General features: G+C 59.4%; 47 protein-coding genes and 11 pseudogenes (2 of these 58 cut by a window edge). 22 read left to right on the top strand and 36 right to left on the bottom strand.

The features are described 5' to 3' along the window. The 3 genes from AVI_RS25025 to AVI_RS25015 all read left to right on the top strand — a co-directional run. On the top strand, positions 1 to 105 hold the end of the coding sequence (locus AVI_RS25025) for an N-formylglutamate amidohydrolase (protein ID WP_012648996.1). Its footprint begins 753 nt before the window's first position; 105 of the gene's 858 nt are visible here — the last part of the coding sequence; its start codon lies off the left edge, out of view; the stop codon is at positions 103 to 105. A gap of 25 nt (positions 106 to 130) precedes the next feature. Further along, on the top strand, positions 131 to 1,459 hold the full coding sequence (locus AVI_RS25020) for an NAD(P)/FAD-dependent oxidoreductase (protein WP_049777494.1): 1,329 nt from the start codon (positions 131 to 133) through the stop codon (positions 1,457 to 1,459). 321 nt (positions 1,460 to 1,780) lie between these two features. Then, complete coding sequence (locus tag AVI_RS25015) at positions 1,781 to 2,530, top strand: IclR family transcriptional regulator (protein WP_012648994.1); 750 nt, start codon at positions 1,781 to 1,783, stop codon at positions 2,528 to 2,530. 144 nt (positions 2,531 to 2,674) lie between these two features. Here the strand turns inward: AVI_RS25015 and AVI_RS25010 are convergent, their stop codons facing one another. The 11 genes from AVI_RS25010 to AVI_RS24960 all read right to left on the bottom strand — a co-directional run bounded on the left by AVI_RS25010 (position 2,675) and on the right by AVI_RS24960 (position 16,336). After that, positions 2,675 to 4,243: an ABC transporter substrate-binding protein gene (locus AVI_RS25010; RefSeq protein WP_012648993.1), complete on the bottom strand. Its 1,569-nt coding sequence runs from the start codon at positions 4,241 to 4,243 to the stop codon at positions 2,675 to 2,677. A gap of 524 nt (positions 4,244 to 4,767) precedes the next feature. After that, positions 4,768 to 6,252, bottom strand: coding sequence for an NAD-dependent succinate-semialdehyde dehydrogenase (locus tag AVI_RS25005; protein ID WP_012648992.1), 1,485 nt, complete (start codon positions 6,250 to 6,252; stop codon positions 4,768 to 4,770). A 118-nt stretch (positions 6,253 to 6,370) separates the two neighbouring features. Continuing rightward, positions 6,371 to 7,504: an ABC transporter ATP-binding protein gene (locus tag AVI_RS25000; RefSeq protein WP_012648991.1), complete on the bottom strand. Its 1,134-nt coding sequence runs from the start codon at positions 7,502 to 7,504 to the stop codon at positions 6,371 to 6,373. An 84-nt stretch (positions 7,505 to 7,588) separates the two neighbouring features. Next, positions 7,589 to 8,626 carry an ABC transporter substrate-binding protein gene (locus AVI_RS24995; RefSeq protein WP_012648990.1) on the bottom strand — a complete coding sequence of 346 codons (1,038 nt, stop codon included), beginning with the start codon at positions 8,624 to 8,626 and terminating at the stop codon, positions 7,589 to 7,591. A 38-nt stretch (positions 8,627 to 8,664) separates the two neighbouring features. Next, a complete protein-coding gene (locus AVI_RS24990) occupies positions 8,665 to 9,459 on the bottom strand; it encodes an ABC transporter permease (protein ID WP_012648989.1) in 795 nt (264 codons plus the stop codon). Next, positions 9,456 to 10,421 carry an ABC transporter permease gene (locus tag AVI_RS24985; RefSeq protein WP_139191477.1) on the bottom strand — a complete coding sequence of 322 codons (966 nt, stop codon included), beginning with the start codon at positions 10,419 to 10,421 and terminating at the stop codon, positions 9,456 to 9,458. The genes AVI_RS24990 and AVI_RS24985 overlap by 4 nt, the downstream gene beginning before the upstream one ends. Positions 10,422 to 10,900: 479 nt before the next feature. After that, positions 10,901 to 12,247, bottom strand: coding sequence for an aspartate aminotransferase family protein (locus AVI_RS24980; protein WP_012648987.1), 1,347 nt, complete (start codon positions 12,245 to 12,247; stop codon positions 10,901 to 10,903). 120 nt (positions 12,248 to 12,367) lie between these two features. After that, on the bottom strand, positions 12,368 to 13,168 hold the full coding sequence (locus tag AVI_RS24975) for an ABC transporter permease (RefSeq protein ID WP_012648986.1): 801 nt from the start codon (positions 13,166 to 13,168) through the stop codon (positions 12,368 to 12,370). Beyond that, positions 13,165 to 14,046 (bottom strand): ABC transporter permease, encoded by an 882-nt coding sequence (locus AVI_RS24970; protein WP_012648985.1) that lies wholly within the window; start codon positions 14,044 to 14,046, stop codon positions 13,165 to 13,167. Before AVI_RS24970 ends, AVI_RS24975 begins: the two co-directional genes overlap by 4 nt. A gap of 1 nt (position 14,047) precedes the next feature. Further along, entirely contained in the window at positions 14,048 to 15,139 is a 1,092-nt protein-coding gene (locus AVI_RS24965) for an ABC transporter ATP-binding protein (RefSeq protein WP_049777480.1), read from the bottom strand. Between the two features lie 81 nt (positions 15,140 to 15,220). After that, entirely contained in the window at positions 15,221 to 16,336 is a 1,116-nt protein-coding gene (locus AVI_RS24960) for an ABC transporter substrate-binding protein (protein ID WP_012648983.1), read from the bottom strand. A 177-nt stretch (positions 16,337 to 16,513) separates the two neighbouring features. On the opposite strand from AVI_RS24960, the gene AVI_RS24955 reads away from it, so the two are divergent. After that, the gene (locus tag AVI_RS24955; protein ID WP_012648982.1) at positions 16,514 to 17,329 is read left to right on the top strand and encodes an IclR family transcriptional regulator; all 816 of its coding nucleotides are present in this window, start codon (positions 16,514 to 16,516) and stop codon (positions 17,327 to 17,329) included. Between the two features lie 93 nt (positions 17,330 to 17,422). Next, positions 17,423 to 17,718: pseudogene (locus AVI_RS31595) on the top strand (acyl-CoA thioesterase); the annotation flags it as partial. Positions 17,719 to 17,745: 27 nt separating this feature from the next. Here the strand turns inward: AVI_RS31595 and AVI_RS24945 are convergent. Further along, positions 17,746 to 18,207, bottom strand: a complete 462-nt coding sequence (locus AVI_RS24945) for an Lrp/AsnC family transcriptional regulator (protein WP_012648981.1) — start codon at positions 18,205 to 18,207, stop codon at positions 17,746 to 17,748. Between the two features lie 134 nt (positions 18,208 to 18,341). On the opposite strand from AVI_RS24945, the pseudogene AVI_RS24940 reads away from it, so the two are divergent. From AVI_RS24940 to AVI_RS31280, 3 genes and pseudogenes are all read left to right on the top strand, one after another. After that, positions 18,342 to 19,220, top strand: a pseudogene (locus AVI_RS24940) (alanine racemase); the annotation flags it as partial. Between the two features lie 354 nt (positions 19,221 to 19,574). Continuing rightward, positions 19,575 to 20,279, top strand: coding sequence for an autoinducer-binding transcriptional regulator TraR (gene traR, locus AVI_RS24935; protein ID WP_041699488.1), 705 nt, complete (start codon positions 19,575 to 19,577; stop codon positions 20,277 to 20,279). A gap of 196 nt (positions 20,280 to 20,475) precedes the next feature. Continuing rightward, positions 20,476 to 20,634, top strand: coding sequence for a hypothetical protein (locus AVI_RS31280; protein ID WP_156762603.1), 159 nt, complete (start codon positions 20,476 to 20,478; stop codon positions 20,632 to 20,634). A gap of 52 nt (positions 20,635 to 20,686) precedes the next feature. On the opposite strand, the gene AVI_RS24930 is transcribed toward AVI_RS31280, so the two are convergent. From AVI_RS24930 to traA, 7 genes and pseudogenes are all read right to left on the bottom strand, one after another. Further along, positions 20,687 to 20,995 carry a transcriptional repressor TraM gene (locus tag AVI_RS24930; protein ID WP_012648978.1) on the bottom strand — a complete coding sequence of 103 codons (309 nt, stop codon included), beginning with the start codon at positions 20,993 to 20,995 and terminating at the stop codon, positions 20,687 to 20,689. 337 nt (positions 20,996 to 21,332) lie between these two features. Further along, positions 21,333 to 21,767, bottom strand: a complete 435-nt coding sequence (locus tag AVI_RS24925) for a ProQ/FinO family protein (protein WP_012648977.1) — start codon at positions 21,765 to 21,767, stop codon at positions 21,333 to 21,335. A gap of 25 nt (positions 21,768 to 21,792) precedes the next feature. Further along, a complete protein-coding gene (locus tag AVI_RS24920; RefSeq protein ID WP_041699486.1) occupies positions 21,793 to 22,251 on the bottom strand; it encodes a hypothetical protein in 459 nt (152 codons plus the stop codon). 143 nt (positions 22,252 to 22,394) lie between these two features. Then, the gene (locus AVI_RS24915; RefSeq protein WP_012648975.1) at positions 22,395 to 23,024 is read right to left on the bottom strand and encodes a TraH family protein; all 630 of its coding nucleotides are present in this window, start codon (positions 23,022 to 23,024) and stop codon (positions 22,395 to 22,397) included. Positions 23,025 to 23,040: 16 nt separating this feature from the next. Beyond that, positions 23,041 to 24,215 (bottom strand): annotated as a pseudogene (locus AVI_RS24910) (conjugal transfer protein TraB). Positions 24,216 to 24,258: 43 nt separating this feature from the next. Further along, positions 24,259 to 24,789, bottom strand: coding sequence for a conjugative transfer signal peptidase TraF (gene traF / locus AVI_RS24905; RefSeq protein WP_012648974.1), 531 nt, complete (start codon positions 24,787 to 24,789; stop codon positions 24,259 to 24,261). After that, a complete protein-coding gene (gene traA, locus AVI_RS24900) occupies positions 24,786 to 28,088 on the bottom strand; it encodes a Ti-type conjugative transfer relaxase TraA (protein WP_012648973.1) in 3,303 nt (1,100 codons plus the stop codon). The genes traF and traA overlap by 4 nt, the downstream gene beginning before the upstream one ends. A 255-nt stretch (positions 28,089 to 28,343) precedes the next feature. Between traA and traC the strand changes: the two genes are divergently transcribed. The 6 genes from traC (at position 28,344) to AVI_RS24870 (ending at position 31,973) form a co-directional block, all read left to right on the top strand. Continuing rightward, positions 28,344 to 28,640: a conjugal transfer protein TraC gene (traC, locus tag AVI_RS24895; RefSeq protein WP_012648938.1), complete on the top strand. Its 297-nt coding sequence runs from the start codon at positions 28,344 to 28,346 to the stop codon at positions 28,638 to 28,640. A 4-nt stretch (positions 28,641 to 28,644) separates the two neighbouring features. Continuing rightward, on the top strand, positions 28,645 to 28,860 hold the full coding sequence (gene traD / locus AVI_RS24890; RefSeq protein WP_012648937.1) for a type IV conjugative transfer system coupling protein TraD: 216 nt from the start codon (positions 28,645 to 28,647) through the stop codon (positions 28,858 to 28,860). Continuing rightward, complete coding sequence (traG, locus tag AVI_RS24885; RefSeq protein WP_012648972.1) at positions 28,847 to 30,811, top strand: Ti-type conjugative transfer system protein TraG; 1,965 nt, start codon at positions 28,847 to 28,849, stop codon at positions 30,809 to 30,811. The genes traD and traG overlap by 14 nt, the downstream gene beginning before the upstream one ends. Further along, a complete protein-coding gene (locus AVI_RS24880; RefSeq protein WP_012648971.1) occupies positions 30,808 to 31,248 on the top strand; it encodes a thermonuclease family protein in 441 nt (146 codons plus the stop codon). Before traG ends, AVI_RS24880 begins: the two co-directional genes overlap by 4 nt. Positions 31,249 to 31,326: 78 nt before the next feature. Next, a complete protein-coding gene (locus AVI_RS24875) occupies positions 31,327 to 31,611 on the top strand; it encodes a WGR domain-containing protein (protein ID WP_041699482.1) in 285 nt (94 codons plus the stop codon). An 83-nt stretch (positions 31,612 to 31,694) separates the two neighbouring features. Continuing rightward, positions 31,695 to 31,973 (top strand): HU family DNA-binding protein, encoded by a 279-nt coding sequence (locus tag AVI_RS24870; protein WP_012648969.1) that lies wholly within the window; start codon positions 31,695 to 31,697, stop codon positions 31,971 to 31,973. Between the two features lie 43 nt (positions 31,974 to 32,016). On the opposite strand, the pseudogene AVI_RS24865 reads toward AVI_RS24870, so the two are convergent. From AVI_RS24865 to AVI_RS24840, 7 genes and pseudogenes are all read right to left on the bottom strand, one after another. Further along, positions 32,017 to 32,324: pseudogene (locus AVI_RS24865) on the bottom strand (DUF736 domain-containing protein). Positions 32,325 to 32,463: 139 nt separating this feature from the next. Then, a pseudogene (locus tag AVI_RS24860) lies at positions 32,464 to 32,634 on the bottom strand (DUF736 domain-containing protein); the annotation flags it as partial. A 167-nt stretch (positions 32,635 to 32,801) separates the two neighbouring features. Next, the gene (locus AVI_RS24855; RefSeq protein WP_012648963.1) at positions 32,802 to 33,104 is read right to left on the bottom strand and encodes a DUF736 domain-containing protein; all 303 of its coding nucleotides are present in this window, start codon (positions 33,102 to 33,104) and stop codon (positions 32,802 to 32,804) included. Further along, positions 33,070 to 33,360, bottom strand: coding sequence for a hypothetical protein (locus AVI_RS30770; RefSeq protein ID WP_139192342.1), 291 nt, complete (start codon positions 33,358 to 33,360; stop codon positions 33,070 to 33,072). Before AVI_RS30770 ends, AVI_RS24855 begins: the two co-directional genes overlap by 35 nt. A gap of 73 nt (positions 33,361 to 33,433) precedes the next feature. Beyond that, a complete protein-coding gene (locus AVI_RS24850; RefSeq protein ID WP_012648966.1) occupies positions 33,434 to 34,441 on the bottom strand; it encodes a tyrosine-type recombinase/integrase in 1,008 nt (335 codons plus the stop codon). Further along, positions 34,438 to 35,358: a tyrosine-type recombinase/integrase gene (locus tag AVI_RS24845; protein WP_041699479.1), complete on the bottom strand. Its 921-nt coding sequence runs from the start codon at positions 35,356 to 35,358 to the stop codon at positions 34,438 to 34,440. The genes AVI_RS24850 and AVI_RS24845 overlap by 4 nt, the downstream gene beginning before the upstream one ends. After that, on the bottom strand, positions 35,352 to 36,578 hold the full coding sequence (locus AVI_RS24840; protein ID WP_012648964.1) for a tyrosine-type recombinase/integrase: 1,227 nt from the start codon (positions 36,576 to 36,578) through the stop codon (positions 35,352 to 35,354). Before AVI_RS24840 ends, AVI_RS24845 begins: the two co-directional genes overlap by 7 nt. Positions 36,579 to 36,662: 84 nt before the next feature. Between AVI_RS24840 and AVI_RS30765 the strand changes: the two genes are divergently transcribed. Then, positions 36,663 to 37,001 (top strand): hypothetical protein, encoded by a 339-nt coding sequence (locus AVI_RS30765; protein WP_143050364.1) that lies wholly within the window; start codon positions 36,663 to 36,665, stop codon positions 36,999 to 37,001. Further along, positions 36,967 to 37,269: a DUF736 domain-containing protein gene (locus tag AVI_RS24835; RefSeq protein ID WP_012648963.1), complete on the top strand. Its 303-nt coding sequence runs from the start codon at positions 36,967 to 36,969 to the stop codon at positions 37,267 to 37,269. The genes AVI_RS30765 and AVI_RS24835 overlap by 35 nt, the downstream gene beginning before the upstream one ends. A 136-nt stretch (positions 37,270 to 37,405) precedes the next feature. Here AVI_RS24835 and AVI_RS29990 read toward each other — a convergent pair. Beyond that, positions 37,406 to 37,564: pseudogene (locus AVI_RS29990) on the bottom strand (DUF736 family protein); the annotation flags it as partial. A 554-nt stretch (positions 37,565 to 38,118) separates the two neighbouring features. Further along, a pseudogene (locus AVI_RS24820) lies at positions 38,119 to 39,254 on the bottom strand (IS110 family RNA-guided transposase). A gap of 233 nt (positions 39,255 to 39,487) precedes the next feature. Between AVI_RS24820 and AVI_RS24815 the strand changes: the two are divergent. The 3 genes and pseudogenes from AVI_RS24815 to AVI_RS31590 all read left to right on the top strand — a co-directional run. Further along, positions 39,488 to 40,363: pseudogene (locus AVI_RS24815) on the top strand (IS110 family RNA-guided transposase); the annotation flags it as partial. Positions 40,364 to 40,459: 96 nt separating this feature from the next. Next, positions 40,460 to 41,523 (top strand): IS630 family transposase gene (locus AVI_RS29980; RefSeq protein ID WP_174083776.1). Its coding sequence is split into 2 segments (ribosomal slippage): positions 40,460 to 40,951 and positions 40,954 to 41,523, totalling 1,062 coding nucleotides; the frame shifts between segments, so codons are not numbered across the junction. 41 nt (positions 41,524 to 41,564) lie between these two features. Next, positions 41,565 to 41,690 (top strand): annotated as a pseudogene (locus AVI_RS31590) (IS110 family transposase); the annotation flags it as partial. An 887-nt stretch (positions 41,691 to 42,577) separates the two neighbouring features. Here the strand turns inward: AVI_RS31590 and AVI_RS24800 are convergent. The 6 genes and pseudogenes from AVI_RS24800 to AVI_RS24775 all read right to left on the bottom strand — a co-directional run bounded on the left by AVI_RS24800 (position 42,578) and on the right by AVI_RS24775 (position 48,385). Beyond that, positions 42,578 to 43,504 carry an ArdC family protein gene (locus tag AVI_RS24800; protein WP_012648960.1) on the bottom strand — a complete coding sequence of 309 codons (927 nt, stop codon included), beginning with the start codon at positions 43,502 to 43,504 and terminating at the stop codon, positions 42,578 to 42,580. A gap of 315 nt (positions 43,505 to 43,819) precedes the next feature. Then, positions 43,820 to 44,419, bottom strand: a complete 600-nt coding sequence (locus AVI_RS24795) for a hypothetical protein (protein WP_012648959.1) — start codon at positions 44,417 to 44,419, stop codon at positions 43,820 to 43,822. A gap of 345 nt (positions 44,420 to 44,764) precedes the next feature. Continuing rightward, on the bottom strand, positions 44,765 to 45,169 hold the full coding sequence (locus AVI_RS24790) for a hypothetical protein (RefSeq protein ID WP_012648958.1): 405 nt from the start codon (positions 45,167 to 45,169) through the stop codon (positions 44,765 to 44,767). Next, positions 45,166 to 46,053 (bottom strand): DUF7007 domain-containing protein, encoded by an 888-nt coding sequence (locus tag AVI_RS24785; RefSeq protein ID WP_012648957.1) that lies wholly within the window; start codon positions 46,051 to 46,053, stop codon positions 45,166 to 45,168. The genes AVI_RS24790 and AVI_RS24785 overlap by 4 nt, the downstream gene beginning before the upstream one ends. After that, entirely contained in the window at positions 46,050 to 46,523 is a 474-nt protein-coding gene (locus AVI_RS24780; RefSeq protein WP_012648956.1) for a hypothetical protein, read from the bottom strand. Before AVI_RS24780 ends, AVI_RS24785 begins: the two co-directional genes overlap by 4 nt. Positions 46,524 to 46,623: 100 nt before the next feature. Next, positions 46,624 to 48,385 (bottom strand): annotated as a pseudogene (locus tag AVI_RS24775) (ParB/RepB/Spo0J family partition protein). Positions 48,386 to 48,711: 326 nt separating this feature from the next. Here AVI_RS24775 and AVI_RS24770 point away from each other — a divergent pair. From AVI_RS24770 to AVI_RS24760, 3 genes are all read left to right on the top strand, one after another. Continuing rightward, positions 48,712 to 49,536, top strand: a complete 825-nt coding sequence (locus AVI_RS24770) for an isocitrate lyase/PEP mutase family protein (protein WP_012648955.1) — start codon at positions 48,712 to 48,714, stop codon at positions 49,534 to 49,536. A 339-nt stretch (positions 49,537 to 49,875) separates the two neighbouring features. Next, positions 49,876 to 50,625, top strand: coding sequence for a hypothetical protein (locus AVI_RS24765; RefSeq protein ID WP_041699472.1), 750 nt, complete (start codon positions 49,876 to 49,878; stop codon positions 50,623 to 50,625). Further along, on the top strand, positions 50,622 to 53,459 hold the full coding sequence (locus AVI_RS24760) for a hypothetical protein (protein ID WP_012648953.1): 2,838 nt from the start codon (positions 50,622 to 50,624) through the stop codon (positions 53,457 to 53,459). Before AVI_RS24765 ends, AVI_RS24760 begins: the two co-directional genes overlap by 4 nt. Positions 53,460 to 53,721: 262 nt before the next feature. Here AVI_RS24760 and AVI_RS24755 read toward each other — a convergent pair. Beyond that, positions 53,722 to 57,400, bottom strand: a pseudogene (locus AVI_RS24755) (DEAD/DEAH box helicase family protein); the annotation flags it as partial. Between the two features lie 33 nt (positions 57,401 to 57,433). Continuing rightward, positions 57,434 to 57,446 (bottom strand): IS630 family transposase gene (locus AVI_RS29975; protein ID WP_174083776.1) (it continues 1,051 nt past the right edge of the window). Within the gene, positions 57,434 to 57,446 belong to an annotated coding region that runs on past the window's edge; the region does not span the whole gene.

Genomic DNA, 57,446 nt, shown 5'->3' with positions numbered 1-57,446 from the left:
ATGGACGAAGCAACGTCTTTGCGCGGCAAAAAGCTTCCCGAGATCCAGAGCCATCTGAAGACGCTGGCGTCTCGTATTGCCGACCATGCGCGTGCGAAGGGCTGATCCGATGGACGCTCTATCACGCGATATCCCGTTCAAACTCGTTCGGGTGAACAGCAACGACAAGCTGCCCGAGCAAGCCGATGTCGTCGTCATCGGCGGCGGCATCGCCGGCATTTCGGCCGCCTACTATCTTGCCAAGAAAGGTCACAGCGTCGCCGTCATCGAAAAGGGTGCCGTTGCGGCCGAGCAATCCAGCAGAAACTGGGGCTGGGTGCGGCAGCAGAATCGCGACGAGCGCGAGCTTCCTTTGGCGAAGTGGTCGCTCGCAGCATGGCAGGAACTATCCGACGAAATCGGTCCGGATCTAAGCTTTGTCCGCAGGGGCCTGATGTATGTTACGAGCAGCGAGAAAGAGCTCGCCGGTTGGGAAAAATGGGTGAAGATGGCGGGCGGCTATGGCGTTCAAAGCCGCATGGTGTCCAGTGCCGAAATCAAGGCTGCCGCTACCGGCTCCACCACGCAATGGATCGGCGGCGTTCATTCTCCGACCGATGGGTTCGCGGAACCGACAATGGCGTGCTCGGCTATTGCCAAGGCGGCTCAGAGGCATGGGGCGACGATCCACCAGAACTGCGCCGCCAGAGGCATCGAAACACAGGCCGGCAAAATACACAGCGTCGTCACCGAGAACGGAAGCATCCGCACGTCACGCGTACTATGCGCCGCGGGCGCCTGGACCTCGATGTTCTTCCGTTGGCATGGGATCAGTTTCCCGCAGGTTGGTGTAAGGGCAACAGCTTTCGCGACCAAGCCAGGCGCGAAGGTGATCGAGGGTGGTTTCTCCACCCCATCGTTCACCTTCAGACCGCGCGCAGAGGGCGGCTATACCGTTTCCATCCGCGGACGGGCAAAGGTCGAATTGACACCTCAGGCCTTCCGGTATGCGCAGCAGTTCATGCCAATGTTCAAGGCGCGCTGGTCGACGAGCCTGTCGCTCGGGATCAGCCGCTTCGCGGTAACCGGGCCCGAGGCTCTGGCCCGGTGGACTTTGAGTAGCGTTTCGCCTTTCGAGAAAATGCGGGTGCTCAACCCAGCACCGGACGCGAAGACGGTAGAACTCGCCATGAAGGCTTTGATGGAAAGTTTTCCGGAGCTTTCCGGAATCGGTGTGTCCCACGCCTGGGGAAGCTGGATCGACTCGACGCCGGATGCGGTCGCTACAATCGGTCCAGTTCCTCAATTGCCCGGCCTTTACGTGGCGTCCGGGTTTAGCGGGCATGGATTTGGCGTCGGACCGGGCGCAGGTCGGCTCGCAGCCGATCAGATCATCAACGACGACCCGATCGTTGATCCCACCCCGTTGCGGTTCACCCGCTTCTCCGAGCATGACGTGGGCGCTCCGGCGGCCATGTAAGAACACCTCCCGCCTTCGGGTGTTGAATTCCAAGCCCATCTCATATAGTGGCGACTGCACCGCAATTCGCGTGATGCCCAGCCGCATATGAGATGGTTTTTTTGCGTGGGGGAGCCCCCTGTAGCACGACCGCGACTTGCCACCGCTAGGATTACGCGCCGTTTGGCCACCTGCGGCTTCAAGCAAATATCTGGATCTGAACCCTTCTAATGTTTGACAGGATTGCGTGTTTGGGCGAAGTATTGACACATCGCGCCGCGCAAATTCTGATAGTTGTCATGATCAAGCGCAAATCGTTCTCTTAACTGGAATTTTCGGTCGATGAAATTTTCCGCTTCTTCTTCAAATGCCGAACGCGCACTTGACATATTGCTGCTGCTTGGAGAGGTGGGGCCAGAGGGTTATAGCCTTGCCGAGATCGCGAGCCGGATAGGTACTGCGAAACCCGCGGCGCACCGCACTTTGGCGGCTATGGTGTCAAAAGGTTTTGCGGAGCCGACCGAGCGTTATGGACACTATCGCCTGGGCACCGCCGTACCGATGCTTGCGCGTCGGCAGGAACGACTTGAGCCTCTGGTCCAGAGATATCGTCCCGGAATGACCGAATTCGCCCGCAGAACCGGGTTCAATGTATATCTCCTTGTTCAGTCTGGTATCGACGCGATCTGCGCTGAAATGATCAGCCGCTCTTCTCGGCACCAGTTTGCAATGGGCCTCGGCGCCCGGGTTCCGATGGGCGTGGGAGCCGGCAGCCTCGCATTGATGTCGCTACTCGCGGAGAATGTCGTTGAGCAGATCCTCGATGCAAATGCCGAGCGATATCAGGCCCATCCGTCAATACGTCCTGTGGACCGCGACATTATTCGCAACCAGGTGCTTGAGGCAAAGCAGCGCGGCTACGCCGTCAACCAGGGCTTCTTCTTTTTCGGAGAAGGCGGCGTGGGCCTGCCGCGGATGGCTTCAGGCATGTACGAGGTCAACATGGCCTTCTCCTTCAACGCACCACTCGACATGATGAACGATGCCTGGGTCGAAGATCAGGTCGGTCAGTTGCGGGAATGCCTGCCCTGACGCAGCGCGAGTCAGCTGATCAGACCGCGCCTGCAGCGCACTGACGGAGCTTGTGCGTTCTAAATATTGAGAGGCCGGACAGCGGAAGCTGTTCCGGCCTCAAGGCCCTCGTGCCTGTATTTTCTGGAGCGCGTCTACATCGCTCTAGTCTTCAAAGTGGGTCGCTTCGGTGACCAACGGACCGAGCGACATCGATCCCTTAAGGTCAAAGCCCCATTTGAGCTTTTGATTGTGGACCCACACCTGGCTTGTTTCGGTGATCGGAATCGCACATACGTTTTTCAGGATCAGTCTTTGAGCTTCTTGCCATAGGGCAATCTGCTTGGCCGGATCGATCTCGGTTCGAGCTTCTCTGATCTGCTTGTCCGCGACGTTGCAATGACTGAAGTTCGTTACCGCGCCTGGCTGGCCGACGATCGAAGCAGAATCGTAAAACTGGGTGAGAAAGATGTCGGCGATCGGGAAGCGTGCCGCTCCGTAAAGTACGACGGGGCTTAGATCCTTGCGGATCATCTGATGCCAGCTCGCGTGCTCGACCGGTTGCAACTGCATGTGGATGCCTGAATCCTCAACCTGACCCTGGAGGACCTGGGCAGTGGTCTCGTATTCCGGCAGCTGGCTCGACAGCATCGAGAATGTCAGGCCATCTCCAAAGCCAGCGTCCTTGAGAAGGGCCTTTGCTTTTGCCGGATCATAAGGGAAGACGCCTGCATCCTTGAGATAACCCAAATTGTTCGACGGGACGACGGATGTCGGCCGGGTTGTGAACCGTGCGCCCTTGAATTCGACGACTGCTTGCGGGTTAACCGCGTAGGCGAGAGCCTCGCGTACACGGATATCGTCAAACGGAGGTTTTGTGATGTTGATATGGAGCAGGCTGACTTCCGCCGGATAGAACACATCGATCACCGCGCCCGGAAGCGGTTCGGTCCGCTGAAGCCAGTTCTTGTTGGCAAGACCTGCAGCGGCCTCGATTTCACCGGCGACGAAGGCAAGGTCACGCGACGCATTGTTGTTGATGAAGCGGTAGTTGAGGGTGCTCAGCTTGGGGGCACCCCGGAAGTAATCCTTGTTGGCAACGAAGCTGACATTCTGACCGGCGACGATCGACTTGACCTCGAACGGACCAAACCCGACCGGCGCGCGAGCAAAACCTTCCTTTCGCTCTTCGAAAGCCTTCTTTGAGACGATGAAGCCGCCGGCGTAGTTCGTCACGAGGCCAAGCAGGTTCGGAACGCGCCTCGAAAGCGTGATGCGGACAGTGTGAGGATCGACCGCGTCGACCTTGTCGAAAGCCGCGAAATCGGCAGAAAACGCGGATCGCTTCGGATCGCGAGCCTTGTCGAGGCTGAACACCACGTCATCAGCGGTGACTTCACCATAGCCAGCCTGCCATTTGACATCGGACCGCAACTTGAAGGTCCAAACGAGCTTGTCGTCGCTGGATTGCCAGCTCTCGGCCAGATCAGGTTCTAGCGTTGCCGGATCAGTGGATCCCGGAGCAAACCGGACGAGCGCGCCGTAAATCCACGCAACCAGGGTTCTGTCGGATGTGCTCGTCGCGTAGTGTGGATCAAGCGTGCCGACATCATTTGCCGCCGCACCCAATGTCAGTGTTGTCTTGGCGGCAAATGCGGGCGAAGGCCCCATCACGCCGCCGGCAAGAAGGCTGGCAAGAACCAGCGCGCCGAAACCCGTTTTCAAATTTTTCATGAGTTCCCTCTCCATCAAACGGAAGTGCATACGAAAGCGCAGCCGAAACCACGGCCAAAGGTCCGTCGTTCACGACCTAGACCTCTTCAGGTTGGTAAGTTTTTCTGAGGCAAGACTCGAGCGCGGATGCACTTCGGTTACACCTCTCACCCTGGAACGACCGGTTCATTGGCGGTCACTCAGGACAGTTCCCACTTTTCTTTTTGTTGCCGAAAACTGACCAGAGAATCGGCAGGGTGTCAACGAAATTCTTTTATTCGATATTATTTAGCTTAACGATTCTATTATTTAGAATTCTAGCCGAGGAAGACAGCTACCTTGGTAGTTCGCCAAGAGAGATCAGCTTGCATACAAACGCATTATGCGACGGCCCTATCAGGAAAAAAACAACGAACCCCTCAAGGACAATGCCGCCAGGAAACACGAAAGCGGGCGAAATTCTCGCCCGCTTCTCTAACAGTCCATGTGCTTTCCCGAGGTCTCGGCGGCTAAGTGCCGATCTCACGCTCGGGACTGTTGGGAGGTCAGTCTTCAATGCTCACGCAAAGATATTTGATCTCGACATAGTCATCGATTCCGTATTTCGAACCCTCTCTACCCTGCCCCGACTGCTTGATGCCACCAAAGGGCGCGACCTCTGTGGAAATCAGCCCTGTATTGATCCCGACCATCCCGTATTCCAAGGCCTCCGCGACGCGAAATACGCGCGAAAGATCCTTAGCATAGAAATAAGAGGCCAAACCGAATTCGGTATCATTGGCCATCTCGACAACATCGTCTTCAGTTTCAAACCGGAACAACGGTGCAACGGGACCAAAGGTCTCCTCCTTTGCCACTTTCATTGCAGAGGTTACGCCCGTCAGAACGGTTGGCTGGAAGAACAGACCGCCACGGACGTCCCGCGAGCCGCCTACTGCGATGGCGCCACCTTTTTTGAGTGCATCGGCAATGTGCTCCTCGACTTTGGCGACGGCTTTTTCAGTAATGAGCGGACCAGCCATGACGCCGTCCTCGAACCCATCGCCAACCTTCATGGTCGATACACGAGCCGCGAGCTTCTCCGCGAACGCGTCATACACCCCGGCCTGCACGTAGAGGCGATTGGCGCAAACGCAGGTTTGGCCGTTGTTGCGATATTTCGAAATCATCGCGCCTTCGACGGCAGCATCGAGATCGGCGTCATCGAAGACGATAAATGGCGCGTTGCCGCCAAGCTCCAGCCCGAGCTTCATGATCTGCTCAGCGCCTTGGCGCATTAAGATCTTGCCGACATCTGTTGAGCCCGTAAAGGTCAGCTTCCTGACCTTGTCGTTTTCGGTGAATTCTCGACCAATATCGGCTGATTTCGTCGAGGTCACGACGTTAAACAAACCAGCCGGCAGCCCGGCCCGCTCTGCAAGAACAGCAAGCGCAAGAGCCGAGAGAGGCGTTTCCGACGCCGGCTTCGACACGATAGAGCAACCGGCCGCGATGGCCGGGGCGAACTTTCGCGCCAGCATGGCATTGGGGAAGTTCCAGGGTGTGATCGAGGCGACAACTCCGATTGGCTGCTTCAATACGATGATGCGCTTGTCCTGTTGATGACCGGGAATCGTGTCACCGTAAATGCGCTTTGCTTCCTCGCCGAACCATTCCACGTAGGACGCACCATACAGGATTTCACCTTTGGCCTCGGTGAGCGGCTTTCCCATTTCCGCGGTCAAAATGACAGCCAGGTCGTCCGCATTCGCGACCATCATGTCAAACAACCTTCGCAGGACGGCGGCTCGCTCTTTCCCAGTCTTCCTTGCCCATAGCTTCTGCGCCTTAAAAGCTGCGTCAATGGCACCAGCGGCATCCACGCGTGTCATATCGGGCAAGACGGCGATCACGTCGCCGGTCGATGGATTGGTAACCTCGAAACTGGCACCGTTCTCGCCCGTCGCTTGCCACTGCCCCGCAATAAATGCCTTATCGGTGACAAGCGTGGGGTCTTTGAGCCTTGATAGAAGCGAATTTGAAATAGCCATCAATCGAACCTTTTATTGCATGAGCATGTAAGCGCTCATGGGCGGGTCTGTTGTCGGAGCTTCCAGCAGGGATCCGACGCCGAGCCTTCCCCCCCTTAAACGCTGCCGTCCGGGCAGTTCACCTTCTGTCTTGATCACAAAGAAGATGTATCGCCGATCCCGGACAAAACATATGGACCGTCTCGCCAGCGCGTAGCAAACGTTGCTCTCGCGTATTACGAACGCGCGCGACTATTGCCGCCCCCCCGTTGAGACGAATAGAGTAGAGACGGTCGGCCCCGACATAGACGTCACTTTCAATCTGACCAGTAAAGACGACGTCGTCGGCCTCCCTACGAGTGAACGTCAAGGCTTCTGGCCGCATCGCGACCGTGCAATCCGCATTGACGACCAATCCAGCTGTACATTTCAGTTTCAATCGGGTTTCTGCTGCCAGAACTTCAAAAACGTCGTCTTGACGCTCCACGACTTTCGCAGGAAGCATATTCATATCGCGGATGAAACTTGCGGTGAACCGATCGGCGGGGCGCTCATAGATCCCTACAGGGTCATCAACCTGTTGAATTACCCCAGCGCTCATCACAGCGATGCGATCCGACATCGTTAACGCTTCCTCCTGGTCATGTGTGACGAAGATGAACGTAATGCCAAGCCGGCGCTGCATCTCCTTGACCTCGATCTGCATTTCGCGCCGGAGCTTGAGATCGAGGGCGCCGAACGGCTCGTCTAGCAGGAGAACGGAGGGTTCATTGACCAGGGCGCGCGCCAATGCGATGCGTTGCTGTTGACCACCGGACAGTTGCGACGGCTTTCTCCCGGCGGCGTGACGCATGCGCACCAGATCAAGCGCAGCTGCGACACGGTCGTTCCGTTCACTGCGGGGAACTCGTTTTACCGAGAGACCGAACGCGACGTTGTCCTCGACCGAAAGATGCGGAAACAGCGCATAGCTTTGAAAAACTGTATTGGTGTTCCGCAGATGGGCTGGCAACCCCGAAACGTCGCGGCCGTCGAGCAGGATTTCCCCTGCAGACGGGCTTTCGAAGCCTGCGATCATCCGCAGCGTCGTGGTCTTTCCGCAGCCAGAAGGACCGAGAAAGGTAAAGAACTCACCCGAAGCTATCTTTAGGCTGAGATGGTCCACAGCATAGGCCGGAGGCGTAACCGAGGTCTCGAACACCTTGCAGACATCGACCAGTTCCACGGCCGTCTGCCGCGTTTTGGGCGGTTTGCTCATTTCATCGTTGGACATTGAGAATACTAACCCTGTCGAGAGTCAAAGCAGATCCGTGACAGGTCTGTTGACCTGTCACGGAATGAAACGATCGGCTTGTGACTACTGGGCAGTCTTCAGCTTTGTCCAACCGTCTTGATAGAGTTTCATGGCGTCCCCGACATCAAGGATGAAATCAACCTTCTTCAGCTTGTCGGCCGCCGGGTAGATTGCCTGGTTGTCGGCCACTTCCTTCGGCAGCAGCGCCTTCGCTGCGTCGATGACGGTAGCGGCCTTGCTGAGGGTTGCCGCCTTGGCCGCGACCTCAGGCTTCATGATGTAGTCCATGAACTTGTAGGCTGCCTCGATATTTTTGGCGTTCTTGGGAATGGCAAAACCATCAATCCACATCGATCCGCCCTCGTCCGGAATGACGTAGTGGACCTTCGGATTTTCCGTGAGGACCTGGCTGACGTTGTTATTCCATGCCTGGACGATGCATGCTTCTCCGGAGGAAACAAGTTCGGGGAAGCTGCTGCTATTGTATCCGCCGAGAACCTTTTTCTGCTCGATTAACGACTGCGTCGCCTTTTCGATTTCCTCAGGCTTGCTCGTTCCTGCATGGAACCCGTTGACCTGGAGGGCGACGATGTAGGCCGAAAGCATATTGTCGAGCATGAAGATGCGACCCTGGTACTGCGGATCCCATAGCGTTTTCCAACTCGTCACGGGTTGTTTGACGCAGTCATCGTTGTAGGCGAGCCCCGTGGTGCCCCAAACATAAGGTACGTTGAATTTTAAGCCGGGGTCATAGGAAACGTCCTTAAAGGTAGCCCCCAGATTGCCAAGGTTTGGCAACTTGGAATGGTCCAGTTCGAGTAGCAGGCCCTGCTTGGCGAGAACCTGTACCGCATTTTGGGTCGGCTCGACGAGATCGTAGCCTGAAGCGCCCGCCGACAACTTCGCCAGCATGGTCTCGTTGGAATCGTACGTATCCATGGTGACATCGATGCCAGTCTCCTTCGCGAAGTCATCGACGATTTCCTGTGGCACCTCTCCGCCGCCCCAGGCGTAGATGTGAAGTTCCTCGGCGGTTGCGCTGAGCGCCGTTCCCGCAAGAAGCAGGCTCGTTGTTGCAATAAGGAGTCCGTATTTCAGCATTGTAGTTCCCCTTTCTTTTTTGGGTGTGTTGAAAGTCGTTATCCAGTACTCCGAATTGTCTTCAGGTAGCGTCCCATGACGAGCAGAATGGCCAATACGTTGACAGCGAGCAGCATCGTGCCGAGCGCATTGATCTTCGGTGTTAAGCCGGTCTTCAACATCGAGTAGATCTGGATCGGAAGCGGCGTGGTTCCGACGCCCGAAACGAAGGTCGACATCACGAAATTGTCGAAGGAAATGACCGCCGACAGAAGCGTCGCCGAAAGGATGGCGGGCATGAGGAGCGGCAGCGTGACACGCATGAAAGTCTGAGCGCCATTGGCACCGAGATCGGCTGCCGCCTCGTCGAGCCGAGGGTCGAGACCCGCGGCGGCCGCACGGACGATCAGAAATGCGAAAGGCACGGAAACAAGCACATGACCGGCTACGAGCGTCACATAGCCGAGTGCGATACCTGACCAAACGGTCGTCACCAGAAGGCCAACCGCCAGCACGATTTCCGGCAGCACGAGCGGCGCGATCAGAATGGTCGAAAAAAGGTTCTTCGCGGGAAAGGACCGCTTGATGACGGCAAGCGCAGCACTTGTCCCGATTGCCGTGCTGATGACTGCAGAGAGCACTGCAACAATCGCACTGACCTGAAGCCCGCGTTGCAGGCCGCGGTCGTTCAGCGCTTGTGCGTACCAGTCCATCGAGAAACCTGCCCACACGACGGTCGAGCGGCCGGCGTTGAAGGAATAGATGACCAGCACTAGAAGCGGCGCGAACAGGAACACGTAGCCGAAGATTGTGACGACCGGCACATAGAAGCCGGCGAGGCGGGAAAGCTTCATGCGTGCGCCTCCTCGACCCTGCGCAGAATGCGCATATAGAAAACGATGATGACCGAAGACACCACGAGCATGACGACCGAAACTGCGGCCCCCAGGGGAATATTGCGGAAATCCAGGAAGAGCTGGACGATCAGATTGCCGAGAATAATGCTCTTGCCACCGCCGAGGAGAACGGGAATCGCATAGACGCCCATAGCCGGCACGAAGACGAAGAGCATCGCCGCCATCACGCCTGGGAGAGAAAGCGGAAAGGTTACCCGCCAAAAAGCCTCGATCGGCCCGGCGCCGAGATCGTCCGCAGCCTCAAGCAGACGCTTGTTGATGCCGGAAAGCGCGGCGTAGATCGGCAGCACAGTCGTCGGCAGAAACGCGTAGAGCATGCCAACCGTCACCGCCGGATAGGTACCGATCATCCTGATTGGCTCATCGATCATCCCGATGCCGCTCAGAATTCCGTTGATCGTGCCGTTCCGACCCATCAGGACCATCCAGCTCGACATGCGGATCATGAAGTCGATCCAGAACGGGATGAGCAGCAGTGCGAGCAGGAGCCCGGCATGCCTACCAGCACGAAATGCTATGAAGTAGGCGATCGGATAGCCGATAAGAAGGCAAACAGCGGTCGATACCGCCGCAATCTGCAACGAGTTTACGAAGATCGGCAGATAAGTTGGCTGAAGTAGTTCGATATAGCTTGCGAGGGTAAAGCCGGTGACAGCGCCGCCATAGGCATCCCGGCCAGCAAAGCTATAGGCAATCACCACCAGCAGCGGCACCACAAGTAATAGCACTGACATGACGAGCGAAGGCGCCAGCAAAAAGAGTGTGACCAGTTCCTGCCGCCGATTTAGCATTTTTTCGCGCACTCCCTGTTTGAAGTAAGTCGGACCTGATGGCGCGACTTTGGCGTCTAATGTCGCGTTCAGGCCTCTATCGAAAACAGTTACCTGACGAGCGATCATGCTGAATCCGACAGGTGCATTTTCTTCCAGTCAAATTGCTCGTTTGATGTCCTGAGCCATGGACGGTCCTAGACGACAATTCTCTCGGATCGAGCCGCTATCGGCCCGATCAAAAGCGGGAGGAGTGAACCGCGCTCCGGCTCGTTGCCTCTATTTTCGACCAGGTGGACTCGAACATTACGCGTGCGCTGGCGATTTGCGGCAATTACCGCAGCGCAGCCCTTTGCGTCACATTCCCCTATTCGACTTATTCTTTTGTTCTCATGAGAAAGGACAATAAACGAACAAATGTTAACTAGTTTCTTTTAATTGATATTTATGAGTCACTATTATTCTGATTATAAGAATTTATGAATCGATACGCTGGGCACCAAGTCGGTGTGACTTGGAACCCAGCAGCCGGGAAATCAAAAACGTTTCGTGCGATTTCACCGCGAGCGGGCAAGTTTCCGGCTCGCGGTATGGGCGCTGTCAATCGATCACAAGCTGGACAAGCCTTTGTCCATCGCATCGACGATCTCATCGATTTGCGACGCCTGGATGGTCAAAGGAGGCGATAGGATGATCATGTGACCGCCTTGGCGCACCAATACACCGTTGGCTGCGGTTGCCTTGACGAAGCGCTTCATCATCTCGGCGCCGAGCGGCGTCTTGGCGGACCGATCGGAGACGAGTTCGACCGCTGCCATAAGTCCCCGACCGCGCACGTCTCCAACCAGCTCGTGCTTGTCCTTCATGCGCTGAAGTCCAGCCATGAGGCGCTCACCCAGAGGGCCAGCATTTTCGACCACGCCAAGCTCGCGTGTGAGCTTCAGCGTAGCGAGACCAGCCGCACATCCTGCAGGATGACCGGAGTTCGTGTATCCGTGGCCGACATTCGCGACCGGACCCTTGGTGTTCTCGAAGGCCTGCGCGACTTTTTCGCCGATCATCGTTGCACCGAAGGGGAAGTATCCGGAAGTGATCGCCTTCGCCAGGATCATCATATCCGGCTTCACGCCCCAGCCTCGTACGCCGGAATCGAACCCGGTACGACCAAAACCGGTCACGACCTCATCGGCGATCAGAAGCACTCCATACTTGTCGCAAACCTCGCGCACCATCGGCCAGAAGCTCTCGTGAGGAACGATGATGCCACCAGCACCCTGAACCGGTTCAGCGATAAACGCAGCGACGGTCTCGGGCCCCTGGAAGATAATCTCCTCCTCGAGCAGACGCACGCAAATCTGCGCGAGACGTTCCGGAGAAGTTTCGTCAAAAGCGTTGCGGTAGGTGATCGGCGCGGGAATGTGAAAGCAACCCGGCATTAATGGCTCGTAGTTGCGGCGCAGATGAGCGCCTCCGCTAACGGAGGAGCCGCCGAAATGGGTGCCATGATACGAACGCTTAAGGGAGATGAACTTGTAGCGGTCGTTCTGCCCCAGGATTTTCCAATACTGGCGTGCAAGACGTAGAGCGGTTTCGACGGAGTCGGACCCGCCGGACGTGAAAAATACTCTTGCCATTCCGTCGGCGCCGAACCAGTCGTCGACGAGGGTCTGGGCAAGCTCTTCCGCCACGCCGGTGGTGTTGCCTTTGAACACTGATGTATAGGCCAGTTCTTCGAGTTGCTTCGTTATCGCCTGAGTGATCGATGGCTGGCTATAGCCGAGATTGACGTTCCAGAGCCCACCGACAGCGTCCAGCAGTCGACCGCCATCGTCCGTGACATAGACGCCGTCGCCAGATGCGACGCGGCGCGGTGGGTCCATCAAGGTTTCGGATGGCGTATCGAAGGGACGCCAAAAGGATTGGACAGAATTGCTGTTTGCGGTTTCGTTAGCCATCTTTCTTCCTCACTCTGTAGGTGACAGTTATTGGGACCGACGCCATCAGAAGCTTCGCATCGGCTGTTTCGTTGAAGTAGGCGCAAGCCGGAGACTTCGGACCGGCTTGCGCGATGGCGGCTAAAGCCGCCTTTGCGACCTGATTCGGAAGAAGGCGATACCCAGCAGCGGCAGCCCGATCGTGATCGCGACCATCACCGTTCCCAGCGCATTGATCTCAGGGCTCACCGAGTCCCGGAGCATGCTGTAGATTTCAGTGGGAAGCGTTTCCGTGCCGATCGGCCGCCAAAAGATCGAGGCGGTGACGTTGTCGAACGACAGGGTGAATGACAACAGCAACCCTGCGACAACTGCTGGCATGAGCAGCGGAAGGGTGACTTCGCGGAAAACCTGCAACCGGTTGGCACCCAGCGTCGCAGCCGCTTCCTCAAAGGTCTTCTGGATTGTGATGAGGCGCGCATGAACGACCAGAACCACATAGGGCAGCGCCAGCATGATGTGGCCCATCAACAGTAGGCTAAAACTGCGCGGCTGCTTGAACAACTGCATGAACAACAGAAGCCCCACGGCGAGAACCGTCTCGGGAACGAGAAGCGGTGTCAGCAGAAAGACGTTCATGAGCCGCTTACCTCGAAATTCATATCGGGCAAGCGCAATGGCGGCCAATACTCCCACCACACCACAGATGCCGGCGGTCAAAACACCGAGCACCAGCGACGTCTTGAGCGCCCGCATGACACTCTCGTTCTGAAAAAGCTCGGCGAACCAGCGGAGCCCGACCCCTTGCATGGGGAAGGAAGCAAAGTCGGCGGTGTTGAACGAAAGCAGGATCACCGCGGCGACGGGTCCAAAGAGAAACATGTAGACCAGCGCCGTGAAGATTTTTAGCGGCCAGCCAACACCGGGTTGATCAGCGTTCATCGCGTCAATCCTTTCGTGATGGAGCCGATGCCAAGGAAGCGGCTGTAAATGGCGGTGAGAAGCAGCAGCAAAAATGTCAATGCGAGCGACAAAACCGCGCCCATTGGCCAATTCAGCTCGAGGCTGATCGTGTCAGCGATGATGTTGCCGAACATGAAATTGTCAGGCCCGCCCAACAGAGCTGGCGTGATGTAAGTGCCGGCAGCGAGGACGAGCGACAGGAGGACGCCAGAGCATAGTCCTGGAAGAGACAACGGAAGGGTTATTTCCAGGAACGCCTGCCATGACGTGCAACCCAGCGTTCGAGCGGCGTGAAGCAAGTTCCGGTCGATGCCATCGAGGCTCACATAGATGTTCAGGATGATGTAGGGCAGCACAAAGCTCAGTATGCCAAGTATCACCGAGAATTCAGTGTATAGAAACTTGAGCGGGCTATCGGTCAGGCCAAGTCCCATCAGCAACGCATTTATGGCGCCGCGCTCTCCCAGAATATTGATCCAGGCAAGGTTTCTGATGATGAAGCTGATCCAGAAGGGAAGCACGAGCAAGATCAACAGGAATGGGCGCCAAACCCGGGAGCTGAAAGCGATCGTATAGGCCACCGGATAGGCGATAAAGACCGCGATCACCGTTGCCTCAACAGCGATACGCATCGTCTTCCAGAGCCCCAGGAAATAATAGGGGTCCGAGAAGAACATTTTCCAGTTCTCGAGGCTGAGGCCCGATGCGTCCCGGCCACCACCGATATATGTATTGAAGCTGTAACGGATCATAGTCGCTGTCGGCGCCACGATCAGCAGAAGAAGCAGGATGATTGCAGGCGCCAAGAGTAGGAGGATGCGCAGCCTGTCATTTTTTTGAGAAAGAGCCACCGCCATCTCAGCTCCTTCCTTCTATCGGAAGATATTGACCGTCAGCATCAAGGAGAGTAATCCGCGCCGGATCGAAATTCAGTTCGGCAAGATCCCCGACTTGAAGGGGATGGCTATCGTCACCAGCAGATGCAGCGACGCGCGTCCCTTCAAGATCGATGACATATGTTGTCTTGTCCCCAAGGAACGTCCGCTCGATAACTTTTCCGAGATGAAGCGCAGGGTTCGCCGATTGCTGAGCGGCTCCGACCTTAATATGCGCCGAGCGAACAACTGCCTCGATCGTATCGCCGACCTTTGCACCAACATTTCCGGATAGACGCGTTTGCACGCCGCCGATATCAATAAGAAAAGAGCTTTCGGTGCTTTCAACGACCTTGGCTTTCAAAAGGTTCGCATGACCGATGAACTCAGCAACAAAACGGGACTTTGGCGTGCGGTATATTTCCTCGGGCGAGCCTGTTTGGACGACGCATCCATCCTTCATCACGACGACAAGGTCGGCCATTGCCAGAGCTTCTTCCTGATCATGGGTAACGAATACCGTGGTGATGCCGGTTGCCTGCTGGAGAGCCCGAATCTCGCTTCGCATATCCGCGCGAAGATTGGCGTCCAGCGCCGAGAGAGGTTCGTCTAGGAGCAGAACGTCCGGCTTCGTGACGATCGCGCGCGCAATGGCGATGCGCTGCTGCTGACCGCCGGACAGCTGGGAAGGATACCGATTTGCCGTGTGCGGAAGCCGGACCATTTCTAGGGCTTCGGTAACCTGCCGCTTGATGTCGGCTTTTGGAAGGCCACGATATTTCAGGCCGAAAGCGATGTTGTCGAAAACGGTCTTGTGCGGAAAGAGGGCGTAGTTTTGAAAGACCAGGCCGATATTGCGCTTGTGGACCGGCACGTCTGTGACCGGGCGACCGTTGATGAGGATCTCGCCGGTCGTGTTGCCGGCGAGGCCGGCGACCGAGCGCAGCAAGGTCGTCTTGCCGCAGCCAGAGGGTCCAAGCAACGCGACGAACGCGCCGGTTTCAACGACGAGATTGATGTCGTTGACCGCAACGACTGGGCCGTAGCGGAGTGTGGTAGATCGAAATTCAAGCATGATAGTGACTTAATCCTGTCGCGGAGCGGGGGCTGAGGTTCGCATTTGGCCGCCTCTGACGCGGCCATCTGTGCGAAAAGCTCATGCACCCCTGGCAACACGCCGCCACTGTGGCTCAAGCTTGTCGATCTGTTCCGCCCAGTAAGCTCCGTCGGGGATATTAAAGCCCTCGAACGTTCCGCTGGGATCGAAGCCGGGCTGGTTCTTCAGCTGATCCGGGAAGTTCGTCTTTCTCGGATCAAGCGCGGAGCCGTTATTGGTGCGCATGCAATATTCGAAGTTGATCTCCGGCTTGAGCATGAGATCGAGGAGCTTTTCGCAAGGCTCCATCGGTGCGCCTTTCAGGACGAACAAGTTCTGGACCCAAGCCTGGCATTGTTCGGGTTCGAGATATTCGATTGGATAGTTGTCTTTCTTCAGCGCCGCCGCCCGCGTCGACCAAGTCTCGGCGACCACAACCTCTTCCTTGGCGAGAAGGTCCATAACTTCCGAGCCGGACTCCCAATATTTCTTGACGAGCGGCCTCTGTTCACGAAGAGCCGCGAAAATAGCATTGGTGTCGCTGAGCTTGTTCGGGTCTTGGCCCGTATAAAGCGCCGCCGACCAGATGCGGTCGAGAGCGTAGTTGCTCAACGCGATCTTGCCGGAGAAACGCTTGTCCCAAAGGAGCTTGTAGCCAAGTTTTTTAGCCTCCTCGCGCGATACGTGTTTTGTGTTGTAGGCGATGCCGGTGGTACCGTAGAGGTAGGGAATCGCTGAGAGCTTACCATTTGGAGTTAGCTTGCGCATCTGCTCGATCAGCACCTGAGAAACAAGCTTCAGGTTCGGAATGTTGTCTTCATTGAGCTCAGAGTTGGCTCCTAGGTCCACGTAGCGCTTGTACATATCGAAGCCAGCATTTGAGTAGACGCTGAGATCCCCAGCACCACCGGATTTCAGGCGAGTGATGATTTCGGTTTCGTCGCCGAACGTACCTTCAACCACCTCAATGCCGGTGGCCTGGGTGAAGGGCGTGAAGACGACTTCATGCATGTTCTTCTTGCTCTGGCCGCCGTAGCCGTAAAAAGTTATCTTCTCGCCGGCAGCCCAGCTCGGACCCGCACGCATTGCAACAAGCGCAGCGGCCGACCCCAATCCGAGAAGATTGAAATTACGGCGGCTGATACGCGCTTCCATTGTGCCTTTATTCTCAGACATTGAGTTCCCCTTTTTGGTTTTGCAGTGGTAGACCGTCCGGCGTACCGGAACTGGCTGGAATTCAGTGCTAATTAACGAATTCTTACAATCAGGCATCTTGCGATAGTGACGTAAACCTGCAATTTGCTTCCAGCATACGGAAGAAATGCTAAATCAATAACGGATTATCGCTAAATTATGGAAAACCACGACGCGTCTCAATCAAGTCTAGGCAAGGCGGTCTTACTATTGAAAGCTATTGCCAGGTCGGGGGCGGCTGGTGCCCGCCTTAAGGATATCGCCCAAGGTATGGATGTAAGCCTGCCGACGGTACATCGGCTGCTGAAGACGTTGATCAGTGAGGGCCTCGTCGAGCAAGCGGACAAGAACTACCGCCTCTCGTATGAATTCTTCTGTATGGCCGCCAAATCCAGACAGATGAACAGCATTTCCGAAGCCGCCAGACCATCTCTGCTGCGCGTGTTCGGTATGTTGAAAGAAGCAGTGATATTGATCGAAAGGTCTAAGTTTGACGCGATATGCACCGATTGCTTCTGGGGAAGTCATCCTATCCGAACGTTCTATGGCGGTGTCGGAGGGCGCGTTCCATTGGGTGTCGGCCAAGGCGCATTGGCCATCCTTGCGTTTCAGCCTGACGAAGAGCGTGAACAGATCATCCGCTTCAACATGCCGCGTATCGCCGCCGAATACCCGATTGATGAGCTTGATCTGCGTACAATGATCAACGAAATCAGGGAAATGCGAGCTGCTGCGTTCGACTTCAACATCAACGACGGAATTTCTGCGATAGCAGTTCCGATTTTCGACCGGGCAGGGATTGCAGTCGCCTCACTCAGCATTGCAGCTCCCTTGGTAAGGCTTTCGGGTCCGCGTCAAAAGACAGTAATTGACCTTCTGACGAAAGAAGCACGCGTCATTTCCAAGGCGTTGAACCCTCTTGGGCAGATCGACGAACCTGTTATCTGGGGTGAAGCCGCCTCCAAACTGACTTGATGGTCACAGCGCCATACAGACCGATCAGTCTGCACTGCCTGATTCCGACAGCTCAAACCACCCTCAAAGCAGGGTGCTTCCTGGGGATGGCCACGTGCCTCGGTCAATCACGCTCGGCGCACATCCACGGAAATCGGAATTGGTTTATAGGCAGAAGACATCAGGACAGGCGTTCGAAGGCACACCAACTCTTGCTACTTCACTATGGTCGCCGTCGATGATGCCGGCAAGCCTACTGCCGTCCCAACGCGTGTCGATGATCGGCGACGCTACAAGGCTGCCGAGTTGCGTCGCACGCTGGCCGGGAGTTCGCTGATCGACATGAAGAACCGCAGCGATCGGTGGCGAAGTCGCTAACTGAATGGCCCGCGCCCCGGTACCTAAGTTGAGATGCTGCAGTGGCCTCGAATGAAAATTTAGCGGCGCTTCGACTTTGTCGCCAGCACGTTCCGGATCGAAAAACTGGAATGGATCCTGAGCACGCCTGGCAAGGTCGACAGGATCTCCTTGTGGATCCGCTCGAATTCGCCTGCGTTGGCGACCTCCACACGCAGCAGGTAATCGGAACCACCGGTCATCAGAAAACACTCACGTATTTCCGGGTGGCGCCTGACGGCCGCCTCGAAGCGATCGAGATGTTCTTCGGTCTGGCGTTCGAGCGTGATGTTGATGATCACCGCGATCGCCGTCTCGACATTCGATGTGTCCACCAGCGCCGTGTAACCGCGGATAATGCCGGATTTTTCCATGATCCGGATGCGTCTCATGCAGGCCGATGGGGACAACCCCACCTCGGTAGCGAGCTTGGCATTTGGGCTCCGTGCATCGAGTCGCAGAAGGCGGAGAATGTTGCGATCAATCGCGTCCAGAGCGGACATGGCGGATTCCTCCGTTTTTCAATACATTCCCCTTAAAATCACGCCGTAATCGAATAATCAATCGCTTTTTGGCGAGAAATTCGACGATCGTTTCAATACGTTCTCGTGAACATTTGTGTTCCGGGGAAGCGATAATGCACACGGTGAGACCGAACGATCTGCACATCGAGGACGCTTGCGTTGTTGGGGGCGCATCGGGGTATCTGACGATCGATCTCGGCGCTCTCAGCAGAAACTACGAGCTGCTGGCCGGTATGGCCGCACCTGGAAATACCGCTGCGGTCGTCAAGGCAGATGCCTATGGGCTCGGAGCAGAGCGCGTCGCGAGGACCTTGTATGCCAAGGGCTGCCGGCATTTCTTCGTTGCCCAGTTCATCGAGGCGACCAGGCTGCGCCCTGCCCTTTCGTATGATGCCCGCATCTTCGTTCTTAATGGACTGCAGCCTGGCAACGAGGATGTATGCGCCTACGAAAACATCGTTCCGGTCATCAACTCGATGGACCAGTGGCGAAACCGGAACAGGACCGCGCGCCGTCTCGGCCGCCGGCTTCCCATAGTGGTTCAGTTTGACACCGGAATGTCCCGGCTCGGCCTGCCGCCGGAAGAGCGTCCCCTGCTTGCCGAGGCGGTCGCGCAAGGATCGGACGTCGATATCCTCTTCCTAATGAGCCATCTGGCCTCCGCCGACGACGAGAAAAGCGCGCAGAACGGCGAGCAGCTTGAGGAGCTCCGAAAGATCGCCGCCGAATTTCCGGGTTACGACCTGTCGTTTGCCAATTCCGGCGGCATCTTTCTCGGCGACGACTATCGCGGTCTCCTCGCCCGGCCCGGCATCGCGCTCTATGGCGGAGCACCATCCGCTGCGCGCAATCCGATGGAAGCCGTCGTCCGGCTCGACGTCGCCGTCGTGCAGACTAGAACCGTGCCGGGCAGCACGAAAGTCGGCTATGGCGGAGCGCATGTCACCACACGTGAGACGCGCCTTGCCACGATCGCCGCAGGCGAGTGCGATGTCTAAATATCAGCGAAAGATACTTTCGAGGACCCGAGATTTTGGTTGTCGCACTGTTGGTGCAACATCTTACGCGAGTAGAGACAGACGGATTGAGAGCGCTTTGAGGCCTGGTGCTGGCAAAAAATTGAGGAGACGACCAATGGCTGAGCAAGCGAAAAACGGGTTCGACGACATATGTGAAAACGACCTTCAAACTGCAGGCCGATGAGCATGAAGGCGGCGCTTTCGGCTTGTTGTTCGCAAAAAAGCGCTTCGGCGATTGCCCCCGAACAACGCCACTGTCATTACCGCAACTGGCTTCCGGACGACCACTGTCGACAATAAAAATGACACGTCAAACGGAGGGCACGAATGCAAACTTGGTTGGAAAAGCTGACCGATCTCGCCGCGATCGAAGGCGATGAGTGCATCCTGAAGACCGGGTTGGCGGACATCGCCGATCATTTCGGCTTCACCGGCTATGCCTACCTCCATATCCAGCACAGGCACATCACCGCCGTCACCAACTATCATCCCGAGTGGCAGTCGGTCTATTTCGACAAGAAGTTCGACGCTCTCGACCCGGTCGTCAAGCGCGCAAGATCCCGGAAGCACATCTTCACCTGGTCTGGCGAGCACGAGCGACCGACACTGTCGAAGGACGAGCGTGCCTTCTATGCCCACGCAGCCGATTTCGGCATCCGCTCCGGCATCACCATACCCATCAAGACTGCCAACGGCTCGATGTCGATGTTCACGCTGGCATCAGAGAAGCCGGTGATTGATCTCGATCGGGAAATCGATGCAGTGGCAGCCGCGGGAACCATCGGGCAGATCCATGCCCGTATCTCATTCCTCCGCACCACCCCTACCGCGGAAGATGCCGCATGGCTCGATCCGAAGGAGGCCACCTATCTGAGATGGATTGCCGTCGGCAAGACGATGGAGGAGATCGCCGACGTCGAAGGGGTCAAGTACAACAGCGTCCGCGTCAAGCTTCGCGAAGCCATGAAGCGCTTCGATGTCCGCTCCAAGGCGCATCTTACCGCGCTCGCGATCCGACGAAAACTCATTTGAACCGAGTGCAACGTTCACGTCACGCAGTTACGACCGGGAAGAATAGTTATGTCAGATGGGCTCTCCTGCACGTTCTATAGTTACTTGCCCGCATCCGCGGTGCGAATGCCAGACTGGGCTGACGACGAAAATCGAAAGCACTTCTACGAAAGTATTGACGCTGCCCGTCAGGCAGTTGGTCAGCTGAAGAGCTGATGTGGCCCAGGATCCCGAATACAGTTGGAAACCAATCCATCTTGTTAAAATCGAGATCAGCGCGATCTCGACGGATGCTGTGCTTGTTTTGCTGAATGAAGGCATCTCGAGCCTGGTCAAAAACTACGAAATCCTCGAGAGGCTCGACGACAAAGACTAATGCGGCACCTTCAAACCGCGAATCCGCTACCCTGATAAAATTTAGGTGTCGGTCAGTTTACGACGACCTTGGGAATGAAGCCAAGAATACTGATCAGCGTGTTCACGGCGCTCATCTGCGCATGCATCTCGATGCTCGCTTCAATGTATCGGACATGCTGTGGGCCGCCGGCTTCTTCTCCGGTCTTATAAGTCTCAGGGAGAGCCTGAAATAGCTCGTCGGCTTTCTCCACCAGTTGCCGGTGCGTCCTGATGGCGTCGATCGTGATGGTTTCCAGGTCCGCCGGAGGTAATCCGTGCGTCAGCCCGATCAATGGGCGGAGCTCGACCTTCTTCGTCACTGCGGCATCTTCCAGTTCCATTCCTGACCTAACCCTGGTTGGTCCGCGGTGCGCCTCCGCTGACGTTGAACCCTGTGAACCCTTGCCGGGGGTTAGAATCCGAGATGAATCGGCCCTGCGACCTTTAGCCGGAGCCTGGACATACGCCGCAGGCCCCCGGACACAAAGTCAGAGGGTTCCTGGCGCCATTCCGGTCAGCGCCAACCGTTCATCTGCGGATTCTAAGCCGCAACGCAGCGCGTACTGCGTCAACTCCCTTATAAGAGTCATTCCAGGGAGAAACCAGTCTGGATAAAGATCGCGTACGTGCAATTTTTCACGAAACCGCGGTCAGAAATGATTTCACGCGCCTGTCGGTTTAGTTTTGAGCTAAATTTTCGCTTTCACGTTGCTGGCGGCGCTGCTTGCGTCGTTCCTGAACGATCAGGAAAGACTGGCGGGCGTTGAGCCGATCTTCATCTCTGACGGCCTCGCAGGGTTGACCAACAATATCATGGCGTAAGGCATCCGGCTGCGCGGTCGCATAAAGATACGCCGCACTGTGCGTGTACCGGCGTAGCGCTTTGCGAAGATCCGACAGTGCCGCATCCGGTCTCAGTCTCCTCTCAATGTCAGTATTGATCCCGATCCTGAACGGTAGCACTGTCTCCCCTTCGGCCGAAGGAAGCACCGCGATTGGCTCGTTCAACAAGGCGTTTACCGCCTTGGCCGCTTCAAGCGAGTATCGATCGACCTTGATCGGACCGCGCGACGCTTTCCATGGGCTGAGGGGCTTCGTGTTGCTGTCGTTCATTTATCCTGCCTGGGACGGGGGAGAGTTAACTGAAATTGGCCGGATTGTCGAAGAACGCTTCGCATTTCGCCTTGTTGAGCCGCACATCCGAACTCCCGAAATAGAAGTATTTAAAGCTCTTGATGAAGTGCTTGTACCCGAGCTTGTCGTAGTCCCGCGTCTGGCGGACATAGGCGAAATCGAGCGTCGGCGAGCGGGACGTTCTGCTCGACCCGACGTACGGTGCACGATCCGCCTCCACAATGTCGAAATGTGCAAACTTGCCGTCGGGCGTTAGAAAATACTCAACACGCCAGTTCGCGGGATCCGGTTTGGGGATTTTGATACGGCGGACTTTACGAAAAATGTCGGATGCCTGCTTCGCAAGGCCGCCCCTGAAAAAGTCATCCTGCTCCATCGCCCAGAAGAAATAGTCTGGGTCCGACAGCAACAGCTGCGGCAGCGTTTTGCCCTTATACTTGCCGATTGGCATTTCTGACCACATGATCTCCTCCGCGTGCACCGTGCGGAAAATGTGGTGGGACTTCGGATCCCCTTCAATAATCCTACACGTTCAATCCTGCAGCCAGCGGCCCGTCTGCAGGGGTCTCGGGTGCGCATACCATCTCTTGCACTTTGGAGGCTGCCTTAACGCTCTCGCGCCCCGATCCCCGAGAGGTCGATCCTGATGCCAGCCTTGTTTGGATCAGACGAGACGTCTTCAGGTGAAGGAGCTTCATCTCCTGGATTTTCGCGAGAACGAGCGCTTGCCTCGGCCTCGTCACTCTGGATCGTAGCAGGTTGGGAAATTTTCCCCTCGCCGGGATCTTCCGCCCGAAACACCGCCGTTCCCTCGAAGTATCCCGTCTGCCAGGCGATGATCGAATCGTCCATCACTTGCGGAAGCACGTCAGCGGCGGTCGGATTGCCATACCACTTCATGACGATGCGCCAGACCTTGGCGAAGAGCGCCGTGCCCATACGGATGTTTTCGCAAGCATCGACCAGATCGGGCTTCAGCTGCCCGGCCTCGACGATTCCGAGCCCCGCCGGATATTGGGTGATGCCGACGCGCACGGTATTGCGGCCGAGATTGTCGCGGATCAGCACCAGCGCCTCCTCCGGCGTCATGGGCTTGGGCACCAGCACCACGCGGCTTCCAGACCGGACGGTGATTGCCAACGGGTCTTGCGATCCAACACGCGCGATGAACTGCTCGACAATTGCGGGCTTCAGGGCCGGATCGGCACATTGCTTGATAAGGGCGGCATCGACCATCCCGGATTCTCCCGTTTTAGAGGTTGAAGGCGATGACGACGGGCAAGACGAACAGCTTTGCCCAGGCAGTCACACTCGCTCTTTGGATGGCGACGATCGACGTGCCGTCGGTCCACCAGCCGTTGCCCGTGGCGACGATGACATCGGGCGAATGCAGCATAGACTGCAACACCGGCCAGAGGATCAGCTGCTCGTAGCAGATCAGTGACAAAATCCAGGTGCCTGAGACTTCGGCTGCCGGATTGTCGAAGATGTGGGCGCGGGCGCCGCCCCCTCCCCCGTCCATCTCAACCATGGCTGCCACATCGAAACTGGAACCGGCATACGCTCGCGATAGAGGATCTTGGCCTCGTTTGCCGAGATCGCCACCATGACGTTGTCGTAGCCCTTCACCCCAATCCTGGCCGCGCCGGCGACCACGGTCACGTCCGGCCCACGCAACCCTTCCCGCCACAAGCTTTCAACCGTCGGCGTCCAGAAGCCGAGCGCGCTTTCAGGCAGCACGATGACATGTGTGTCCGGATGCGACGCAATCGTCTGGCGCACCGTTGCGATCAGGTCACGCTGGTACGCGAGTGACCCGTCCCGACCAAGGTTTTGCCCCTGCTGGAGGTCGACGCTTCGCCATCCTTCCGCTAGATTCAGCGGTGTCCATGTTGCGGCGGACCAGAGCCAGAACGCCCCGAGCGTAATGGCAGCGGCCGGCCAGAATCTCGTCGTCATGACGAGCAGGCCGGCCGTCAGCGCAAACAGTCCCCACCATCCCCATCCGGGAAACAAAACGCCGGCTGCGGTCAGCGGATGCGCCCAGCCGGTGATGCCGAAGGGCGGCAGCCCTGTCAGCACCATTGACACCAGATAGCGCAAAGCCCTCGCCGCATCCGCTCCCCTCTTCCCGGTAGCGTCCTTTACCCGACGAGCAGTCCAGAGCACCGCATGTACACCGACAAAGGACGCTGAGGCCGCGACCCAGAGCAGAAGACCGGGCCAGACATCGGCGGCATAGAAGTTGGCGACGCCTTGCGGCAGACCACGCGAGGCAGCGAGGAAATACCCCGCCGACACGAAGGCTGCGACCATACGCGACGGTGCCATCGCCCAGAGCGCCGGAAAAACCATTGCGAAGGGCAAAAGAAGCACCTCGCCGCTCCAGCCGATCGAGCCACAGGCGATAGAAGCTGCGATCAGCAGAATGGCTTCCCAGTGATCGACCGTCCAGCCATCGCCATCGCGATCACGGATCGAAGGTGATAACCGGCTGCGCCAAGCCGAGAAGACCGGAATCCGGAACCGGGCCGAAGTATCGACTATCATAGGAGCTCGCAAAGGAAGAGTGGAGAAACAGGTGATGCGGCGGCACGATGCCGCCGGGATCAGGGGTGAGCGGTCTGCCCTCACCGTCCCGATCGCGCACAGTGGATGCAGGTAAAGAGCGGCCATCGATGGCAACGTGGCCGGCGATGTCGACATGCTGACCGGGCAGCGCCGCGATCGTCTTGATCAACGGCGCAAACCCGTCATCGCAGAGCCCACGCCGCAAATACCCGCGCACGCGGGCTTGCTCGATTGCCGATGTTTCCGGCGGGCAAATGAAAACAAGATCGCCGATCGCGACCGGACGGTGAAGCGCATCGATGCGCCAAAGCCCGAGCGGCTCGCTCGTCGTCAGATTCAGCCGATACCCGCCCAAGAACGCTATCGACACCAGACCTGACATAAGGACGCCGGCGCCCGTCAGCAACAACAGAACCCTACGCCGCCTCATTGCTTCAGCACCGGCGTCTGGCGCTGGGTGAGACGTTGCTCCTCGGCCAGTTTCAGCGACTGGACGGTGCGCTCGTGGGCGGCGAGCTGCTGCGCTGTCCGCATGACCGGCCAGGCTTGCTTCAGTTGCTCCTTCTGCTCGGGTTTCATCCCCTCGGCAAGCTTTTCGTACAGCTTTCCGGAGGGCTCACGCGCGGCGTTGCTCAACAGCACCCGCTCACCGAACCGCTCGGTGACATCCTGGTTAAAGCCGTCGATCTCAAGCTTGGTCTCGCGGTTGCTGAGCGCATAGGCCATCGCCGCCGGCAGATCGTTGCGGTCGATTGCATCGCGTACCCGCTCCAGCACGACACGCGCCTCCGGCGACAGGGCCGGAATATCGATCGAAACGCGCTGGCGCATAACCTGCTCTTCCGTCTGCAGCCGCTGCGCAGCAGTTTCCCGCATGCGAAGATATTGCTCGAGGTCCCGCTTCAGGGCCGGAACATTGACTTCGGCGATACGGCGGTCCTCTCGTTCTGCCTTGCTGGCTAGGATGCCGGTCTTACCCTTCAGAGGCCCGATAGACGTCGGCTCGGCTTCGAGTTTCTGCAGGATCTGTTTTGCTGCTTGCCTGTCGGCGAGGACCGCGTCGAAGTTCATCGAGCGGAATGCGGTCTCCGGATCGGCGAAAACATAGCGGAAGCGCGCCGAGACTTCCTCCCATTGCTGCCTCAGGGCGGGCTCGGCGCCGAGCCTGTCCCCGACCGTGTCGGCCACGGAACCGGAGAATGTCTTGATGCCTGCGACCATGGGCGCGGCCTCCTTCACCGTTTGGGCTTTCAGGGATTGATTGAGGCCGAGACGCTCGGCGAAGGCGCCAAGGCGCTCCGCAAGATCGGCAAGCTTCGCCTTCTGCCGTAGCGTCCAGTCGAGCCGGTCGCGCAGCAATGTTTGCGCCACCTGAACGATGTGCAGGCCACGGTTTTCAGCGAAGCGCAGCGCCTCGCGATACAATTTTCCGCGCTCGTAATCGAGGGTGGTTTCCTTGGCATTCCTCCGGGAAAGAACCTTTGCCAAGCCACCATTGAAGGCGAAGGATCGCTGTCCGTAATAGAGTTGCAGATCCTCACGATGACGGGTCATCGCCACATAGGTCAGATGGCGATCCAGCGACAGCGATGCCAGCACTTTCATCCGGTCGACGGTGGCGCCCTGGGACTTGTGGATGGTCGTTGCATAGCCGTGATCGAGATTGCTGTAGAAGTGTTGTTCGACCACGACATGCCGGCGATGCTCGCCTTCGCCGGTCACGGCGACGATGCGGTTTGGCGCGGCCTCGACCACATGGCCGATCATGCCGTTCTTGACGCCGAGCGACGTCTCGTTCTTCAGGAAGACGATCTGGTCGCCCGTGTCGAACTGGCGGATACCGTCAGCCGTTTTGAAGACATGGCCCTCACCGACAAGTCCGCGTTCAACGAGTTTTTCGCGGGCCATGACGTTCAGCATGCGCACGTCGCGGCGCAGATGCGCGAGGATCAGCGTCGTCTTCGTCTGATCGTAATCGTGGTTCCAGTCAGCGATCAGGCGCTCAACCGCTTCCGCCTTCAGACGCTCGCCGGTAATTCTGGCATTTGAATTGTAGGCGGTCAGCGCCTTTTCGACATTGCCGCGGGCGAGATCGAGGGACGCCTTGCGCATCCAGTCCTCGCGCTGGCGATAGATCGTTTCGAGTTCAGCGTAACCAATCCGATCGACAATGGCGCGGAAAGCGGCCCCCGCTTCGATCGGCTGAAGCTGCTCGGGATCGCCGACTAGCACGATCTTTGCCCCTGCCCTGACGACGGCATCGACAAAGCCCGCCATCTGTTTCGAGGCCACCATGCCGGCCTCGTCCATGACGAAGACGGTTTTATTGTCGAGCACGTCACGACCGCGGTTCCAGCGCAGCTCCCAGGAGGAGAGCGTGCGGCTCTCGATGCCGGCTTCCTTCTCCAGACCTTCCGCCGCTTTGCCGGCGAGCGCGCCACCGACGACACGATATCCGGCCAGCTCCCACGCCTCCCGCGCCGCCTTCATCATCGTGGTCTTACCAGCACCCGCGCGTCCGACGACCGCGGCGATGCGGGCCGGACCGGCGATGCACTCGATGGCTGCTTTCTGTTCCTCCGACAGCCGCCCATGCCGCCCAAACGTCGCTGCGAGCACCACCGTGGAAACGGCATGCGTTTCCTTGTCCGACAGCCACATCGCCTGTCGCGCCATCGTCGCTTCCAGCCGGATCATCGCCCGTGTCGAATAGCGCGCCGGCACTTTCTCTCCGGTCGCGAACTCGATCGTGTCGCGCTGCAGCCGTAGCACCTCCGGATTCAGGATGATGCGCAACATCAGCTGCTGGAAGACGGCGGGATCGTCGACATAGCGGTGCAGCACTTTCGCGACATCGCGTTCATCGAAGACGCTCTTTTCCCGCATGATCAGGTCGAGCACGATGGCTGGATTTTTGAGGATGCGGCGGGTGTTTTCCGAGCGGCGTTCTTCGTTCAGTTCGATCCTTTCGAGCTCCGGCCGAACACCCTGTTGTTCCGCTTTCCGCGCGATTGCCTTGGCGCCTACGCCTAGATGAATGGTCGGCTCGAGCTCGATGGCCTGCTTTTTGTAGGAACGGCCATCGATCCTGAGATCGATGCCGCCGAGGGCCAGATGGTGGTTCAGCCGTTCGAACCAGCCGTCGCGCAGGGCGTTGAAATCGTCCGTCGAACCGGCCCAGAGTTCGTAGAGGATTTTGCCGGATTTCGTGCGAACCAGCTGGCCGTCCTCACCAATGACCGCTACCTTCTTGGCCCCGAATCCGTCCTCGGTCAGCGGCCGCAATGTGGTCATCAGGTGGATGTGCGGATTGCCGGGATTGTCGTGATAGACCCAGTCGGCGACCATGCCCTTCCCCAGGATATGTTTCTCCACGAAATCACGGACCAGGGCGATGTTCTGCTCGGGTGTAAGCTCCAGCGGCAGTGCAATCGTCAGGTCGCGGGCCAGCTGCGCGTCGGAGCGTTTTTCGAAAGCCTCGACCTTGTTCCAGAAGGCTTCGACGGCGCCGGAAACAGAGCGATCCGCAATGAGCGCTTTCGCCCATTTCGGGGCATCGGCAGGAAGCATGAACTCCTCATGCAGCAAACCCTGCTTGCGCGTGTAGTCGATGGTGCTGGCTTCACGCTCGTATTCCATCTTCGCGCAGTGCCGGTAGGCAGCAGACAGCACGACACTGCGGCCGTCGCCACGGCTGACGATACTGGCTGAGAAATGGGCGATGGCCACGGCGTAAAACACTCCCGGTTCGAATCTCGTTCGTCGGGGGCGACAACCCCACGACGGCCCCGCCAGGGCCGCCAGCAACTCGTCGGCCAGCGACGTATAATTGCGCCCTTGGAACCGCTCCTTCGGAACGGCGGGATCATCCTCCAAAGTGTCGGCTTTGCCGACGTGCAGATCTGCACATTCCTTCGGACGTGCTTTTGGGGAAATCTTGCAGCGAGATAAACGCCGCAGGATTTCCAGGGAGATGCGACCGGAATGAAGAAACCATCGTTGAAGATCAGGGAAGAAATCGCCAGATTGCAGGATCAGCTGAGACAAGCCGAAACACGCGAGGCGGAGCGCGTCGGCAGGATCGCGCTGAAGGCCGGCCTCGGTGAGATCGAGATCGAGGAAACCGAGCTACAGGCTGCGTTCGAAGAGATCACCGGGCGGTTTCGCGGAGGCAAGGCGGCTTCGACTGGGAAGAGAAATGCTGGTGACGGCAGGACAGCAGGTGAGACGGTCACGACGATCGAGACTGGCGCTGCTGCGAGCAGCGGTCGTGAGGCTTGAACGGATGGCCCGCACGATCACGAATGACGCGCGAAAGAAAGACACGCGCGAGAAAATCGAACTCGGTGGCCTGATCGTCAAGGCAGGACTGCGCTACGAGAAGCGGGCTCTTCTGCTTGGCCTGTTGATCGATGCCGGTCGCCGCCTTAAGGGCAACGATGGGGAGCAATCGCGCCTCACGGCGATAGGCGCGGAGGCATTCGCTCATGACGGCGAGTAAAGTGTTCCTCGCCGTCATCCCGGCCGCGATGATGATCGTCGTCTTGGTGTTCATGGCGGGGATCGAACACTGGCTGGCCGCTCTCAGTAAGACCGGGCAGGCAAAGCTGATGCTCGGGCGGATCGGCCTCGCGCTGCCCTATGCGACCGCGGCTGCGATCGGCACGCTTTTCCTGTTCGCGTCGAATGGCGCAGCGGGCGTCAAAGCGGCAGGATGGGGTGTTGTCAGCGGAAGTGGAGTGGTAGTCGCGATCGCGGTGCTGCGTGAAGGGGTTCGCCTTTCCGGGATAACCGGTGAAGTGCCAGCAGGACAGTCCGTGTTTGGATATGCGGACCCCGCAACGATGCTTGGCGCATCGACAACGTTCCTCGCCGGCGTCTTCGCACTGCGCGTGGCGATGAAGGGTAACGCAGCTTTTGCCAAAGCCGCACCACGGCGGATTGGGGGAAAGCGAGCGGTGCATGGCGAGGCCGACTGGATGAAAGTGCAGGAGGCGGCAAGACTTTTCCCCGATCCCGGCGGCATCGTTGTCGGTGAACGGTATCGTGTCGATAGCGTTGCGGCGGTGTCGTTCCGCGCCGATGATCCGTTGACCTGGGGAGCGGGAGGCAAGAGCCCGCTCCTATGCTTCGACGGCTCCTTCGGCTCGTCGCATGGCATCGTCTTCGCCGGCTCCGGCGGTTTCAAGACGACGTCTGTAACGGTCCCGACCGCGCTCAAGTGGGGTGGCGGCCTCGTTGTCCTCGACCCGTCGAGCGAGGTCGCGCCGATGGCATCGGAGCATCGCCGCAAGGCTGGCAGGAAGGTGATCATTCTCGATCCCTCGGCGTCAGGCGTCGGCTTCAATGCGCTCGACTGGATCGGGCGACACGGCAGCACGAAGGAAGAGGATATCGTCGCCGTCGCGACCTGGATTATGACCGACAATCCGCGCTCGGCGTCTGCCCGCGACGACTTCTTTCGGGCATCGGCGATGCAGCTTCTGACAGCCCTGATCGCCGACGTCTGCCTATCCGGTCACACGGACGAGGAAGACCAGACGCTGCGCCGTGTGCGGACGAACCTTTCGGAGCCTGAACCACAGCTACGGGCGCGCTTGACAAAAATCTACGAACAGTCGGAATCGGACTTCGTGAAGGAGAACGTCTCGGTCTTCGTCAACATGACGCCGGAGACGTTTTCCGGCGTCTACGCCAATGCGGTGAAAGAAACCCACTGGCTGTCCTATCCGAACTACGCCGCGCTCGTCTCAGGCGACAGTTTCTCGACCGACGATCTTGCCGATGGCGGGACAGACATCTTTATTGCGCTCGATCTGAAGGTCCTCGAAGCCCATCCAGGACTGGCGCGTGTGGTTATCGGATCACTGCTCAATGCCATCTACAATCGAAATGGCGATGTGAAGGGTCGCGCGCTCTTCCTGCTCGACGAGGTGGCCAGGCTCGGCTACCTGCGGATCTTAGAGACCGCGCGCGACGCCGGGCGCAAATACGGCATCACGCTGACGATGATCTTTCAGTCCATCGGCCAGATGCGCGAGGCCTATGGCGGGCGGGACGCGACGAGCAAATGGTTCGAATCCGCGTCGTGGATCTCGTTTGCCGCGATCAACGATCCCGACACGGCCGACTATATCTCGAAACGCTGCGGCGATACGACCGTCGAGGTCGACCAGACAAACCGCTCGTCAGGGATGAAGGGATCGTCGCGCTCACGTTCCCGGCAGCTCAGCCGCCGTCCACTGATCCTGCCGCATGAGGTGCTGCGCATGCGCGCTGACGAGCAGATCGTGTTCACATCGGGCAATCCGCCGCTCCGATGCGGACGCGCCATCTGGTTCCGACGCAAGGATATGAGCGCGTCCGTCGGAGAAAACCGCTTTCATAAGCAAATCGCGGACGGAGTGAAGAGCTATAAGGCCGCTGGGATGACAGACACTGAGGAGACATGACATTGAGACTTTTTACGGCAGTCGCCAGCCTATCCCCCTTAGCCATTGGCATCCTCGCGTCTGTTGCCTCAGCGCCGCCGAGCAGCGCGAGCGAAGCCTTCTCTATCTGCGGAAGCGGGCAACGTATCACCTGCGTGGTGGATGGTGATACGTTCTGGTTTAGAGGTGAGAAGATCAGGATCGCCGACATCGACACGCCGGAGCTCAGCCCGCCAAGATGCGAGCGCGAACGCGAGCGCGGACTTGCGGCAAAACAGCGTCTGCTCGAGATCCTCAATTCGGGTCCGGTCTCGTTCAAGACGACCGCCAGGGATGAAGATCGCCTCGGTCGCAAGCTCAGGATTGTCTACCGCGAGCGACGATCGGTCGGCGATATTCTCGTCGCCGAAGGCTTGGCTCGGAAGTGGGAAGGATCGCGCCGGAGCTGGTGCGGATGATCCGGGCGCCGGCGGATCACTGTCGTGAATCGATGATGCCCAACCGATTCAAAACTGTCATTGGACGGCAAATTCCGAATGCGCGATTCTGCGGGCATGATCACGCAGCCCTATCACCTCTACGTCGAGCGTATCGCGCCGGAAAAAAACATGGCGCGGTTCTACGCCCTTGCTGTCCAGCCGACATTGTTTGGCGAGGTGTCGCTAGTGCGCGCCTGGGGTCGGATTGGAACGCGCGGACAGCAGATGGTGCATCTGTTCGACAATGAGAGCCAGGCTATCAACCTGTTCCTCGACGTCCTTTGCGAAAAGCGCAAACGGGGTTATCGACCAAAAGCACCTGTGGACATCCAGCGGATCTGATCCTCGCCCCCATCGTCACCGATGACAATCCAGTCAGAAGCTGACACGGATTTTATCTTTGACAACAAGATGCGAGGAATTCCATGACCACCACCAATGAAATCGCCGACAAGATTGCAGCCGACAACGGCCTGACGAAGGTTCAGGCAAAGGGCATTGTCGAGGCCGTGTTCCAGGCCATCGCCGATGCCGCAGGCTCCGACGCTGAAACCTCAATCCCAGGCTTCGGAAAGTTTAAAGTGAAGGCATCGCCTGAGCGTGAGGGTCGCAATCCTGCGACCGGAGAAAAGATGACCGTTGCGGCTTCGAAGAAGCTGACCTTCGCGCCTGCCAAGGCGCTCAAGGATGCACTGAACAAGTGATCCAGGTAGTGGAGAGCCCCGCCTCGCGGCGGGGCCTCCAGTCTTAGTCCCGGTTCGACCGGGACCAGATGAGGGAGAGGCCTTCCTCGCCTTCGACCTCGATCAGCGTTGCGTAGATCGGGGCCGGGAAGCTTGGGTCATCGAGCTTGACCGAGAGGTAGTCGCGGCCTTCGTTCGAGGTCTTTTTCCAGGCTGCGCCGAATCCGTGGCTCCCGCGAGGATGCGGTAGTCAGGGCCCTTTTCGGAAGTGCGCTCGACGGCGCGGATGGTTGCCTTGACGTTGAGGTTAAGGGTCTTGATGGTGCCGGAGAAACCGTTGCCGGAAGCGGTGAATTCGCCGATGGTTGCCATTGTCGTAATCCTTTTCGGTTGTTCGGGCCGTGTCCATCGCGGCCTCACATGAGGAACTACCTGTCAATCTGTGGTTTTAAGCTGCCGAGTGGCCTAGGCTGGCGACGCCCCGCAGTGTGCGGGGCGTCATATCCGGGGCTTATTCGGCACCGCGACGGCTCGGGCGAGACCAGATGAGGCTGTAATTCTGGCCGTCCTCGTCCTCGACCAGATTGGCGTAGATCGGAGCGGTGAAGCTCGGATCGTCGAGCTTGAGACCGAGGTAATTGCGACCCTCGTTAGATTGCTTGGACCAGGCGGCGCCTATTTCCGTGTTATGCGGTGCACCACATAACATCGATTATGCGTAGCGCGTGATTATGCGGAGTCTTATGGCGGCGGCCCCAGTATTCCGGGGCTTTTGTGGCTGTTTCGCACCGCATAATATCGGGGTGATGTGGACGGCGCCGCCCGTATTGAGCGGCGCCGCGGTGTCGGTCAGCGCGACCAGATCAGGGCATATTTGCCATCGTCGCCTTCGAAGAGGTTGGCGTAGATGGGTGCGCTGAAGGAGGGATCGTCGAGCTTGGCCGAGTGGTAGGTCCGATCCTCCTTGGAGGTCCGGCGCCAGGCGGCACCGATCTCGACGCCGGAGACGATGACCCGCAGGTCGGGCGCCTTGTCGCTGGTGGCTGCGGGATCGCTGGGGACGAGGCGCGCCTTGGCGTCGATGGCGAGGGTCTTGATGGTGCCGGTGTAGGTGCCGTCATTGCTGAGGGTGAACGAACCGATCTGGGACATGGTGGAACTCCTGTGCTGTGTTCAAGCCCGCGACCATCGCGGCCTTGTGGCGATCGAGAGCCCTGGGACGGCCGACCCGCACCGTCAGGCCGCAGCGCATGCGAAGGACGGCGCGTAGCGATCTTGTTGTTGGGCGAGGAGCGGCGCCGCCGCGGGGAAGAAGATCGCCGGAGCGCTGTTGCGGGGAACAGGCCGGGTCGCAGACCGCATCGCGGGGCAGATCCGCCCAGAACAAGGCCCGTCGGTCGAAGGGCATCACGGCACCCGGCAGCACCACCCACAGCCGGGCGTTCGCACATTGCCATGATGCTCATACCGCCCATCCCGCCTTACGTTGACGCGGTATGCGCATCGGCCATCAGCGACGCGATCAATGCGTCCGGGGCCCTGAACCGACCGCGACGGAGCGCCGGCGGCAACACGGCCTCTATGGCCTCGAGCTTCTCGGACGGGTCCATCCGCAGGTATACCTCGGTCGTGCGGATATCGGCATGGCCAAGCCAGAGCGCGACCTTACGGATATCGCGCGTGGCCTGCAGCATGAGAACCGCGCAACTGTGCCGCAGAAGATGGGGTGAGAGCGGCCGGCCGATCAGCGTCGGGCATCGAGCTGCGGCGGCCTTTGCGTGCTTTTCGAGGATATACTCGAAGCCGGCTCGGGTCATTGCCATTCCTTGAGCATTGACGAACAGCTCCGTCACCGGTGGCTTTCCGCGCACCGCAAGCCAGGCTCGCACGTCGCGGGCCGTTTCTTTCCAGAGCGGAAGACTGCGCTCGCGCCGGCCCTTGCCGAACACCAGGATGCTCGGACTGGGTTGCAGCGTGACGTTCTCCAGGGTGAGGCCGACCAGTTCGGAGACGCGCAGGCCCCCGGCAAAGCAGAGGTGCAGCATCGCCCGGTCCCGCAGCCCCAGCCGCGTCTTTATATCGGGCGCGTCGAGCACGGCACGGACCTCGTCCATGGTCAGGTGGCGAATGAGCTTGTGGTCATGGCGCTTGCCCGGGATAGCGTTGATCTGGGCGATCTGCTCCAGGGCGTTTGGGTGCCGCAGCTCGACGTAGCGCATGAACGCCTTGATCGCGGCGAGCCGCAAGTTGCGGGTCGACGCGCCGTTACCGCGATCATGTTCGATGTGATGCAGGAACGCGAGCACCATGTCCGCATCGATCTGCTCGAGATGGAGCAAAGACGGGCGTGTATGCAAGCGCCCGGCAGCGAAGACGAACAGCAGCCGGAAGCTATACGCGTAGGCTTCGCAGGAGTGCGGACTATAGCCGCGCTGCTGCGGCATGTGCTCCCGCATGAAGCGGGTGATGAGCGGAGCGATTGGTGTCATGCGATCTCTCCCTCGATCAGCGCCTCGGCAGCCGCCGCGATATCGCCCATGAGGTCGGGCGTGGCTTCCAGATACCAGTAGGTATGCCGGATACTCGCGTGGCCAAGATAGGTGGAGAGTGCGACGAAGTCCCGCGCAACATCATCCCGGCGCATCGCACATTGCTCCAGCGCACGGGTCGCGAAGGTGTGGCGCAGATCATGGATACGCGGGCGACGCGACCGATCCTGACCGACGCCAGCCTTGCGCAGGATCACATGGAAGGTGCTCTCGACGGTTCGAAGGGGCATCGGCTTGGCATCCACCGAGAGGAACACATGGTCGTCCGCCCCGGCGAACCGCCGACGGACCTCAAGATAGGCCCGCAGCGCCTCGACCACGCTGGCGTGCATCGGCACCAGCCGGCTCTTGTTGAACTTGGTCTGCCGGATGTGCAGCACGCCATCTGGCAGCGCATCGTCCAACCTCAGGTTCAGAGCCTCCGATATCCGCAGGCCCGTCGACGCCAGCAGCCCAACCAGCATCACATAGATGTGGCGCCTGAGCGGGCTGGGCTTCTGGTGCCGCAGATTGCCCGCGGCATCGAGCATGCGCGCCAGTTCCGCAGATGTGTAGATATAGGGCGCGGGACGTTTTGCAGCACCAGGGTCGGGATGATGGTGCGGCACTTCATGGGCGCGATCCTCGGCATGCAGGAAGCGTGCGAAGAGAGCGATCTCGCCAAGCCGCCGCTGGTGACTGCGCGGGGTCGACGAGACGGTCGCCGCCCATGCGATCGCGGTCTCGTGGCGAACATGGATATCGCCGTGGTCAACCGCATAGCACGCGAACGCAGCCAGGTGCCGAGACGTCTTTGCCAGTTTGAAGCCGAGCGAGCGGCGCAATGCGATATAGCGATCAGCATCGTCGGTCAGCATGGCGACCTCCCCGGCCAGGACTGAGCGATGGCCGACAGAAGTGCGATATCGACCTTGGCGTAATGCGCAGTCATCTCCGGCGACCGGTGACGCAGCACAGTGCCAACATGGGCTAAGCTGACGCCGTGGCGGAGCATCGCCGTAGCCGCCGAGTGCCGCAGGATATGTGCCCCCTTGTAATGGCTTTCGACACCGCCGCGTTTGAGGGCGCGCTTGACCAGGCATTTGACCGTGATGCGGTCGATGGGGCGCAGCGGCGCATATTCGGTAATGAACAGGGATGGTACCGCCAGCGCCGGCCGACCGCGTTCGATATAGGCAAGCAGCGCGTCGCCGATCTCCTGGGTGAGTGGCAGCAGTTCTTCGCGCCGGCCTTTGCCGAACAGGCGGATGCTGCCCTGCCGCCAGTCGATATCGCCGAAGCCGAGCCGTGCGACCTCGCTCGCCCGAAGTCCGAGCCGAACCAACAGCAGGATGATGGCCCGGTCGCGCAGGCGACGCTCACCGTTGCACGCCCCGATGATCCGCGCGATATCGGCATCGGGCAGAAAGCGCGGGATCGAGGCCAGCCGCCAGCCCGCAACGTTGGGCATGGCGTGGTCGAGTCCGGGCCGGCATCGTCCTGTCGCGATCAGGAAGCGCAGGAAGGCGCGAATGCCGACCGATATCCCCTTCATCCGCGCCACCGATACTGCTTTCGCGCGCTCGATCATGTAGGCTCGGATCGTTGCGGCGTCGTAGATAGCTGGCGTGTCCCCCAGCGTATCGATGAAGGGTGTGATTGTTCCGAGATACGTGGCCAGCGTCGTTTCGGCCAGACCGCGCTGCTCGCGGGCCCAAGCCGCAAACTCGGCCACCAGCGGCGCAACCGGCTTGGCCGGCGGGCCCACCAATACGCTGCGATCCTCGAGATAGGCGATGAACAGCTTGGCGATCTCGACCGCATCCTGGTTGATGTCGCCACGGAAGCGCGGGCATTGCCCCGCTGCAATTAAGGCGAACGATGTCGCATGCGCCTCACGGATCGCGGCGAGCGTGTAATTCTCCGCGCATGCCCAGTGCGTCCAGCTCGCAAGCAGCCGCATCTTCTCGATGATGGTACGTGGCGTATAGCGTCGCTCACGAAGCCATTGCGCGAAGTCCGCCGCGTGGTCCGCAGCCATTCCCGCCTTCAAGCGGTCCCCGACCGCGTTCTTCCGAACATAAACACCCGTTGGCATGTCGCCTCCTTTTGCATGTGGAAGCAGGACTATGATCCGAGTGGACTGTGATTCCGAACGCCAGCAGTTGTACCTGGTGCTGTCGTGCAATGTGCGAACGCCCGGCTGTGGGTGGTGCTGCCGGGTGCCGTGATGCCCTTCGACCGACGGGCCTTGTTCTGGGCGGATCTGCCCCGCGATGCGGTCTGCGACCCGGCCTGTTCCCCGCAACAGCGCTCCGGCGATCTTCTTCCCCGCGGCGGCGCCGCTCCTCGCCCAACAACAAGATCGCTACGCGCCGTCCTTCGCATGCGCTGCGGCCTGACGGTGCGGGTCGGCCGTCCCAGGGCTCTCGATCGCCACAAGGCCGCGATGGTCGCGGGCTTGAACACAGCACAGGAGTTCCACCATGTCCCAGATCGGTTCGTTCACCCTCAGCAATGACGGCACCTACACCGGCACCATCAAGACCCTCGCCATCGACGCCAAGGCGCGCCTCGTCCCCAGCGATCCCGCAGCCACCAGCGACAAGGCGCCCGACCTGCGGGTCATCGTCTCCGGCGTCGAGATCGGTGCCGCCTGGCGCCGGACCTCCAAGGAGGATCGGACCTACCACTCGGCCAAGCTCGACGATCCCTCCTTCAGCGCACCCATCTACGCCAACCTCTTCGAAGGCGACGATGGCAAATATGCCCTGATCTGGTCGCGCTGACCGACACCGCGGCGCCGCTCAATACGGGCGGCGCCGTCCACATCACCCCGATATTATGCGGTGCGAAACAGCCACAAAAGCCCCGGAATACTGGGGCCGCCGCCATAAGACTCCGCATAATCACGCGCTACGCATAATCGATGCGGCCTATGAAGACCCGGTGGCTGGGCGTGTTTTCGCCGCTCACGCGCGCATCGGGAACGATGCGAACCTTCTTGGCTTGAAGGGAAAGGGTGACGATCTCGCCGTTGAACTCGTTAGTGTTGGACTGCTGGAAAGTGCCGATGGTAGCCATTTTCGTCTCCTGACTGATTGTCGAAGCCGCCCTGTGCGGCCTCGTGGCGGTCAAAAGGCAACGGGCCAGGCCGACTGCATCCCTGGACCGAAGCGAAAGCGAAGGACGGCGGCAGACGAGCTTCTTGATGTTTCGCGAGGAATGCGGCATAGCCGCAGGGGAAGAAGGTCGGTGAAGCCGTTGCAAGTCAAAGGACTGACCGGGGCAAGACCAGCCAGCAAAGAGGCAACACAGGACGGCCTTCAGCATCATTCTGGTGAACGGTGCTGTTCATCGGCCCTACAGCCGTACGACGACCGGCAGGACTGGTTAGATCGCTCCACGCCTGATGAACCAAAGGTCTGAGCCCATTCCTGATCCGCGCTGATACACGTATCAACCTCACATCCGGTCGCCGCACAGGCGGCTGCACCATAATCCCGCTTTCGACGGCAAGGCTCAGGAGGACGATACCATTCTCGATGACGGCATGTACGCCAGGCCGCGATCCGGTCGTCCACCTGGTTCCGGCGGGACTGATCAGGCCCCTGCCGAACTGGTATTCGAAGAACTTGTCATGCGCGCAGTACGACCCCTTCTATGACAACCCCTGCGGTGACGTATTTCCACAACGCCACCACAAGCTTTCTAGCCAGCGCAGTTATCATGACCTTCTTGAAGCGGCCGCCACTTTGCGCGATCCGTTCGTTAAACCACCGGCTTAACGCCGTTCGGGGTTGATGCCTGAGCCAAAGCCAGGCCATCTCCAGCATCGTAACACGCAACCGCGGATTTCCAGATTTTCCGATCCCCTGTTCCCGGTCGATTGATCCGCTCTGCCAGGGCGTTGGCGCAAGCCCTGCATAGGCGGCAACTTGTCGGCGATTATCGAAATGGCGGCAGAGACCTTCGCTCCAAAGCATGCCAGCGAATTCTGAGCCAATACCCACTATGTTGGTCAGATGCCGACCTCGCGACTGGCGTGCTTGGCGCTGGTCAGCATCTCGTCCCGTTCTGCTTCGACCTGCGCAATCTGTTTCTGTAGTATTTCGAGCCGATCGAGCTCGCGACCGATCTGCCTCTTCATGTGCTCCGGCAATGGGCGCCCGTCGCCGGTCTTCAATGTTTCCAACCGTTCGCGACGATCCCGTTGAAACGGGCTATATCCCCGAATTCCTTGCGAGAATAAAAGCCCCTTGATCCGGTTGCTATGTTGAATCCGCTCTGTCAGCAATATCTGGCGCTCGCGGCCAATACGTCGCCGATCCTCTTCAGCATCAGATGGAATACGCACCATTGAGCATGCTCGAGGCTCACCGCGCTTAAAGGCCAGCAGCGCCCTGATGAGAGTTTCACCGTCAAGACGATCAGTCTTCACCCTGCGCCGCCGGCGGGATGTGGCAATCGACGCCGCATCGACAACATAGCTTTCGTGGCCTTCGGCCTCCAAAACTCTTTGTAACCAGAAACCGTCGAAACCTGCTTCGTGGATAATGACCAACAGGCATTCTCTGCCAGTGCGTTCGCGGGCCTTCGACTTCAAGTGAATGAACCGATCGCGAAGAGCGGTAATATCTCCACCGTCAACGTTGTGACGTGACATCTTCTCGCCGGTGCCCGGCGAAATAGAGGTCACCAGCCACGTTTTCTTGCTCAATTCTATCGAGACGAAAATCGCATCCGCCCCATTTTGCATATCGAACTGCGACATATCCTGCTCCTTTCTGCAACGGCACTGATGTCCAGAAGATCAAAACAGGTTGCCGCCGCGACTCATAGGATCTCGATGGCAGTCGATAGGACCGGGGACGATCGGCCTGCACCTGAAAGGCCGAAACGCAGTGGAGGACGGCCAGGGAGAGGCTTTCTTGATGATGTGGACACCCCCACCACTACCGCCGAGAATATCGGCAGGGACCAATCAAACGTTGGAAAGGAAACGGGATGTCCAGGCTGACAATCGGAATCGACCTCGCAAAGAATGTCTTCCAGGTTCACGGCATTGATGACAGCAATCGTGTCGTGATCGCTCAGAAACTCCGGCGCGCGCACCTTCTTGCATTCTTTGCCAAGCTGGAGCCGAGTCTGATCGGCATGGAGGCGTGCGGCTCCGCGCATCACTGGGCGCGCGAACTGACAGGCATGGGCCATGAGGTCAAGCTGATGGCGCCGGCTTATGTGAAGCCGTACGTGAAGCGGGGGAAGAACGACATGGTGGATGCCGAGGCGATCTGCGAGGCTGTGACCCGGCCGACCATGCGGTTCGTTCCAATCAAAACCGTGTCGCAGCAGTCGATCCTGATGGTGCACAAGTCGCGTGCTCTCCTCATCCGGCAGAGGACCATGCTGGTGAACGCCTTACGAGGCCATCTCACGGAGATCGGCATGGTGGCGCCGGTCGGGATCGAAAGAACGGCAGAGCTCGTCGAGCGGGTGCTCGCACACAAGCCGACCGAGCTGGACGTTCCGCCACTCGTGACTGACATTGTCGTATCCTTGGCCAGGCAAATCGACTCCCTGACCGCCGAGGTTAGGACACTTGAAGCCAAGATACGCGAATGGCAACGAACGAGCGAAGCAGGCCGCAGGCTTGCGACGATCCCCGGCGTCGGCGTAATCACTGCCACAGCATTGGCGGCGACGGTGCCTGATGCGTCAGTCTTCAGGTCGGGGCGAGAATTTGCCGCATGGCTCGGGCTGACGCCACGATCGAACTCGTCCGGAGGAAAAGAGCGCCTCGGCAGGATCACGAAGGCCGGGAACCGATATCTGCGAACGCTGCTGATCGTCGGCGCGACAGCCGTCCTCAGGCATGTCAGGCATAATACCAGCCTGCGTTGAGGCTGACTCAGGTTGTGGATTCCCAAAGCGATGAAAGTGTGAATCAATGGCGTCCTGCATCGAAAGGACGTGGCGATGGGACAAGCGATCGGCTTGCGGGAAGATTTTGACGGAGCGTCGCTCCGGCGACTGGCGCGATTATCAAAGAGCGCGCCGCAGGCCCGGCGACTGCTGGCCCTGGCGCAGATCTACGAGGGGAGCAGCAGGAGCGAGGCCGCAAGGATTGGCGGGGTGACCCTTCAGATCGTGCGGGACTGGGTGATCCGGTTCAATGCCCGTGGCCCCGACGGTCTTCTGGACGGCAAGGCGCCGGGCAAGCCGTCGATCCTCAACGATGCCCAGCGTCGTGCGCTGGTCGAGGCGGTCGAGCGCGGGCCGATCCCGGCGATCCATGGTGTCGTGCGTTGGCGGTTGATCGACCTTGTGTATTTGCTGCACGAGGAGTTCGCGGTGTCGCTCGACGAAACCACCGTGAGCCGCGAGTTGAAAAAGCTGGGCTATGTGAAGCTGACCGCGCGACCACGTCATCATGCGCAGAACGAGCTGGCCATGGAGACATTCAAAAAGGGGGCTTTGCTGCCGAAGTGGCAAAGGTCCGGACAAGCCTCCCGAAGGGCACGTCCATAGAAGTCTGGTTCCAAGACGAGGCCCGCGTCGGTCAGAAGAACACCATCACACGGCGCTGGGCCAGACGCGGAACACGACCCTCGGCGCCCAAGGACCAGCGCACGAAATCGGCCTACATCTTCGGAGCCATCTGCCCCGAACAGGGCAAGGGTGCCGGGCTGATCCTGCCCTTTTGCAACACAGAAACGATGTCGCTACATCTCGCTGAGATCGCGCTCGCCGTAGCGCCGGGCGCGCACGCCGTGGTGTTGATGGACCAGGCCGGATGGCACATGACCGACAAGCTCGAGGTCCCCGACAACATCAGCATCATCGCGCTACCCGCCAAGTGTCCCGAGCTGAACCCGGTCGAGAACGTTTGGCAATTCATGCGCGATAACTGGCTTTCCAATCGCGTTTTTACCTCCCACGACAATATTCTCGACCACTGCTGCGAGGCTTGGAACAAGCTGGTCGATCAGCCTTGGCGCATCATGACCATCGGCCGCCGAAAATGGGCTCGTCAGTTCTGATCAATGCAGGTTGGTATAAGATGCACGGGCCGCTCATCGAGTGGGTCAGGAAATTGTTGTTGACGAAGCCCCCGCGCCTGACGACCGTGGCGCTGGCGAACAAGATGGCGCGGATCGCATGGGCCGTGATGACGCGGCAGACGGTATACACAAACGCCATCGGATAGAAACCGACGCAACAGCGTCACCGAGTTCGGAGGGCCTGCCAGACGATCGTGATGAATACCGGTTCCGCCGGGATCAGGACAACCCGTTCGCGAGACTGCATCTGCAGAATGCGCTTTTTTGATTGGGACCATGATCCGCGGATTTCATCAAGGCCCGCGACCGTTCGGCCGATCATCAGAGAGGCCGGACATATGCGAGCAGCCAGCCGGGTTCAAAAAGATCAGAAGATAGGCTTGACCGAGGGGGTGTCCACATATGTTTCGCGAGGAATGCGGCATAGCCGCAGGGGAAGAAGGTCGGTGAAGCCGTTGCGGGAAGGCGATCGAGACGAAGGCGTCCTTCGGTCACACCAGATCCATTGAGGTCTGCGTGGGTGTGGCCAGTCCCAACCGGATGGCACATGACATACCGTAAGAGTTATCGACGATAGTGTTCCAACGGGTAAATGGACGGTATCGTCTTTGGCAAGACGATTATCCCACGTCACATCCACGTCCTGCCCTGCCATTTCCGACAATACCATCGTTGCGCCCCGGCCACATCACCACCGACCTTGGCCGATACCGGTGCTTGCTGGACGATGCTCCCTTCCAGCGTCGAACGAACATCTTCAGCCTGGCCCCGGCCCGGCACCTCGTGCCTATCGTCCGTTCCGGCTGATCGGGATGGACGGCATTGCCTCCTCCGGCATGGCTGGGAGCAAGCTTTTCGCTTCCCGAGAATGAAAGACTAAGTATCAGGCAGAGCGCCACCTACCATCGCGTCGATCCCCCCGTGCGCCTCCATCAGCACGATGGTGGGCGACTGGACGCCAGCGCGAAACGAAAGTGCCGCTGGCGATTTTGGGAGAATGTGTCCACCTCGGCGAGATCTGGAGCATAGAGCATCATGCCGCCTCCCGCTCCGTGTCCGCCTGCGGCTGCAGAGCGTGGAGATAGGCGACAGCCCGCTGCGCATGTGCGGCAGCCTGGAAAATTGCACGGCGGTCACCTTCAAGCAGCTTCAGCCACGAGGCCACATAGCTTGCATGATCTGGCCGCGGCTCCAGTTCCGGCACGATGCCAAGATCGGCGCATAGGAAGCTGGCTCCGATGTCTGCACAAAGCTCTTCGCGCGCGCGATCGGTGCGATCCTTGTGATAGCGGCTGAGATCGCGATTCAGCCGGTGGGTTGCGCCGACCCAGTGGGTGACCTCATGTCCAAGGACGGCGTAATAACTCTCCGCATCCCGAAACGTCTCGAAAGCTGGCATCTGGATCGTATCGGCGGACGGCTGATAGAAGGCTTGGCCCCCGCCGTAGCAGATGACCGCTCCAGTGTTGGCGAAAAAGCGGTCGGCATGGGCGATGCGCTCGAGCGGCTTGATGACCGGTTCAGGGCGACGGTAGAAGTGGTCGGGAAGGCCATCGATCTGGTCGCAATTAAAGACCGTGTAGGCCTTCAGAAACGGGATGTCGCGCTCAACCGCGTCGCCGCCAGCCCCCTTCTCGGTCTTCGTAAAGCGGCTCGCATAAACCACGGTTGCGCCGCTTTCGCCCTTGCGCACATGTCCGCCAAGTTCGTTCGCCTGCCGAAGCGTCATCCAGCTTGCGGACATGAAGCCGTTGGCGATAGTCTCCGACCAGAGAAGAAGAACATTAAGCCCGGTGTAGCGTTGGCCGTTGTGGCGCAGCGGTCGGCTGACCCAACCGGACAGGTTTCCGGCATTCCACGGCTGCACCCATGGGCGCACACCCTTTTCCAGATCGGCGACGATGCGGTCGGTGATCCGCGCATAGACGTCAGTGCGCGTACCTTCTGATTTCCTGCTCATTTTTCCAAACCTCCATTTGCGGGGCCCGCGTCCATCGCGACCCCGTCACGGAGGGCCGATGGCAGGAGCGATCAGGCGGCAGGGGCACCGGAACGGCCGGAACGCATGTGGAGGACGGCGCAGCCGTTGCGCCTTTGACGCCGGCTCCTGCAGGACCAATGAGCGGGACGGGGTCGCGATGTGTCGCTTCCCATTCATTTTCCTCTAACTTTCCTTCCAGCGGTCTCGTGGTGACGATCGACACGCCAAAGGGCCGCCCCCAAAGAGGGCGACCTTGAAGTGATGAAGGCGGAGCCAAAGCCCCGCCACGGTGGTTTACTCAAAGGCTGACATCTGGGCTGCGGCCGCCTTGCGGTCGAGTGTCTGGCCGGGCTGTTCAATCGGCCGGTCAAAAGGCTTCCAGGTTTCGCCGACGATCTGCTCGTAGGCGGCCACAGTTCCTTCGGCGGCCATCCGCAGCGCGTGCGCCTGAATGCCCATGTCGGCTGCGAACTCGCGCTTGCGCTGGGCGGCGCTGTCGTATCCGACAGGTCCATCGAGATCCTCGTCCCGGTGATCGCCCGCACCCTTTGCGGTGGCGTCTCGTGCTTCGGTGACAGCGCGGCTGTAGAACTGCCCGGCACCATGGGCCGATCCGACATAGGCGCCGACGATGCGTTGCAGGTGGATCTGCATTGCCCGTTCGCCAAGCCCATCGGAAAGGGCGGTGGCAGTCTCGATGATCAGGCGTTCGTGCAGGTCGCGAATGCTGTCGCTATCGAGAATGGCTGTCCCAAAGCTTTCAGCGATCTTTAGCGCCTGGGCTTCATCGGGGCATGTGAGGCGGACCATCTCGATCGTGGCTCCCTTGCACAGCGGCACGACACGGGCGGAGGGGCGATTGGCTTGACGGGACTGGGTTGCGGGCTTTGCCATGATGGTTTCCTTTTTCTGTGTTCCCGAAGCGGTTTCGGCCCCCTGGCCGGTCTGTCCTTCGGTGCGGTCGAAAGGAACCGGCGCAAGCCGGGCGGTTCAGGGTCCGGGCAGGCCAGATCGAGCAAAGCCGGTGTGCGGGAAAGCGGGTCTTGCAGAGACCTGCGAAGCCCGCGTGCCTGCTTTTTCGAGAGCGGCATGACCGGCCGCCCCGCGGCGCGATAGCGGCCTTGAACCGAACGGGCGCTGGTTCAGACCGTCACAAAACCGAAGGACAGGCCGGCCCGGGGATAGAACCCGGGCACCAGGCCCTGAAAGGAAAACAGGCAAGGCCCCACCAGCTATCCATCAATCCGTCAAATCGCACTCCGCTGCATGCCCGCCGCTTCGATCAGGATTGAGGTCGTCATCAGCTTGCTGACCTGCCCACGCGCAACCGCGCATGAGAGCGGTACGGTCCCGAAATGATGCGATGGCCGCCTCCTGCCTTGCGAGCTTGCTCGAGAGCGCGTCGATCTCCGGCTGGCGCTCGGCGGTGATTGCGGCAAGATTGGAACGGTAGCGGCAAACGAAGGCTTCCGGCTCCGGTCGTATGCCGCGATGATGCCCAAACTTGCGCTGGCCAAGAGACGGGATCAACGCGGTCATCTTGCGGATGATCTGGCGCTCGATCAGATCGAGCTGGTGGCGTGTCTGACGGCATGCATCTTCCATCCGGCGCAATTCCACTTGGGCGTCTATGGAGGGCATCATGTCCTGCGCCTCCCGGACCAGGTCAGGAAGCTCGATGGGCCATGGTAGGCTGCATGCTGCGTCTCATCGATGACGAAGCCGAAACGTCCCACCTCGTATTGCGCGGATGGCACCAGAAAGCGTCGTTCCTCGAGGTGGGGATCCCGCTTGCCGCCACAGGTGGCGATGACTTCCGTTATGCCGGGATGATGATCCGAACGGAGCGCGGAGATCACCACCCAGTCATTGGCATGTTCCGTTTCAAAGGTGCGACGGTCCTTTATATGGGATTGACCGGGTGCCAGCACTCTTGCGAAGATTGCCTCCCAGGCATCGGGCTGCCAATCCCTGATCGTCGCTTCCGCGCAACGTCGCTCAAATCCGGTGAACAGATCTGGAAATGTGATTGCCACGGTCGCCCAGGCGCAATCTTCCTCGTAAAACCCACCCTCCAACCGCAGTATCGGATGGACTTGTACGTTGCGCCCGGCCGAAAGCTTGAAACCACCATGGCTTGCGGTCGAGTGGCATTCGACACCATCGGCATAGATGGACGTCCGCTGCGACACTCCCCACGGCGTATGAGTGCCGGCGGATATCTCGTATCGACCGAGTGCTTGCATCTCGCGCTGGTGCTCGGCATTTTCCAGGACGTAGCCACGAAACGCCGCCTCGTCGGCGAGCTCGCCGGAATGGCCGTAGAAATCCTCTCGCCGCCATTCGGCAAACGGTCGGGCGATCTTCCAGCCCGTTGCCAGATAATGCCGCTCGGATCGACCCGTCATCATGGCAAAGGCGTTGTCGCCGACCCGCGCGACCGGAAAACCTTCAATGGATCGCCCAAAAGAAACCCCCGGAAATCCGGGGGTGCTGTCGACGTTGGTCATGGCGGGGACGGTGTTCATGCCACGGCCCTCCCCTCCACGGCGTCGGCTGCGATCTCGTCAGCCGTGACCTCCTCTATCACGGCATTGGGATAGCCGTGCCGGGACAACCATTCCTCCGCCGCCTGGCGGGACGCGGCAAGATGTACGAGCTCCGCATTGTCGCCGGTACGATCAAACACGCGGAAACTGCCGAAAGCGGGACGCTCGATGATCGTGAATGTCAGGCTGGAGACCAGTGAGAACGTGCGATGGACCCGGATGGCGATGACACCACCTGCCCCATAATCAGCTTCATGGATTGTGAAACACGGCGGCACGACAGTCGTTCCGACAGGATGTTCGTCCTGCTTGCGGATCAGCCTTCCGCTGCTGTTGTTGGTCTGCCATGCTGATAGTTTTCGGTGATGGCGCTCAGACGGACGCGGCGTGCCGTCCGACCAGCTGATGATCGAGCCAATCGGGGCGATAAATGCGAGGTGTGCAGACATGCGAATTCTCCCTGAATTCTAAGGGTGTAAAAAACCAAACCGCCGCTGATGGAGACCAGCGGCGGCGGACGTTCATCCGGAAGGAAAATGCCCGATCCAGCTACTCTGCCGCGATCCCGTAGGCATCCTGATCTTCGTCGAGCTCGATGGTCTCGGGAGCATCATCAAAGGTGTCCGGAAGATCATCGTCGCCATCGACAACGGCTAATTCAGCCGCCTCACCAACGGCTCCATCGCTGCCAGCACCCTCGCTGCTTTCCTCTTCGTGGACGTTCTCACCCTGCTTGATGAGATCAGAGATGTCCTGGCGGTCTGGCACAAAGAGCGCAGCTGAGTGGACAAAGCGCTCTTGTCTGAAATGATCGACCAGAGCTGCGCGGGTCTCTCGCACCTTCTGGCGAGGAAGCACGTTGGCCTCCTTCGCTGCCGCTTCCAGCGCCTGTCGCGACAGGCACAACAGGAAGTCTTCCGATCCCATGTTGGGCAAGAACCCGTCTGCGCCTATCGCGTTGCCTGCAATGCGCGAGACCACACCGCTGTTCGACATGCCGCGTCGGCATGAGAGCACGTCGATCAGCATCGAGCGGGCGGCGACGCGGAGCGTGTCGGTGTCGAAGGCGAGTCTGCCGTCCTCACCGATAAGCTGTGCCGCATGGCGCTTGAACCGCTTTGAACCGAATACATCGTCGCTCGCGCCGGAATCGACACGGACATTGAGACCTGCGAAGGCGAGAATGAGGAGCGCCATCAGCGTGTCGTCCTCGATTGGAGCACGGCCGAGCGCCTCGTGCAGCGCATCCGTGCGGAAATCACCGATCATGTCCTGCCCTTTCTGCGTGACGTCGGGACGCGGCCTCGGCGATTCGATGACGGAGTCATCAAGCGCGTCTGCGGAAGTATCGCTGGCGGAGGTGCCACCTTTACCCTTGACCTTCTTTTCCTCCGGCATGCGGAACGCGACGGACTGCACCTTGCCATCGCGGTCGAGATACATGGCGACACGATCGGACTTCGACGGCTTGCCATAGACACGCTCCGCCTTCTTCGGAAGTTCCGGCTGGCCCCAATTGTTGACATCGACAATTGCCCCTTCCTGGGAAGGTTGCTCGTCATCCATTCCTGCTGGGCACCGAGGAATGCCTCGACATTGGTCGTGTAGCGGCTGTCCTGATCGGCCGGTGCGAACAGATCCTCGATCCATTCGATACCGTAGGCAGTCGCAAGATCGTCGCCGAAGCTGGCATCCCTGGCGAACATGCGGTCTTTGAAAGCACACGGGAGATCGTGTGCCACTCGGCGCGTTCGGTCTTCTTCGGCTTGTTCGCCTTCCATACTTCCTTCTGCTCGTCGAGTGACGCCGCCGCAATGGTGCGGAGCTGCTGCTCATTCGGCATATCACCGAGCGCCATATGATCGAGCATTGCCGGCAAGACGTTGGCCAGAAGTCTGAGCTTCCTGATCTGGCGGACCGGCAGGGCGAGCGCGATACCGATCGCTTCCTCGGTCCAGCCGAGTGCCACAAGACGTTCGATACCGCGCCACTGGTCGATGGCGTTAAGCGGTTCTCTGGCAATATTCTCGATCATCGAGCGCATCGCGCCGTTATCATTCGCGGCCTCGCGGACGATAACCTCGATTTCTTCGAGACCGGCGGCGATTGCTTGGGCGACGCGACGGTGGCCAGCCTGAATGATGTAGCCATTGCCGCCATCGGTTTCGGGTGAAACAACCGGCGGCTGGATAATGCCGACCGCCTTCACCGTCGCCAGCAGCAGAGCGTCGGCCTGCGGAGAAGATTTGGACCTGCGCGCATCGTCAGGATTGCCCTTGAGCGCACGGGGATCGAGTTTGAGGATCTGCATGGGATTTGCTCCTTCCGGGGTTTTGGAGCGGCGGTCGCCACCCCTTCCTGCCTTCAGTTCTTTCCGAAGACATTTCCCGGACCGCAGGGCGGACGGACCGGCGCAACAGCGCCCGAGCGACCCTGGCCGTCAGGGCGAGCGGGGCGCAGCCTTGCGAGAACGACGGATAGGGTTGAGGAGGGGGCGATTGAGCGCAAGCGGCGGCGGGAAGGCCGATCTGTGAGAGGCTTTTTCTTTTTTCTCCGGTTTTCCTGATACTTGCGCCTATGTTCTTTATTTGTTCCTAATCCTATGTCACCTTGGTGACGGTGAAATCGGAGAGCCACATGGAAGACAAGGGCAGAACGTTTCGACAGCTGCATGAAGGATCAGGGACGTTTATCATTCCCAACCCTTGGGACATTGGTACAGCTCGGATTCTCGCAGCATTGGGCTTTCCGGCGCTCGCGACCACCAGCGCCGGGATGGCTTTTTCTCTCGGCGTGCCGGAGGGCATTGTGTCGAGAGATGATACTCTGGACAATTGTCGGGCAATCGTGGCAGCTACGTCTCTGCCAGTTTCTGCCGACCTTGAGAAAGGTTTTGGGGACAGTCCCGAGAGTGCTGCAGAGACGATCGTCACCGCCGCCAGCATCGGACTTGCGGGTTGTTCTCTTGAGGATCACACCGGTCAGCGTGATAATCCAGTTTACGACTTCACGTTGGCCGTCGAACGCATCGCGGCGGCAGCTGAAGCCCGCCGCGCCTTGCCAAGTGATTTTGTTTTGACGGCTCGGTGCGAGAATTTCCTGTGGGGCCGCCCCGATCTCGATGACACAATCAAGCGGTTGCAAGCTTTCGAGAAAGCCGGTGCTGACGTACTCTATGCACCTGGTCTCCACGACCTCGACACGATCCGCACTGTTTGCGAGGCTGTGACGAAGCCCGTCAACATCGTTATGGGGATGCCAGGAGCAACGTTCGGCATCGCAGAACTGTCGGAGGCTGGTGTCAAACGTATCAGTGTTGGGTCGGCGCTCGCGAGGCTCGCATTCGGCGCTTTCGCAAACGCGGCCCGAGAGATGAAATCGGCGGGCACTTTCCGGTTTTCGGAGGACGCTATGGGCTTCGCGGAGCTCGAAGGTTTTTTCAACGGCACGACGAAAGCTTAGACTGTCGCAAATGTTTGTCGCGAAACTCTGACTTTTGCGACTGATATTTGCGACAAAAATTCACTTGTGTTTTCAACGCGGCCACCGATGAAGCAAAACTTAGGAGATTTGCGACAGCTCGACTGCTTTGCGCCGATCAGTGGCCATATGGAACAACCTAGCTAGTAGCCAACACGGATGGAAAGCTTCGGTCCGGTTCCTACATGGGTAAGTCATTAAGTGGAATGCATCGTCTTTCTCAACATTGCATCTTCGGATGATTCTGTTCCATATCCATCTGTACATATTGACAATCATAAGCAACGGGCGTTCGATCTACTTTTGCGGGAGGCCTTCGGAATGGCAAACAAACTGCAAATGTTCACTTTGACCCTTGCATGTCTGGCACCGTGTTTCGGATGGGCGGAGGAGACTCCGACTGTTCCGCCCGCGAACCTAGCGGTACAGATCCTCAACTTCGATGCCGCCAACCCCACCGTACCTTGGATCCGTCCTCCGGAAGTGCAGTTCGTGCTCCTCAGCGGTTGCGGCGGCGGCGGCGGCGGCGGGACCACTACTGTCACCGGATCGGGCAGCAACACGAATAGGGTGCCGGGGAAGGGTGGCGGCGCGGCACGGCTGTACACCATCATCGTTCCCGTCAAGGCAGACCGCTACGACATAACGATCGGCGATGGCGGTGGCAGCGCTGCGAACGGCATGCCAACGACAATGACGGGCGCGGGCGCGGGCGCGGCGGCGATCACGTTAGGGGGAGGTCAGCAAGGATCGAGCGTTTCCGCGGACGGCGAGGCCAGTCCGTTCGGGCCAGGCGGCAAGGGGGGGACATCGGTGGCGGAGGCGTCCGGGAAAAACCCCTGCTCAGGCGGCGGCGGATCGGCGGCATATTGGACAGCGGTTGGTGGAAAAGGTGCGCCCGGTCAGCTCACGATCATGCCCATACCTGACCTCGCGCGCTTCGGAAGAGTCATGGCGATGGTGGAGGATCTCTCCCAACCGCCGAAGGTGCCGGACGATGCGAACTCGACATCCGGCGAAGACGAGCAAGGGCCGGTGGCGGCACCCGGTGGGACGGGCTCGCTCAAATGAGGTCGATCGTCCAGACCTTCTGCACCGCGGCCCTGCTATCGTGCGCCGTCCACCAAGCCGGCGCGGAGGACGAGATCCGCAAGCGGCTCGCATCGCCGTTCGGAATTAGCGACGCACGCGGGGTCGATGCGATAGGCGAAACGCTCATATCGTCCCGGGACCGGGCCGAACTCGGTTATTGGTTCTACCAGCAGGACACCTTGGCCGCGGTGTCGAACGCACAGGAGTCGCAGAACAGCACGATCTACCTCGGCTACGGGGTGAAGGGGATCGGCCGAGCAGTCGGTGCCGGGGGAGGAGCCTTCGGGGGCGGGTTCGGCCCTGCGATCGGTGGTGCCGCGACTATTGGGGGAGCCGTTGTAGGGGGGTATGTTGAGGACTACGGCGACAAGCTAATCCGGCAAGGCGGTCAGCTCGCCGCGGCCGCGGTGACCAACTATCTTCATAAGGAATACGGGCGGATCATTCGTCCGAATGGAACGATCGACCAAGAAAGGCTGCGCAGCTTTGGCGAGGAAAATTTCGCCCGAATGCTGCGCGATCCGAGGTTTATCGAGCAGGTGGGCGACTCCGCGCTGATGGCGGACTTCAAGGCTCAGATCACGCTCGATCAGCTCGGGGTCGTGCTGAAGGACAACAAGTCCTTGCTTCTCTCGAGCGAGAAGACGGGTCGGCAGCTCACGGAACTCGACAAGGGATACAGGGAGGTCAAATCGCTCCAGCTCAAGACCCTCGGCCGTCTCGATGCCCAGGGACAGGTTTTAGGGTCGATCGAGGGCAAATTAGATCGCCAGACACTGATCGTCAGCACGATCGCGACGTCCAAACTACCGCCGCGGCAGATTCTGGCGCTTTCGCAGGCTGGTGCCTTTACGCTCGACGCCCCTGTCGTACAAGCTCTCGAGACTGCGGCTTCGGCGCAGGAGCTGCAGGCGGACTTCAACAAGGCAGCGGGCGTTTTCCGGGACATGTCGACCGCGCTGGACGTCCTTGGTGTTGATCCAGAGTTCACGCGCGCGACGAACGGGATCGGGAATGTGCTTTCGGCCGGCGGAGGGCTGGCCGCCGCCATCACGTTGGGCGAGCCATTTTCGATCTTCTCGAGCGGCGCCGCCTTCCTAGGTTCCGTCAAGTCCCTCTTCGGCGGGAAGCAGGAGGATCCCACACAGGCGGCGCTGAGAAATGTGTTTCGCGAGATACAGAGGCTGAGCCAACAAATCGAGCGCAACCACCGGCAGCAGATGGAAGCCCTTCGGCGCATCGCCGAGAAGCTCGAGTCTCTCGAGGACACCGTGAACCGTCGGTTCGCCGAACTTGAGCTAGACGTTGCCTACATCCTGCAAGATACACGCGAACTTCTCTACGAGGATGTCCGCGTTTGCGAGCGGCTGGTTGAGGAGTTCCGCCTTGCGGAGAACCAAGCGCTTCTCGCGCGCGGTCTTCTAGGCTTCTCCTTGTTCTTCGAGACCGACAACCGGGCCCTCGACTACGCCCGCTGCATGAATGGACTTATTGCTCGGCAGCGGGTGATTTCTGAGCGCGACTTCTCCGGCATGCTCCGTGCGGACTCTGTCGAGGAGGCTGACACGGGAGCCCACGGCGGGAAACGGCGGGAGGCGGTGCGCCGCATTGAGCAACGGGTGCTTCAGCCCACAGTCGATTACATTCGCCTCATGGCAGACGGCGACAACGCGGAAGTTGTGGCGCGCAAGCTTTTCCGTCCGGTAGCGACGCTGTGCCAAGCGCTTTCGTACCACGATCCTGAAGCGGCATCGTGCGAAGGGGCTCCACCGTCCTCATGGCCCGACTCAAGGATCGACCGGAGCCAGTACAACCCCGGGCAGGGAGCGCTGTTGAGTCCCACGACCGCCGTCCTCCTTTCCGGGTTCACGCGCGCCGTCGCACCTTGGAACGGCATACTGATAGAGCGGACGACCGGGGCGGCTGCGCGCGTCATGAGCGAGGACGAGGTCGCGAGTGTGTCGCGACGCTCCGCCTCTCGCCGCACGAGACATGTGTTGGCCTTAGCGAACGCGACCGACGTGCTCGACCTGAACATCGCACAGGCCAACCTGCTCGCGGGGGTCCCCGTGATCGACAAGGCCTCCGACATCTTGGACAAGAAGATCATTCCGGCCTACGCGCAGGCTCGTCTCATGAAGACGCCGGCGGCGATAAACCAGATGCTCGCAGCGCCGCCGCCGAACCGGGCGCTGCCCGGCCCGAACTGCGTGGCCGGCAGCGAGGAATGGAACACGCTTTGCCTGATGGAGGCGAGCCCGACTTTCGCCAAGAACGTCGTTCGCGCACTGGTCCTGAAGCGGTTGAAGGCACGCGGCGCCACGATCAATGAATGGCGCCAAGCGATCCGATCCCCCTTCAGCGACAGGATGCGCGAGATCATCGGTCACGACGTGCTGTTCGAGGACGCGGCGGCCGGGCTGCCGACGAGTACCCTCGGCATGTGGGCGATCGAGCTTCCAAGGGTGTATTCGGACCCAGATCTGGAGCCGAGTGCCATTGCGTCAGCCAAGCTGTGCTGGAACCCAACCGCTGTAGAGCCTCTCACCGACGACCAAGGGAAACCCTCGAAGGACAATCCATACTACACAACGCCGGCCAGCAGCCGATGCAACATGATCGACCCGTTCACGTCGTCCGACATGCTTTCCGTGGCGCATTACACCCAGGGCTATGCGGCACTACTCACGGAACGCGAACTGAGCGTCGGCCTGCTGCGCGGGCTGTGCGACGCGAACCCGTTCTACCCAACCCGTTATTGCGCCTTCGGCAAACCACTAAGCGAGGCGACCGCGTCCCGCGATTCGGACTAGCCGGACGGTGGGATATGGTGCGGTCATTCCTGACGCGTTGCTTGCGATCCTTCGGCATCGCGTGCTTGCGGATTCGATCTCATGTCCGCCTTCGGCTCGAAAGGACCGAAATGGGGGTCGGAACCCGAACGGTGGCTTTGTCGCAAAAATCCCGATTAAAGTTTCAGTTTTACGGCTGATTTTTGCAACATGTATAAACAGGAATTTTGCGATACTCATGCGTCTTGGCAGCGTGCTTATCAGGCTATCTACCATTTCTAGTCTACAAAACCCCATCAACATCAGCCGACAAGGATCGCTCCACCTCGCGCAAAGCCTGGTGCTTCTCAACCAGTTCATCGGCAAAGGCGAAGGTGCCATCCTTCCGCGACTGATAGGATGCCAGGCGACGTCGGTATTCCTCCAACCGCTGGCGGTAGCGCTCCCGCTCCTGGTCGAACCCGTCGAGAGCATGCTCGAGGCGCGAGATGGCACCCAGAGGCGTGACGGTCTGCGCCAGTGCGCTGCAGCAACGTCTGGTAGCGGTAATTGTCACTACGGCCGAATTTTTCGCCATCGTAGACAAGATCAAAGCTTCCAACGGTGGCGATGTGGACCTTACTCTCTTGCTGTAGTTGAACGAGGGTGAGGATCTCCTTCATCAGCGCCCGGCCAGCATCCTTACGTTCGGTATAGGGCTTGCCTGTCACAGCCATGGTGAATGCTTCGCCCGACGTCGGAACCAGGCGCTCGATATCCTGGCCGATCTCGACGATGCGCCGGGTCGCGGTTTCGATCTCGCGCTCGGCATCGCGGACCTGCCTGCGGACAGCGAACAGATCGTCCTCATGGGCGGCACGCAACCTCTCGAGGCGGGCGATATCAGCTTCGAGACCAGCCTTTTGCATCAAACGTTCATCGCCACTGGCGATCGCCTTAGCCATGGCAAACTGATTTGCCTGCCCCTCGCCCATGTCTTCAAGACGCCGGATCGACGTGTCACCAGAAAGCGCTGCTGCGATGAACCGTGCCTTGCGCTCGTTGTTCTGCCACATGCTAGCGTCGAGCGAGCCTGCGTGGCATAGGCAAAGATATCGACCTCGTCGTGCTGGTTGCCTTGCCGCACGATGCGACCCTCGCGCTGCTCGATCTGCGACGGCAGCCACGGCACGTCGAGATGATGAAGCGCCTTCAAGCGAAGCTGGGCGTTGACGCCGGTGCCCATGGTCTCCGACGAACCGATCAGAAAGCGGACCTTGCCGGCCCACACGTCGCCAAAAAGGCGCTGCTTTGCCTCGGTTCTTGTAATCCTGCATGACCGCGATTTCAGAAGGCGGCACCCCCATGCGGATCAGTTCATCCCTGATCCAGCGATAGGCCGAGAAGCCTCGGGTTTTCTCGACATTGATGGTGCCGAGGTCCGAGAAGATCATCTGTGCCGCGCCCGTGAGTTCGAAGGGCTTCCCGTCAGAACGAACATACTCCCGTTCTGCGGTTTCCGCCCAGATGCGGTAAGAATTCTCGACGAGGAGATTGAGCTTATTATCGGGCTCGTTGTCATTGTCCGGGTCGACCAGACGCAGATCGATCGCCGCGTGGCGGCCATCGGTGATGACCGAGAGCAGGATGTCATCGCCGGGTTTGGTCGGCCCCTCGCGCTGCTCAATGGCCTTGATACGGGCGTCGAGAATGGTCTGATAATTTCTGAAGGACTGCGTTGGCTTCGCGGTCAGAATTTGACGCCGGCCCGTCGAGATTGCCGGCACCTTTACGTACTGGCGGAGATCGTCCGGCAACACGACATCTGCAAAGCTGCGGAACATTGCAATCAGTTCAGGGACATTGACGAAGCTGGCGAAGCGGCTGACCGGCTTGTATTTGCCGGACGGCTGGATTTCGAGCGCCGTGGTGGTGTCGCCGAATGTGCTCGCCCAGGCGTCGAATTCGTGCAGGCCGCGCTCGGCAAGCGCTTCACGGCCGAGCAGCCGCTGGATCGAGAACATTTCGCCGAGCGTATTGGTGATCGGCGTGCCTGAAGCGAGCACCAGAGCGCGGCCGGGGTTCTTCGTTTCGATGTAGCGAGACTTCACGTAGAAATCCCAGGCGCGCTGCGAGCCATTCGGGTCAATTCCCTTCAGCGTTGACATATTGGTGGCAAAGGACAGCTTGCGGAATTCCTGCGCCTCGTCGACGACGATCTGGTCGACGCCGATCTCCGAGATCGTCAAAAGATCATCCTTACGGGTCGCCAAACCTTGAAGCCGCTCCTGCAGACCTTCCTTCAGTCGCTCGAGGCGCTTGCGCGAGACGCGGTCCTCGCTGTCGACCTTGGTGAGCAGATCCTCGTAGAGCTGCAGTTCGTCCTGGATCATCTCCTGCTCGAAAGCCGCGGGCACAGTGATGAAGCGAAACGCCGAATGGGTGATGATGATCGCATCCCAAGTGGCCGTCGCGGCGCGCGACAGGAACCTGGCACGCTTGTCTTTGGTGAAATTCATTTCATCGGCCACCAGGATATTGGCGTTCGGATAAAGCGCCAGAAACTCACGGGCGGCCTGTGCGAGGCAATGGCCGGGGACGACCAGCATCGCCTTGGCGATCAGGCCCAGCCGGCGTTGCTCCATGATCGCGGCTGCCATGGTCATCGTCTTGCCGGTCCCGACGGCATGCGCGAGATAGGTCGAGCCATCGGCAATGATCCGCCAGATGCCGCGTTTCTGGTGCCCATAAAGAACGAAGGCGCCAGAGGCACCGGGGAGTTTCAGATGGGAGCCGTCGAATTTACGTGGCGCGATGTTGTTGAAGCGGTCGTTGTAGACCCGCGCCAACCGGTCGGTGCGATCGGGATCGGTCCAGACCCAGTCCTGGAAGGACTGCTTGATCTTCTGCAGCTTATCACGCGCTGCCTCGGTGTCGACGACATTGAGAACCCGGCGCTCGCCATCGGCATCCTTGAAGACATCGAAAATTTGTGGGACCCGGCTGTTGAGCGCGTCAGTAAGCAGTTCACCGGCATCACGGCGGCTTGTGCCCCATTCCGATGTACCGGCAGCACTATAGCCCAACTGCCGCGCCTCCACGGTCCAGGACCCTAGCTCCGGCAGATGATGGATGCGAATATCGGCATCCATCCTCTCCTTGACGAAGGCGACGATATCGGCGGCCGGGATCCATGGTGCCCCAAGCCTGGCAGTGATGTCGGACGGTCGCAGATCGGCCGGCTGAACTTGCTTCAGGGCGCGGACATTGCGCTCGTACGCCGGATCAAGCTCCTCTGCAGCCTGCGCGGCGGTGAGCTTGGTGCGAACCGAGCCGGAAAGATAGGCGTCGGCCGTTTGCCAGGATCCGTCGGCGGGATCGCGAAAAACCTCGCCGCCGAGATCGGCGATAACGGTGGAAACGTCGCGGTGCAACAACTCGGCGATATGATCGAGATCGACATGGCCGCGTTCGTTGAGTACGACCGCCAGCGCATCAGCCGCACTGGTGATGACAGGCGAGATCGGCGGAGCGATCACACGGGTGGCGAAGATCGGACCTGGCTTCGCCGTGTCCGTCTCCAGATCGTAATTCTCGATCGAGGCGACCAGCCAGCAATCCGGATCGTCGCGGAAGGGTGCAAGGTTCGGCTGGCGGTGGGTCTCCTTGGCCTCACCGGTCTCGGCATCCTCCTGGATCGAGACAGTGGTGTGGTTGATCGGCCCGAAGTCGCGCACGAAGCTCGACCAGGCGATACGCAGCCGGACCTGAAGGTCGCGCCAGGGCCGATCAGTCTCCTGTGCCTTCAGCACCTCACGGACCGCGTCGCGGATGGGAATCAGCTTGCTGATGATCCGGACATGTTTCTCGGAAATCCCGTCGCCCGAGCGTCCTTTGCGCACGATGACCGGCACGGCTGACCCGTCCAGCATCTGCATCAGGCCTCGACCGTTGTCGATGAAGAAGCTGCCTTCGCGGATCGTGCCGTTACCAGGCCTAATACCAACCTGCATTGATCAGAACTGACGA

Source organism: Allorhizobium ampelinum S4 (assembly GCF_000016285.1).
Classification (GTDB): Bacteria; Pseudomonadota; Alphaproteobacteria; order Rhizobiales; family Rhizobiaceae; genus Allorhizobium; species Allorhizobium ampelinum.
The sequence above is the reverse complement of the archived record's forward strand: the minus strand, read 5'-3'. Positions and strand labels throughout refer to the sequence as shown.

Excerpts from the sequence above, each read along its gene's own strand:
- AVI_RS25015 (WP_012648994.1), top strand. The coding sequence starts at position 1,781 with ATGAAATTTTCCGCTTCTTCTTCAAATGCCGAACGCGCACTTGACATA.
- AVI_RS25010 (WP_012648993.1), bottom strand. The coding sequence starts at position 4,243 with ATGAAAAATTTGAAAACGGGTTTCGGCGCGCTGGTTCTTGCCAGCCTT.
- AVI_RS25005 (WP_012648992.1), bottom strand. The coding sequence starts at position 6,252 with ATGGCTATTTCAAATTCGCTTCTATCAAGGCTCAAAGACCCCACGCTT.
- AVI_RS25000 (WP_012648991.1), bottom strand. The coding sequence starts at position 7,504 with ATGTCCAACGATGAAATGAGCAAACCGCCCAAAACGCGGCAGACGGCC.
- AVI_RS24995 (WP_012648990.1), bottom strand. The coding sequence starts at position 8,626 with ATGCTGAAATACGGACTCCTTATTGCAACAACGAGCCTGCTTCTTGCG.
- AVI_RS24990 (WP_012648989.1), bottom strand. The coding sequence starts at position 9,459 with ATGAAGCTTTCCCGCCTCGCCGGCTTCTATGTGCCGGTCGTCACAATC.
- AVI_RS24985 (WP_139191477.1), bottom strand. The coding sequence starts at position 10,421 with ATGATCGCTCGTCAGGTAACTGTTTTCGATAGAGGCCTGAACGCGACA.
- AVI_RS24980 (WP_012648987.1), bottom strand. The coding sequence starts at position 12,247 with ATGGCTAACGAAACCGCAAACAGCAATTCTGTCCAATCCTTTTGGCGT.
- AVI_RS24975 (WP_012648986.1), bottom strand. The coding sequence starts at position 13,168 with ATGAACGCTGATCAACCCGGTGTTGGCTGGCCGCTAAAAATCTTCACG.
- AVI_RS24970 (WP_012648985.1), bottom strand. The coding sequence starts at position 14,046 with ATGGCGGTGGCTCTTTCTCAAAAAAATGACAGGCTGCGCATCCTCCTA.
- AVI_RS24965 (WP_049777480.1), bottom strand. The coding sequence starts at position 15,139 with ATGCTTGAATTTCGATCTACCACACTCCGCTACGGCCCAGTCGTTGCG.
- AVI_RS24960 (WP_012648983.1), bottom strand. The coding sequence starts at position 16,336 with ATGTCTGAGAATAAAGGCACAATGGAAGCGCGTATCAGCCGCCGTAAT.
- AVI_RS24955 (WP_012648982.1), top strand. The coding sequence starts at position 16,514 with ATGGAAAACCACGACGCGTCTCAATCAAGTCTAGGCAAGGCGGTCTTA.
- AVI_RS24945 (WP_012648981.1), bottom strand. The coding sequence starts at position 18,207 with ATGTCCGCTCTGGACGCGATTGATCGCAACATTCTCCGCCTTCTGCGA.
- traR (WP_041699488.1), top strand. The coding sequence starts at position 19,575 with ATGCAAACTTGGTTGGAAAAGCTGACCGATCTCGCCGCGATCGAAGGC.
- AVI_RS24930 (WP_012648978.1), bottom strand. The coding sequence starts at position 20,995 with ATGGAACTGGAAGATGCCGCAGTGACGAAGAAGGTCGAGCTCCGCCCA.
- AVI_RS24925 (WP_012648977.1), bottom strand. The coding sequence starts at position 21,767 with ATGAACGACAGCAACACGAAGCCCCTCAGCCCATGGAAAGCGTCGCGC.
- AVI_RS24920 (WP_041699486.1), bottom strand. The coding sequence starts at position 22,251 with ATGTGGTCAGAAATGCCAATCGGCAAGTATAAGGGCAAAACGCTGCCG.
- AVI_RS24915 (WP_012648975.1), bottom strand. The coding sequence starts at position 23,024 with ATGGTCGATGCCGCCCTTATCAAGCAATGTGCCGATCCGGCCCTGAAG.
- traF (WP_012648974.1), bottom strand. The coding sequence starts at position 24,789 with ATGAGGCGGCGTAGGGTTCTGTTGTTGCTGACGGGCGCCGGCGTCCTT.
- traC (WP_012648938.1), top strand. The coding sequence starts at position 28,344 with ATGAAGAAACCATCGTTGAAGATCAGGGAAGAAATCGCCAGATTGCAG.
- traD (WP_012648937.1), top strand. The coding sequence starts at position 28,645 with ATGGCCCGCACGATCACGAATGACGCGCGAAAGAAAGACACGCGCGAG.
- traG (WP_012648972.1), top strand. The coding sequence starts at position 28,847 with ATGACGGCGAGTAAAGTGTTCCTCGCCGTCATCCCGGCCGCGATGATG.
- AVI_RS24880 (WP_012648971.1), top strand. The coding sequence starts at position 30,808 with ATGACATTGAGACTTTTTACGGCAGTCGCCAGCCTATCCCCCTTAGCC.
- AVI_RS24875 (WP_041699482.1), top strand. The coding sequence starts at position 31,327 with ATGCGCGATTCTGCGGGCATGATCACGCAGCCCTATCACCTCTACGTC.
- AVI_RS24870 (WP_012648969.1), top strand. The coding sequence starts at position 31,695 with ATGACCACCACCAATGAAATCGCCGACAAGATTGCAGCCGACAACGGC.
- AVI_RS24855 (WP_012648963.1), bottom strand. The coding sequence starts at position 33,104 with ATGTCCCAGATCGGTTCGTTCACCCTCAGCAATGACGGCACCTACACC.
- AVI_RS30770 (WP_139192342.1), bottom strand. The coding sequence starts at position 33,360 with ATGCCCTTCGACCGACGGGCCTTGTTCTGGGCGGATCTGCCCCGCGAT.
- AVI_RS24850 (WP_012648966.1), bottom strand. The coding sequence starts at position 34,441 with ATGACACCAATCGCTCCGCTCATCACCCGCTTCATGCGGGAGCACATG.
- AVI_RS24845 (WP_041699479.1), bottom strand. The coding sequence starts at position 35,358 with ATGCTGACCGACGATGCTGATCGCTATATCGCATTGCGCCGCTCGCTC.
- AVI_RS24840 (WP_012648964.1), bottom strand. The coding sequence starts at position 36,578 with ATGCCAACGGGTGTTTATGTTCGGAAGAACGCGGTCGGGGACCGCTTG.
- AVI_RS24835 (WP_012648963.1), top strand. The coding sequence starts at position 36,967 with ATGTCCCAGATCGGTTCGTTCACCCTCAGCAATGACGGCACCTACACC.
- AVI_RS24800 (WP_012648960.1), bottom strand. The coding sequence starts at position 43,504 with ATGAGCAGGAAATCAGAAGGTACGCGCACTGACGTCTATGCGCGGATC.
- AVI_RS24795 (WP_012648959.1), bottom strand. The coding sequence starts at position 44,419 with ATGGCAAAGCCCGCAACCCAGTCCCGTCAAGCCAATCGCCCCTCCGCC.
- AVI_RS24790 (WP_012648958.1), bottom strand. The coding sequence starts at position 45,169 with ATGATGCCCTCCATAGACGCCCAAGTGGAATTGCGCCGGATGGAAGAT.
- AVI_RS24785 (WP_012648957.1), bottom strand. The coding sequence starts at position 46,053 with ATGAACACCGTCCCCGCCATGACCAACGTCGACAGCACCCCCGGATTT.
- AVI_RS24780 (WP_012648956.1), bottom strand. The coding sequence starts at position 46,523 with ATGTCTGCACACCTCGCATTTATCGCCCCGATTGGCTCGATCATCAGC.
- AVI_RS24770 (WP_012648955.1), top strand. The coding sequence starts at position 48,712 with ATGGAAGACAAGGGCAGAACGTTTCGACAGCTGCATGAAGGATCAGGG.
- AVI_RS24765 (WP_041699472.1), top strand. The coding sequence starts at position 49,876 with ATGGCAAACAAACTGCAAATGTTCACTTTGACCCTTGCATGTCTGGCA.
- AVI_RS24760 (WP_012648953.1), top strand. The coding sequence starts at position 50,622 with ATGAGGTCGATCGTCCAGACCTTCTGCACCGCGGCCCTGCTATCGTGC.